The 56,751-nt window shown below is 66.5% G+C and carries 50 protein-coding genes and 1 pseudogene (1 of these 51 only partly in view); 17 read left to right on the plus strand and 34 right to left on the minus strand.

All coding sequences use genetic code 11. The annotated features are described in order from the left end of the window. Positions 1-82: 82 nt before the first annotated feature. The 8 genes from SCI24_RS02795 to SCI24_RS02830 form a co-directional block, all read right to left on the minus strand. A complete protein-coding gene (locus SCI24_RS02795; protein ID WP_318723886.1) occupies positions 83-388 on the minus strand; it encodes an SDR family NAD(P)-dependent oxidoreductase in 306 nt (101 codons plus the stop codon). A gap of 88 nt (positions 389-476) precedes the next feature. Continuing rightward, positions 477-1,217, minus strand: a complete 741-nt coding sequence (gene fabG, locus SCI24_RS02800) for a 3-oxoacyl-ACP reductase FabG (protein WP_318723887.1) — start codon at positions 1,215-1,217, stop codon at positions 477-479. A gap of 224 nt (positions 1,218-1,441) precedes the next feature. Beyond that, on the minus strand, positions 1,442-2,515 hold the full coding sequence (locus tag SCI24_RS02805; protein WP_318723888.1) for a hypothetical protein: 1,074 nt from the start codon (positions 2,513-2,515) through the stop codon (positions 1,442-1,444). 146 nt (positions 2,516-2,661) lie between these two features. Beyond that, positions 2,662-3,852: a thiolase family protein gene (locus SCI24_RS02810; RefSeq protein WP_318723889.1), complete on the minus strand. Its 1,191-nt coding sequence runs from the start codon at positions 3,850-3,852 to the stop codon at positions 2,662-2,664. A gap of 66 nt (positions 3,853-3,918) precedes the next feature. Beyond that, positions 3,919-5,478 (minus strand): acyl CoA:acetate/3-ketoacid CoA transferase, encoded by a 1,560-nt coding sequence (locus SCI24_RS02815; protein ID WP_318723890.1) that lies wholly within the window; start codon positions 5,476-5,478, stop codon positions 3,919-3,921. A gap of 217 nt (positions 5,479-5,695) precedes the next feature. Then, positions 5,696-6,994 carry a TRAP transporter large permease gene (locus SCI24_RS02820; RefSeq protein ID WP_318723891.1) on the minus strand — a complete coding sequence of 433 codons (1,299 nt, stop codon included), beginning with the start codon at positions 6,992-6,994 and terminating at the stop codon, positions 5,696-5,698. Positions 6,995-6,998: 4 nt separating this feature from the next. Further along, entirely contained in the window at positions 6,999-7,514 is a 516-nt protein-coding gene (locus SCI24_RS02825) for a TRAP transporter small permease (RefSeq protein WP_278032593.1), read from the minus strand. Positions 7,515-7,579: 65 nt separating this feature from the next. Continuing rightward, the gene (locus tag SCI24_RS02830) at positions 7,580-8,710 is read right to left on the minus strand and encodes a C4-dicarboxylate TRAP transporter substrate-binding protein (protein WP_318723892.1); all 1,131 of its coding nucleotides are present in this window, start codon (positions 8,708-8,710) and stop codon (positions 7,580-7,582) included. 680 nt (positions 8,711-9,390) lie between these two features. On the opposite strand from SCI24_RS02830, the gene SCI24_RS02835 reads away from it, so the two are divergent. Next, positions 9,391-10,317: a helix-turn-helix transcriptional regulator gene (locus SCI24_RS02835; protein ID WP_318723893.1), complete on the plus strand. Its 927-nt coding sequence runs from the start codon at positions 9,391-9,393 to the stop codon at positions 10,315-10,317. 267 nt (positions 10,318-10,584) lie between these two features. Here the strand turns inward: SCI24_RS02835 and SCI24_RS02840 are convergent, their stop codons facing one another. Next, positions 10,585-12,480, minus strand: coding sequence for an FAD-dependent monooxygenase (locus SCI24_RS02840; protein ID WP_318723894.1), 1,896 nt, complete (start codon positions 12,478-12,480; stop codon positions 10,585-10,587). Positions 12,481-12,764: 284 nt separating this feature from the next. Here SCI24_RS02840 and SCI24_RS02845 point away from each other — a divergent pair, with 284 nt between their 5' ends. The 4 genes from SCI24_RS02845 to SCI24_RS02860 all read left to right on the plus strand — a co-directional run bounded on the left by SCI24_RS02845 (position 12,765) and on the right by SCI24_RS02860 (position 16,189). Then, positions 12,765-13,772, plus strand: a complete 1,008-nt coding sequence (locus SCI24_RS02845) for a TRAP transporter substrate-binding protein (RefSeq protein WP_318723895.1) — start codon at positions 12,765-12,767, stop codon at positions 13,770-13,772. 44 nt (positions 13,773-13,816) lie between these two features. Next, on the plus strand, positions 13,817-14,335 hold the full coding sequence (locus SCI24_RS02850) for a TRAP transporter small permease (RefSeq protein ID WP_318723896.1): 519 nt from the start codon (positions 13,817-13,819) through the stop codon (positions 14,333-14,335). A gap of 4 nt (positions 14,336-14,339) precedes the next feature. Further along, positions 14,340-15,599 (plus strand): TRAP transporter large permease, encoded by a 1,260-nt coding sequence (locus SCI24_RS02855; RefSeq protein ID WP_318723897.1) that lies wholly within the window; start codon positions 14,340-14,342, stop codon positions 15,597-15,599. A 119-nt stretch (positions 15,600-15,718) separates the two neighbouring features. Next, a complete protein-coding gene (locus SCI24_RS02860; RefSeq protein WP_318723898.1) occupies positions 15,719-16,189 on the plus strand; it encodes a MarR family transcriptional regulator in 471 nt (156 codons plus the stop codon). A gap of 19 nt (positions 16,190-16,208) precedes the next feature. Here SCI24_RS02860 and salA read toward each other — a convergent pair whose 3' ends face one another. Further along, positions 16,209-17,528: a salicylate 1-monooxygenase gene (gene salA, locus SCI24_RS02865; protein WP_318723899.1), complete on the minus strand. Its 1,320-nt coding sequence runs from the start codon at positions 17,526-17,528 to the stop codon at positions 16,209-16,211. Between the two features lie 211 nt (positions 17,529-17,739). Between salA and SCI24_RS02870 the strand changes: the two genes are divergently transcribed. Continuing rightward, positions 17,740-18,645: a LysR family transcriptional regulator gene (locus tag SCI24_RS02870; RefSeq protein WP_318723900.1), complete on the plus strand. Its 906-nt coding sequence runs from the start codon at positions 17,740-17,742 to the stop codon at positions 18,643-18,645. 55 nt (positions 18,646-18,700) lie between these two features. Here SCI24_RS02870 and SCI24_RS02875 read toward each other — a convergent pair whose 3' ends face one another. Together SCI24_RS02875 and SCI24_RS02880 are read right to left on the minus strand one after the other, a co-directional pair. Then, positions 18,701-19,516 (minus strand): M48 family metallopeptidase, encoded by an 816-nt coding sequence (locus SCI24_RS02875; protein WP_318723901.1) that lies wholly within the window; start codon positions 19,514-19,516, stop codon positions 18,701-18,703. A 39-nt stretch (positions 19,517-19,555) separates the two neighbouring features. Further along, on the minus strand, positions 19,556-20,479 hold the full coding sequence (locus SCI24_RS02880; RefSeq protein ID WP_318723902.1) for a LysR family transcriptional regulator: 924 nt from the start codon (positions 20,477-20,479) through the stop codon (positions 19,556-19,558). A gap of 158 nt (positions 20,480-20,637) precedes the next feature. Here SCI24_RS02880 and SCI24_RS02885 point away from each other — a divergent pair, with 158 nt between their 5' ends. The 3 genes from SCI24_RS02885 to SCI24_RS02895 are packed head-to-tail and all read left to right on the plus strand — an operon-like array spanning position 20,638 to position 23,619. Continuing rightward, positions 20,638-20,850 (plus strand): hypothetical protein, encoded by a 213-nt coding sequence (locus tag SCI24_RS02885; RefSeq protein WP_318723903.1) that lies wholly within the window; start codon positions 20,638-20,640, stop codon positions 20,848-20,850. Beyond that, positions 20,843-22,303: a sodium:solute symporter family protein gene (locus SCI24_RS02890; RefSeq protein ID WP_318723904.1), complete on the plus strand. Its 1,461-nt coding sequence runs from the start codon at positions 20,843-20,845 to the stop codon at positions 22,301-22,303. Before SCI24_RS02885 ends, SCI24_RS02890 begins: the two co-directional genes overlap by 8 nt. A 17-nt stretch (positions 22,304-22,320) precedes the next feature. Continuing rightward, positions 22,321-23,619 carry an amidohydrolase gene (locus SCI24_RS02895; protein ID WP_318723905.1) on the plus strand — a complete coding sequence of 433 codons (1,299 nt, stop codon included), beginning with the start codon at positions 22,321-22,323 and terminating at the stop codon, positions 23,617-23,619. A gap of 133 nt (positions 23,620-23,752) precedes the next feature. Here SCI24_RS02895 and SCI24_RS02900 read toward each other — a convergent pair whose 3' ends face one another. From SCI24_RS02900 to SCI24_RS02925, 6 genes are all read right to left on the minus strand, one after another. Beyond that, entirely contained in the window at positions 23,753-24,841 is a 1,089-nt protein-coding gene (locus tag SCI24_RS02900; RefSeq protein ID WP_318723906.1) for an NAD(P)-dependent alcohol dehydrogenase, read from the minus strand. A 104-nt stretch (positions 24,842-24,945) separates the two neighbouring features. Beyond that, a complete protein-coding gene (locus tag SCI24_RS02905; RefSeq protein WP_318723907.1) occupies positions 24,946-25,854 on the minus strand; it encodes a transporter in 909 nt (302 codons plus the stop codon). Positions 25,855-25,923: 69 nt separating this feature from the next. Next, positions 25,924-27,390: an aldehyde dehydrogenase family protein gene (locus tag SCI24_RS02910; protein WP_318723908.1), complete on the minus strand. Its 1,467-nt coding sequence runs from the start codon at positions 27,388-27,390 to the stop codon at positions 25,924-25,926. A gap of 35 nt (positions 27,391-27,425) precedes the next feature. Continuing rightward, positions 27,426-28,976 carry an FAD-binding oxidoreductase gene (locus SCI24_RS02915; protein WP_318723909.1) on the minus strand — a complete coding sequence of 517 codons (1,551 nt, stop codon included), beginning with the start codon at positions 28,974-28,976 and terminating at the stop codon, positions 27,426-27,428. Positions 28,977-29,007: 31 nt separating this feature from the next. Next, the gene (locus SCI24_RS02920; RefSeq protein ID WP_318723910.1) at positions 29,008-29,553 is read right to left on the minus strand and encodes a hypothetical protein; all 546 of its coding nucleotides are present in this window, start codon (positions 29,551-29,553) and stop codon (positions 29,008-29,010) included. A 4-nt stretch (positions 29,554-29,557) separates the two neighbouring features. Then, positions 29,558-29,947: a cytochrome c gene (locus SCI24_RS02925; protein ID WP_318723911.1), complete on the minus strand. Its 390-nt coding sequence runs from the start codon at positions 29,945-29,947 to the stop codon at positions 29,558-29,560. Positions 29,948-30,294: 347 nt separating this feature from the next. Here SCI24_RS02925 and SCI24_RS02930 point away from each other — a divergent pair, with 347 nt between their 5' ends. After that, positions 30,295-32,004, plus strand: coding sequence for a sigma 54-interacting transcriptional regulator (locus tag SCI24_RS02930; RefSeq protein ID WP_318723912.1), 1,710 nt, complete (start codon positions 30,295-30,297; stop codon positions 32,002-32,004). A gap of 114 nt (positions 32,005-32,118) precedes the next feature. Here the strand turns inward: SCI24_RS02930 and SCI24_RS02935 are convergent, their stop codons facing one another. From SCI24_RS02935 to SCI24_RS02980, 10 genes are all read right to left on the minus strand, one after another. After that, on the minus strand, positions 32,119-32,811 hold the full coding sequence (locus tag SCI24_RS02935; RefSeq protein ID WP_318723913.1) for a protocatechuate 3,4-dioxygenase subunit alpha: 693 nt from the start codon (positions 32,809-32,811) through the stop codon (positions 32,119-32,121). A gap of 58 nt (positions 32,812-32,869) precedes the next feature. Next, positions 32,870-33,604: a protocatechuate 3,4-dioxygenase subunit beta gene (pcaH, locus tag SCI24_RS02940; protein ID WP_412928903.1), complete on the minus strand. Its 735-nt coding sequence runs from the start codon at positions 33,602-33,604 to the stop codon at positions 32,870-32,872. Between the two features lie 103 nt (positions 33,605-33,707). Then, on the minus strand, positions 33,708-34,634 hold the full coding sequence (gene pcaQ / locus SCI24_RS02945) for a pca operon transcription factor PcaQ (RefSeq protein WP_318723914.1): 927 nt from the start codon (positions 34,632-34,634) through the stop codon (positions 33,708-33,710). Continuing rightward, a complete protein-coding gene (locus SCI24_RS02950) occupies positions 34,635-35,840 on the minus strand; it encodes a CynX/NimT family MFS transporter (RefSeq protein WP_318723915.1) in 1,206 nt (401 codons plus the stop codon). Between the two features lie 139 nt (positions 35,841-35,979). Continuing rightward, the gene (locus SCI24_RS02955) at positions 35,980-37,173 is read right to left on the minus strand and encodes an alpha/beta fold hydrolase (RefSeq protein ID WP_318723916.1); all 1,194 of its coding nucleotides are present in this window, start codon (positions 37,171-37,173) and stop codon (positions 35,980-35,982) included. Between the two features lie 103 nt (positions 37,174-37,276). After that, on the minus strand, positions 37,277-38,107 hold the full coding sequence (locus SCI24_RS02960; protein ID WP_318723917.1) for a 3-keto-5-aminohexanoate cleavage protein: 831 nt from the start codon (positions 38,105-38,107) through the stop codon (positions 37,277-37,279). Between the two features lie 72 nt (positions 38,108-38,179). Next, positions 38,180-39,382 (minus strand): 3-oxoadipyl-CoA thiolase, encoded by a 1,203-nt coding sequence (gene pcaF / locus SCI24_RS02965; protein ID WP_318723918.1) that lies wholly within the window; start codon positions 39,380-39,382, stop codon positions 38,180-38,182. A gap of 18 nt (positions 39,383-39,400) precedes the next feature. Next, on the minus strand, positions 39,401-40,168 hold the full coding sequence (locus SCI24_RS02970; RefSeq protein WP_318723952.1) for a CoA-transferase subunit beta: 768 nt from the start codon (positions 40,166-40,168) through the stop codon (positions 39,401-39,403). 5 nt (positions 40,169-40,173) lie between these two features. After that, positions 40,174-41,004, minus strand: a complete 831-nt coding sequence (locus tag SCI24_RS02975) for a CoA transferase subunit A (protein WP_318723919.1) — start codon at positions 41,002-41,004, stop codon at positions 40,174-40,176. A gap of 175 nt (positions 41,005-41,179) precedes the next feature. Continuing rightward, the gene (locus SCI24_RS02980; RefSeq protein ID WP_318723920.1) at positions 41,180-42,508 is read right to left on the minus strand and encodes an adenylosuccinate lyase family protein; all 1,329 of its coding nucleotides are present in this window, start codon (positions 42,506-42,508) and stop codon (positions 41,180-41,182) included. Between the two features lie 133 nt (positions 42,509-42,641). On the opposite strand from SCI24_RS02980, the gene SCI24_RS02985 reads away from it, so the two are divergent. The 6 genes from SCI24_RS02985 to SCI24_RS03010 all read left to right on the plus strand — a co-directional run bounded on the left by SCI24_RS02985 (position 42,642) and on the right by SCI24_RS03010 (position 48,906). Then, positions 42,642-43,433, plus strand: coding sequence for an IclR family transcriptional regulator C-terminal domain-containing protein (locus SCI24_RS02985; RefSeq protein ID WP_318723921.1), 792 nt, complete (start codon positions 42,642-42,644; stop codon positions 43,431-43,433). A gap of 62 nt (positions 43,434-43,495) precedes the next feature. Beyond that, positions 43,496-44,275, plus strand: a complete 780-nt coding sequence (locus SCI24_RS02990; RefSeq protein ID WP_318723922.1) for an IclR family transcriptional regulator — start codon at positions 43,496-43,498, stop codon at positions 44,273-44,275. Between the two features lie 46 nt (positions 44,276-44,321). Then, positions 44,322-45,275 carry an AEC family transporter gene (locus SCI24_RS02995; protein WP_318723923.1) on the plus strand — a complete coding sequence of 318 codons (954 nt, stop codon included), beginning with the start codon at positions 44,322-44,324 and terminating at the stop codon, positions 45,273-45,275. Positions 45,276-45,393: 118 nt separating this feature from the next. Further along, positions 45,394-47,136, plus strand: coding sequence for an FAD-dependent oxidoreductase (locus SCI24_RS03000; protein WP_318723924.1), 1,743 nt, complete (start codon positions 45,394-45,396; stop codon positions 47,134-47,136). Further along, positions 47,129-47,962, plus strand: a complete 834-nt coding sequence (locus SCI24_RS03005; protein ID WP_318723925.1) for a sugar phosphate isomerase/epimerase — start codon at positions 47,129-47,131, stop codon at positions 47,960-47,962. The genes SCI24_RS03000 and SCI24_RS03005 overlap by 8 nt, the downstream gene beginning before the upstream one ends. Positions 47,963-48,015: 53 nt before the next feature. Further along, entirely contained in the window at positions 48,016-48,906 is an 891-nt protein-coding gene (locus tag SCI24_RS03010; RefSeq protein WP_318723926.1) for a DMT family transporter, read from the plus strand. A gap of 55 nt (positions 48,907-48,961) precedes the next feature. On the opposite strand, the gene SCI24_RS03015 is transcribed toward SCI24_RS03010, so the two are convergent. The 6 genes and pseudogenes from SCI24_RS03015 to SCI24_RS03040 all read right to left on the minus strand — a co-directional run bounded on the left by SCI24_RS03015 (position 48,962) and on the right by SCI24_RS03040 (position 55,391). After that, positions 48,962-50,233: a TRAP transporter large permease gene (locus tag SCI24_RS03015; protein ID WP_318723927.1), complete on the minus strand. Its 1,272-nt coding sequence runs from the start codon at positions 50,231-50,233 to the stop codon at positions 48,962-48,964. Continuing rightward, positions 50,234-50,788 (minus strand): TRAP transporter small permease, encoded by a 555-nt coding sequence (locus tag SCI24_RS03020; protein WP_318723928.1) that lies wholly within the window; start codon positions 50,786-50,788, stop codon positions 50,234-50,236. Positions 50,789-50,848: 60 nt separating this feature from the next. Beyond that, positions 50,849-51,862 carry a DctP family TRAP transporter solute-binding subunit gene (locus SCI24_RS03025; RefSeq protein ID WP_318723929.1) on the minus strand — a complete coding sequence of 338 codons (1,014 nt, stop codon included), beginning with the start codon at positions 51,860-51,862 and terminating at the stop codon, positions 50,849-50,851. 308 nt (positions 51,863-52,170) lie between these two features. Then, a complete protein-coding gene (gene aroQ / locus SCI24_RS03030; protein ID WP_318723930.1) occupies positions 52,171-52,620 on the minus strand; it encodes a type II 3-dehydroquinate dehydratase in 450 nt (149 codons plus the stop codon). Continuing rightward, positions 52,617-53,486 (minus strand): annotated as a pseudogene (locus SCI24_RS03035) (shikimate dehydrogenase family protein); the annotation flags it as partial. The gene aroQ and the pseudogene SCI24_RS03035, both read right to left, overlap by 4 nt. A 60-nt stretch (positions 53,487-53,546) precedes the next feature. Then, complete coding sequence (locus SCI24_RS03040; protein ID WP_318723931.1) at positions 53,547-55,391, minus strand: bifunctional sugar phosphate isomerase/epimerase/4-hydroxyphenylpyruvate dioxygenase family protein; 1,845 nt, start codon at positions 55,389-55,391, stop codon at positions 53,547-53,549. A gap of 485 nt (positions 55,392-55,876) precedes the next feature. Between SCI24_RS03040 and SCI24_RS03045 the strand changes: the two genes are divergently transcribed. Continuing rightward, positions 55,877-56,751, plus strand: partial view of a tripartite tricarboxylate transporter substrate binding protein gene (locus SCI24_RS03045; RefSeq protein WP_318723932.1) — the 5' portion only. 133 nt of this gene lie beyond the right edge of the window; 875 of the gene's 1,008 nt are visible here — the first part of the coding sequence; it begins with the start codon at positions 55,877-55,879; its stop codon lies beyond the right edge, outside the window.

The raw sequence follows: 56,751 nt of genomic DNA on the forward strand, positions 1-56,751 counted from the left end.
CGTGGTACATTTCGTCATGGCGGCTGTTGCGGTTAATTCTTGGTTAGGCTCTTGAATTATAACCGATTTTCAGCCGCCTTTTTCATGTCTGGTGCAATTTCCGGGCTAGCTGAATCCCGGCATTCGATACCAGGATATCGACCGGACCCAGCTCACCGACCACCCTCTCGAAGCCATGGTCCACGCTCTCCTGGTCTGCGACATCCATCTTCAAGTGGATCGCATGGCCGCCGTTGGCCTGGATACCATTCACGATCTCCCGGGCCGCCTCCATGTTGCGGCCAGCCACGGCCACGGCAGCGCCCTGCTCCGCAAACCGTTGGGCGATCCGGGTGCCGATCCCGCTGGTCGCGCCCGTGACGACCGCTACCTTATCTACCAGATCCATCGCCAAATCCTTCTGTCACATCGAGAAAGTCGCCAGGTCACGCACCGCCGGGTGCCAGGCCTGCGTTGCCAGGGCCTGGCGCCGGGTCCTACACATACATCCCGCCATTGACGTTCAGGGTCTGACCGTTCACGTAGGCGGCATCGTCGGAGGCCAGGAAGGCCACCACGCCTGCCACTTCCTCCGGCTGACCGCCACGCCCCTGGGGGACCCGCGCGATCAGCATGTCACGGACCTTTTCCGGGATCTGCGCGGACATCTCGGACTCGATGAACCCGGGCGACACGGCATTGATCAACACGCCCTTTCGCGCAAGTTCCTTGCTCAGGCTCTTGACGAAGCCGATCACCCCCGCCTTGGCGGCCGAGTAGTTGGCCTGACCGAAGTTGCCCTCGTTACCGGAGAGCGAGCTGATGCAGATGACGCGCCCCGACTGCTGCTCGACCATGTAGCGTGCGGCTTCCTGGGTGCAGATGAACATCGAGGTCAGGTTGACATCGAGCACCGTACGCCACTGGTCATCGGTCATCTTGAAGAACGAAGCATCCCGCGTGATACCGGCATTGTTGACCAGGATATCCAGTCGCCCGAATCGTTCCTTTATGCGTTGCATCATCGCAGCAACCTGTGAGCGATCCGTCACGTCACAGGCCTCGGCGAGGCTCTCATGTCCGCCACGCGCCAGCTCTGCCGCCGTCCTCTCGGCATCCTCGCCGTTGATATCCACGATCACCACCCGGGCCCCATCCTCGGCCAGTCGATGGGCCATGGCGGCGCCCAGGCCACGCCCGGCGCCGGTTACCACGGCCACGCGTTCATGTAACTTCATAGACTTACCTCCTGAATTACAGCAATAAACGCAGGACCTGCGGCATCCAGGGTTCCACGGCGATTCTTGGGCACTACGAATCCCTCACCCTTCCACCCCGCCTTGGGGTCGCCGGTCACTCTCCTGCATATGAAAAAAAGGCGAATCACCGAACCTCTTGCCGATCGGTGACTCGCCGTTAAACGATCAAAACATGGGCAAGGAGCTACCCAGACGCCACCGCATCAGAACTTATACATGGCCATCAGCTCGACTTGCTGGCCGCCCGGACGAAGCGGCATCGTGAGCGCATTACGATCCCGCCACTCGACACCGAAGTCCAGGCCAGGCAGATAGGTGTAGATCAGGTTAACGTTCGTGAACTGAAGCGTATCGTCCTCGACCGTCGCAGAGACCTCATCGGCCTTCACCTGTCCATAGCGAATATTGCCACGCAGACTCTCAGTGAATCGGTGGTTGAGACCAGCGATCAAGCCTGTGGTGCTGACCAGCTCACCGGACGCGTCGACCTCACCTCTTCTCTCAAAGTTAGAGTCGGGTGCCGGAGCTGCCGCGCCGTTATACCCCCACCCGGAATACACATTGTTGCCCTCCCCCGTATAGCCACTCAGGGAAAGCGCGGTGTCACCAAAGTTCAGCTTACCGGCCAGGGAGACGGCAGCCCCAAACTCTGAATCATCGACGCCTGTCTGCACCTCGCGACCGGTGACCGCAACATTAAACGCATGTCCGGCCTCGGTTCGGTGGGTGTAGGATGCCACCAGGTCCGGCATGTCGGCATCACTGTAGATCGGGTCCTGGAAACTGAGCCGCAGCCCCCCCGTCGTGTAGTGCAGGACGAGATCCGGCCGGACGACGGCCCCACTGCCGGCAACGCTGCCGATCCCCGTACCATAGAAATCCAGAATTTCGACATCAAAGGGCGCATTGGCGAAGAACTGGCCATTCCATGTCTGTCCAAGCGTCAGGTTATCGACCTTGATGAAGGCATGACGCAAGCGCATGGCGTAACTGCTGTCGGCTGTATTGGTGGCATTATCCCAGAAGTCCCCCTCCACGAAGCCCGTCACATCGTGGCCCTGAACCTCACTGTCGACCTCGAAATTGAGCCGCGACTGGCGAGCGCTTCCATCAAAAGAGCGATCTTCGCCGTCTGGGTCATTGAAAATGCCCTCCGCCTTGACGTAACCACCGACGCTGAAGGTGGTGCCGTCGACTTCCGCGACCTCAAAAGCATGAAGCTGGGAGGACATGGAGGCCACGGCTACGGCAAGTGCGATCTTGTTCTTGAGTTGCATCTTTTCTTTTCTCCGGACTATTGTGTGTTGAAAGGCTCGATCCCAGGAGCCATGTCAAGGGCTATTCCCTTGTAGAACTTGCGTTCCCTTGCCTTGCCAAGGGCAGGCCCCCCGGCCTGCCCACTGTTCACATGATGCCTGCGGCATCATCCCACCTTGACGACCAATGCAGCCGCGGAGTCACCCGCCGCACAGCCGGTGACCAGGGCATAGCCACCTCCCTTCAGGGCGGTCTCCTCGATCGCTTCGATCAGCAGGCGTCCCAGGGTCGGCCCCTGGGGATGGCCGAACACCAGCGATGTGCCGTAGTTGTTGAACCGGGCAGCATCGAGGCCCATGGCCTTGGCCAGGTGCAGGTCATTGACGATGAACGGGCTGTGGTTCTTGATCGTGGTGATCTGGTCGATGCTCAGGCCCGCCTGGTCGAGGGCACGCTGAGCCGCCGAGGCCGGCGCCATCGGCATGTGGGCCGGCTTGGTACGCGCGTGGCCGTAGGACAGCACCTGCACCACCAGGCCAGCATCGGTGCTCAGCTCGGCCGCCCGCTCGCGAGTGGTGACGATGATCCCGGCATTGCCATCCGCCGGATGGGTCTGGGAGCCGAAGGTATGGATACCCTCGGGCTGAACGGTACGCAGCTTGGCCAGCCCTTCGGCCGTGGTCTGCGTCACGCCCTCGTCGGCCTCGACCCGCCTGGTTTCCTTGCGTGAAACCGGGACCTCGACCGGGAACATGTAGCGTTTCTGGAAGGCCCGATCGTCGGCCAGGGCTTCGGCGTACTGCTCGTAGCGCCGCAGGGTCAGCTCATCGGCCTGCTCACGGGTGAAGCCGTGCTCGCGCGCGACATTCTCGGCCGTGGTCAACATGTCCTTGCCGGTGGCCGGGTCGGCGGCGATGTTGTCCATGTTCCAGTTCTCGGCAATCACCTCACCCCCCGGCCCCATCGGGTTGGGCCAGATGGTATGGGGGGCATTGGATGTGCGGTCGGAAAGCAGGCAGTAGGTGGTCTCGAAGCTGCCTGTCTCGACGGCTGTCGCCGCATTGAACACCGCGGTGGTCGAGGTGGCGCAGGCCTGGGTCACGTTCTGTCCGGGAATTCCCTCCGCCCCTATGAGTGACGCCGCCCAGGGCGCCCCATAGAAGATGGCCTTCTGGCCCACCGAAACGCCGAGGTAGAGGTAGTCAAACAGGGCGGGATCGATATCCCGACTGGCCAGCCAGCGCTTGCTGGTCGCCGCCCCCAGCTCGATCGAATTGGTGTTGGCGAAACTTCCCTGCCACTTGCAGAAGGGACTGCTGTAATAGCCGCCATAGGGGATAAAGGCATTCTTGAACATTGTTGACTCCTGTTGTGTCGGCCGGGTGTCGCTCGCCACGGGTTGAGGCAAGCGACGAGTCAGGGGTTACCTGTCCAGCAGGGTGTCACGCAGCCCACCCCACTGCTCCTTGAACAGTTCCGTGGGCATTTCCTTGAGATCCGGCGAGACCTTCGGAGTGAACTCCATCGCACTGAAGATATCGCGCTGGATATCGATACCGGGGGCGACCTCGGTAAGGGTGATCTCGCCATCGATCAGCTCGAACACGCAGCGTTCGGTAACATACAGCACCGGTTTTCCGACCTGCTGGGCATAACGCCCACTGAAGGTGATCTGGTCGACGCGCTCGACAAACTTCTGGCGGCTGCCTTCCTCGCGGATATTGATCCTGTTATCGACGATGTCGATCTTGCTGCCGTTGGTGAAGGTGCCGCAGAAAACCACCTTGCGCGCATTCTGGCTGATATTGATGAAGCCGCCGGGACCCACCACCTTCTTGCCGAACTTGCTGACGTTGAGATTGCCTTCATGGTCGGTCTGAGCCAGCCCCAGGAAGCAGACGTCCAGGCCGCCGCCGTCGTAGAAGTCGAACTGGTAGCCGTGGTCGATGATCGCTTCGGCGTTGTAGGCCGTGGCGAAGTCACCACCACTGGCCGGTACACCACCGTAGGTGCCCAGCTCGGTGGTCAGGGTCATCAGGTCACTGACCCCCTCCTCCGCCGCCACGCTGGCGACACCCTCGGGCATGCCGATGCCCAGGTTGACCACTCCACCCGGCACCAGCTCCATGGCCGCCCGGCGGGCGATCACCTTGCGGGGATCCAGCGGCATTGGCTTGATGCCGCCGAGCGGCATCTTGAGGTCGCCCGAGAGGGCCGGGTTGAAGTAGGTCGCCATGGTCTGGGTATGGTTCTCGGGTTTGGCCACCACCACGTAGTCGACCAGATCGGCCGGGATCTTGACCTTCTGCGGGTGCAGGGTGCCGGCACAGGCCAGGTACTCCACCTGGGCGATGACGATGCCACCGCTGTTCCTGGCCGCCTGGGCCATCGACAGCTGCTCGAGGAAGATCGCTTCCCGCTCGAGGGTCAGGTTGCCCCTCTCATCCGCGGTGGTCGCGCGAATCACCGCCACATTCACCGGGAAGGTGCGATACATCAGCCACTCTTCATCTTCCAGCTCGATGAGCTTGACCAGGTCCTCAGTGGTGACGGTGTTGGCCTTGGCCCCCTCCAGGCGGGGGTCGACGAAGGTGCCCAGGCCGACCTTGCTGATCACCCCCGGGGTCTTGCCGGCGATGTGCCGCCAGAGGTGCGCCATCACGCCCTGCGGCAACAGGTAGGCCTCGATCTTGTCTTCGAGGACCAACTCTCCCATCCGCGGGGCCTGGCCGGTGTGGCCACTGACCAGGCGCTTGACCAGGCCTTCATGGCCCAGATGGCTCATGCCCTTGTCCTTGCCATCGCCACATCCGCAGCTATGTGCCACGGTCAGGTTGCGAGGCGCGCCCGTCTCCAGGAACCGGGCTTCGAGGGCCGCCGCCACCTCCTCTGCGAACCCGGCCAGGCCCGCTGTGGACCAGACCACCGTATCATCATGCTTGATGTGCCCTACCGCGGTATGGACATCTACTACCTTGCTCACAATGCTTACCCCATCATTATCTGTCGACGTTCTGGATACGCCGTTCAGGGCCGGCAGGTCCCGCAACCCTCGCGACAGCAGGAACCGTTCAAGTCATCAGTACTGTGACTTTAGCGGGGGTACCTACACGATCAGCCCATCTCGCAGCGATATCTTCTCGATCGGAAAACCCAGTTGGCACTACGCCTGCTGGTGATGCCCAAAGGCATTACCAGCATCAACTTCCAGTAAGAAACAGCACGATCTGCGGAAAGAAGATCACCAGTGCGACCACGACGATATCCGCCACCAGGAAGGTCGTAACCCCCTTGAAGATATCCATCAAGGAGGCGTACTGACCCGCCACGCCCTTGATGACAAAGATATTCATGCCTACCGGCGGTGTGATCATGCCGATCTCGAGTAGTTTGACCAGCAATACCCCGAACCAGATGAGGCTCACATCGTAGAGCTCGAACACCGGCAGCAGCACCGGCAGAGTCACCAGCATGGCGCCGAAGGGTTCCATGAACAGCCCGAGGAAGAGATAGATCACCACCACGACCAGCATCAGCTGGAGGTAGCTCGGGTCCCAGCCGGTCACCGCACTGGTGATATAGCCCGCCAGGCCGCTCAGACTGAGAAACAGGGTGAACATGCTCGCCCCCACCCCGATGATCAGCAGTGCCGAGGTGGTCGAGAGCGTCTCGAGCAGCGCGGCCTTCATCACCTTGCCATTCAGCCGGCGCAGGACCAGCCCGATAAGTATCGCGCCGGCCGCCCCCACGGCCCCGGCTTCGGTGGCCGTGAAGAAGCCTGAAAACAGCCCACCAAAGACCAGGAAGCCCAGCACCAGAACGGGCCAGATCTCTACCAGTGCCTCTTTGGCGCCGATATCGCGTGTATCAACCGCCTGGCGAGGCACGATGTCCGGGCGACGCCAGCTGACCAGCAGAATCACGATGCTATAGCTGATCGCGGTCAACAGGCCGATGGTGATCCCCCCGAGGAAGACTTGAGTGATCGACACCTGGGCAAAGACCCCGTACACGATCATGAGGATGCTCGGCGGAATCAGCGCCCCGATGGTGCCTCCCGCGGCGATGGTGCCGCAGGCAAAGCTGGGCTTGTAACCACCACTGACCATCTCGGGAATGGCAATGCGTCCCATGGCAGCAGCACAGGCCACGCTCGAGCCACTGACTGCGGCGAACCCCGAACTGGCAAAGATGCTCGAGATCGCCACACCACCCGGCAACCAACGAAAGACCACCTTGGCCGCATTGAACAGGCCACTGGTGAGCCCTGTATGGAAGCAGACGAAACCCATCAGCAGAAACATCGGCACGGCGCTGAGGGTCCACTTGGCGATGAATTCGTAGGGCGTCGACGACAGCATGCCGATGGCAGTGTTCCAGCCGAACATCACGCTGATGCCAACCATCGAGACGGTGATCAGCGACAACGCCACGGGGACGCGTAATGCCAGCAACGCCAGGAGTGCCGCGAGCCCGTAGAAACCGATTTCAACAGACATGGAGTTAACCTTCTTGCGAGTCGGCGGGATAGGCCGTGCCGCTGGCCAGCAGTGGAAGGCGAATGAGACAGACGATAGCGGCCAAGCCGAACGCCAGTGGCAACACGAAGTAGGTGGGCCAGACTGGCATGGGGAAGTTCAGCGACATGACATAGGAGCCGATCTGGAACTGCTCCATGGCCTTCCCCCAGGTCGCGACCATCAAGACGCCGTAGACCCCTGCCGAAAGCAGTGAGACCAGCACATCGGAGGCCCGAATCAGCATGGGACTCATCAGGCTTTCCAGGGCCTCGACGGCAATCATCTCCTTGCGCCACTCCACCCAGGCCAGGGGAAGCAGGGCCAGGGTGATCAGGTAGTAGCGGGTGACCATCTCCAGCGTGGCCGGGACCGATGTAGACAGCGTGGAGCGTAGGATGACATCCAGCGTCACGTGCACCACCATCAGCAGGATGGAGATGGTGCCGAGCAACCCCAGCCCCATGGATACATGGTTTACCAGGCGATATAACCAGGCCATGAAATAACCTCCTGACTCGAGGAAAAAGCCCGGGACCACCGCGGTGGCCCCGGGAAGCAGCAAGTTCAGGTGCCGTAGCTGGTGAAGTCCACCTGGTCCCAGACTTCGCGGTTGATGGCGTCGGCAACGGCCTGGGGATCTTCACCGATTTCCTCGATGAGGCCGTTCCACTTCTCGACCAGCTCCTGGAAGCGCTCGAGCTTGGCGGTCGCATCCGTGACGCCGTAGCGGCTTTCGGCCTGCTCGGCGGCATAGACCAGATCCTCTTTGGCGAAACGAGCCGTCGCTTCATGCAGCGACTCATCGGCCTCGAGGATCTCGATACCGCTATCCTTCGCGACCTGCTCTGCTTCAGCCGGCATCTCGTAGGCCCAGCGCTGGGTCGCTAGCGCGCTGGCCCGGGTCGAGGCACGAGCGATGGCCTCGCGATCCTCCGGCGACAGCGAACTCCAGACCTGTTGTCCGGTGGCGTGTGAAATCGTGCTGTGGAAGGTGCCCAGCCCGATATAGGTCAGGTAGTCGATGGCATCCTCGAGGCGGAACGAGATGATATCGGCCGAGGAGGCGATCGAGCCCTCGATCACACCCTGGGACAGCGCCTCGAAGGTCTCGCCGACCGGGGTACTAGCCGGCGTGCCGCCCATGGCTTCCAGCCAGCGGGAGTACTGTGGGCCGCCCACGCGCAGGCGCATGCCCTGCAGGTCCTCGACGCTGGTCACCGGCTTGTTCGTCAGCAGGTGATAGACATCGGTCGTGTGGGTGCTGGTATAGACGATGCCCAGCTGATTGAGCTCGGCCTGGCAGTCGTCACAGGTGGCGATGTACTCGGTCACGGCGCCGTTCATGGCGAAGGAGTTCGTCCCCAGCAGCGCCATATCGCCGATCAGGTTGAAGTTGGGCAGGTCCGCGGGAAAGTAGGCCGGCAGCAGCAGGCCGGCTTCCACCAGGCCACTGCGCAACGCCGTACGCATGTTGCCCAGCGAGGCAATCTCGGTCCCCATGATCTTTCCACTGAGGCGGCCCTCGGACTCTTCTTCCAGGGCGGTCACGAACTCGGTATAGAGGGGGGTATGCGCCGGGTGAGCCGGGGGAACCCCGGGGGCCAGGCGCAGGTCACGGGCATGCGCGGTCTGGGCCATCACGCCCCCGGCCATGGCCACCACGGCCAGGCCCTTCACTACTGATTTGATCTTCATCATGGCACTCGCTTCATTGATCTTGTTGGTGATGCACTCCCGACAGCAATGCGGGTATTCCTGGGGGGAGCCCCATTCTGCTTCGATGGCGCTGCCATACCAGTCATGCCCCTTTGCTCTCGGCGTCCGTTCACGACCACATCGCAGCCGATGCCCGCGGGCATACTGAGAGGCACTTTCGGCCCACTCGCTTTGCCGTCACTATATTGAGCACCCCTCGCTGTATCGCCTCACCCCTGGGGCTGACGCCGCTCCCGGAGTGGGCAGGCTCTTATGGCTAATACCAGTGCTGAAAAGAGCTGGCTGCTAGAGGCATGGGGAACTCCAGTGCAGCGCCATGCATTATAGTTCCTTTCCGCCACCCGCCCGAAACCCGACTTTAGTCTCAATGGGAGGAGCAGGAGGTGTTCTGGTGGGGGCAAGCCGAGCTTGCTTGGTCGGAAAGCCGCCAAATGGCGACATCTCCGTCTATCAGCCTGGTAAGAGGAGGCCTGACGTCCTCAGCCCTGGCCTGGAAGGTCGATGGGAGGCCGACAGGACGCGAAGAGTTAGAGGGATATTGCTCACCGGCCAACGTGCATTATAATGCTTACATCATACCGATTCAGGGTGAGGGATGACGAGAGAGCCCCCCCGCGCCGTGAACAGGCACCTGTTGCCAGACGCCATCGAGGGCTTTCATGGAACCAGAAGAAAAGGGCGCCAGCGACGCCGAAGAGGCCCAGCCCAGCTTCGCCTTATCCATCGGCGCGCGTGTGCGTGCCTATCGCGCTCGTCGCGGTATTGCACGCAAACACCTCTCGGCTCAATCGGGTATCTCGGAGCGCTACCTGGCCCAGATCGAGACCGGCAAGGCCAATATCTCGATCGAGCTACTGCAGCGGCTGGCCCAGGCCATGGTCGTGCCGCTCCACGGTCTGCTGCCTGCCTCCGACCAGCAGACGCTTCCTTCCTCGCTCAACGACCTGCTGCAACGCCTTTCCCCTGCCCAGCTCGAGGAGGCCTACCAGCTACTTGCAGAGCACTTCGCCCCCCCTCGCACCCGGCAGTCCGGTATCACCTTGATCGGCATCCGGTTTGTCGGCAAGACGACCCTCGGCGAGTTGCTGGCCTCTGAACTCGACCTGCCCTTCATCCGCCTCAGCCAGGTCATCGAGGCGCAGGGCGGCATGAAGGTAGGCGAAGTACTGGAACTGGGGGGGCAGCGTACCTATCGCCGCCTGGAGCGCCAGGCCCTGGAGCATGTGGTCGAAACCTACCCGCAGTCGATATTAGAGGTAGGTGGTGGGTTGGTCACCGAACCCGAGACCTTCCAGAGATTGCTCAGCCGCTTCTACACGGTCTGGTTGAAGGCCTCTCCCGACGAGTTGATGCACCGACTGATGGCAGCAGGTGACATGCGGCCCCTGGAGGGCAACAACTTTAAGATGGCCAAGGAAGACCTCACCCGGATCCTGACGGAGCGCGACGCCGAGTATCGCCAGGCCGACCACATCCTCGAGACTACAGGGCGGACCGTCGAGGAGTGCTTCCAGGAGTTGGCCAGCCTCAGTCGCTCCGTGATGGCGCCACGCGTTGCCGTGGCGGCACCCAAGTACAGCGGTTGACGCCCTGTTTCCGACAGGGTGAACCCCCTCTTCCCAGGCACCGACCCATCGAGCCCGGTCCTGGGGCCTGACCGTCGCTGGCGTCAATCCGGCACGGGCAGGCGGGCCAAGCCGCCGAGGCGTTCACCTGGTCGAGCGGGTGTCGATCAGCAATGGATCAACAAGCGAAGACGCCGCCTTGGCGTGCGGTGTGCCACAAAAAGGGGTGGACCAGCACCCGACGATGCTGGCCCACCCCTCCTTTATCGCGGGTGAAGCGCGATTACCTCAGCCTCGGCCCGGCGCCACCATGAAGCGGGAGAAGAAGGCGTCGAGCTCGTCGAACCCATCGAGCGGCAGCACCAGCGAGACGTACTGGTCCGGGCGCACCACCACCAGGGCGCCGGCGCCGCGATCGATGCCCCGCAGGTCGAAGATGTCCTGGTCGGTCCCCAGCACCGGCGCGTGGGCCTTCTGGTAGTCCTGGAGGCCGAGGGCCCCCTTGTGGGGCTTGAGGACCTCATGCATGTCGGCCCAGTCCACCTCGAGGTGTGACTGCTGGATGATGCCGTGGACATCGAAGACCGCGTCCGGGTCGGCCCCTTGCGGGGTGAAGCGGCGAACCGGCGAGGCGTCGCTGGCCAGGTAGTCCATCAGCACGTTGAAGCGCGAGCCTGGGCTTCTCGGGTCGACCATGTCGGCGAAGGCGTAGAGCCGCCAGCGGCCGTCGGCGCGATGCACGTGGCCCAGGTGGACCTGCTTGGCATCGCCGAGCCGGATCACCTCGGCCGAGTGGAAGCGGCGCCCGGGCGGGAAGCCGGTGGCCAGCCCCAGGTGGCTGTCGTCACCGGTGAGCAGGGCCGGCGTGTAGTGGGTGGCGAAGCCCGCGGTGAACTCGCTGTTGGTGACGAACTGGCGCTGCACCTCGGCCAGGCCCTTCATCGCGGCCTCGGGATCGTCGGAATCCTGGGCGACGCCGATCGCCCGCGACCAGCGGGTATCCATCTCGATCAGGTTCTCGGCGATGACGTGGCGCTCGGCGTTGTAGGTGTGCAGCAGGCTGGCCGGGCTGAGGCCCTCGAGCACCGAGATGAGCTTCCAGCCGAGGTTGAAGGTGTCCTGCATCGAGACGTTCATGCCCTGGCCGGCCTTGGCGGTGTGGGTATGGCAGGCATCGCCAGCGATGAAGACCCGCGGGGTGCGGCTCTCCAGCTGGTCGTCGTCGACATCATCGAACTTGTCGGTGACCCGGTGACCGACGCGGTAGACGGAGAACCAGGCGGTCTCCTTCACCTCGAAGGTGTAGGGCGCCAGGACCGCCTGTGCCTTCTCCAGCACCTGCTCCTTGGTCAGCCAGGCGTCGGGGGCGATGTTGCCCATGTCGACGTAGAGCCGGACCATGTAGCCACCCTCGCGGGGGATCAGCAGGATGTTGCCCGCGTCGGCGGACTGGATGGTGCACTTGAAGCGGATGTCGGGGAAGTCGGTCACCGCCAGCACGTCCATCACGCCCCACGCCTTGTCCTCGCCGTGGCCCTGGGGCACGCGGCCGATGGAGTCACGCACCACGCTGTGGGCACCGTCACAGCCGACCACGTAGCGGGCGCGGACCGTCTTCTCGCCCTCCGCAGTCCTGAGCCGTACCGTGACGCGCTCGTCGGCATTCTCGGGGACCTTCACCTCGAGGGTCTCGTGGCCATAGTCGACCTGTAGGCGGCTGGGGGAGTTGTGCATGTACTCCAGCAGGAAGTCGAGCAGGCGGGCCTGGTTGACGATCACGTGGGGGAACTCGGAGAGGCCGTCACGCACGTCCTGCACGCGGCCGAGCCGGGCGATCCGCGACTTGTCCTCGGGGGCCGGTCCCCAGAAGTGGGTCTCGTTGATCCAGTAGGCCTCGGTGGTCATCCGCTCGGCCAGGCCGAAGGCCTCGAACATCTCGACCGTGCGGCAGGCGATGCCATCGGCACGTCCCACTTCGAGGGGCCCGTCGGCCTTCTCCACCACCCGGGTGACGATCTCCGGGAAGGTCGAGAGCTGCGCGGCCAGCAGCAGCCCCGCCGGGCCGGTGCCGACGATGAGCACGTCCACCTCCTCCGGCAGCGGCCCCTGTGGATCGCTGCGTCCTTCGGCCAGGGGCTGGATCCGCGGGTCGCCACTGCGGTAACCGTCGAGGAAGTACTGCATCTGTTCTGCTCCATCCCGTGTGCTACGGGTCGTTGTTGATAAACCATCAGGGGGAGGGTCCGCTGCGGCAATCCGCCACGGCGATAATAATCAGTATTGTGATCAATGTCGCGACGAACAATACGACTTTCCGCCAATACCCGGCGTCCTGTTCCCCGGCATCGCTGTTCCGGAAGGGTGTCGCGGTATCGACCTTCGGATAATTGCTCATTATTGTGATGATCACAATACTGACGCAGATCAAAGAGTGACCACTTCCCTGACAACCGACTCGTGAGACGACAATGACAACCACTACGCCCCGTGCCCTTCGTTATCCCTTTGCCCTGACGCTGCTCTCGGTCTCCATGCTGGCCGCCAGCAGCCCGGTCCTGGCCAAGGAGCTTCGCCTGGGGATCATCACCCCGCCCCAGCACAACTGGACCCAGACCGCCGAACGCTTCGCCGAGACAGTGGCCGAACAGAGCGACGGCGAGCTGACCGTCGCCATCTTCCCCGCCGGCCAGCTGGGCGATGAGTCGGCGATGTTCTCGCAGATGGAGACCGGGCTGCTCGACATGGGCCTCATGACGGCGGCCCTGACCAGCCAGCGCGAACCCTCCATCGTCGGCTGGTTCACCCCCTTCCTGTTCGACAGCGTCGCCGAGGCGGCCCAGGCCACCGAGACCGAGGCGGCCCAGCAGATGCTGACGAACCTCGAGAGCAAGGGCCTCCACGCCTTCGGCTACACCTTCGCCGGCATGCGCCACATCCTGATGCGCGATGGTCGCGTGGAGCGCCCGGAGGATGTCGATGGCAAGAAGATCCGCATCATTCCCTTCGCCGCCATGAACACCTGGTGGCGCGCCACCGGCGCCAGCCCCACCCCGGTGAGCCTGCCCGACGTCTACCAGGGCCTGCAGAACAAGATGCTCGACGGCGTGGACATCGACCTGGACGCCCTGGTGGGCTCCGGCTTCTACGAGGTCGCCGAGCACCTCACCCTCACCAACCACATGGCCTTTCCCGCCGTCTCGGTGATGAGCCAGGTCTCCCGTGACGCCCTCTCCGAGGAGGAGCGCCGGATCATCGACGAGGCCATGGACGAGGCCCTGGCCTGGGGTATCGAGGCCCAGATCGAGGCCGAGGAGCGCAACCTCGCCACCCTCGAGGAGAGCATCGACGTGTTCACCCTCACGGATGCCGAGAGCGTGTTCAGCGAGGCCAACCAGGCCTTCGCCGAGCGCTTCGGCGAGCACCCGGTGATCCAGGCCTTCCAGCAGCAGACCGCCCAACTCCTTGACGCCGAATAACCGGACCGGGGCGTCCAGGCGCCCCGGACAGAGAGGAGTCACACATGAATGCTCGACATGACACCTGGCTCAGCCGGGCGAGCCGCCGGTTGGCCGCGCTGGAGCAGCTGGCCTGCAGCGTGCTGATCGCTGCCTTCGGTGTGCTGCTGATCGCCAATGTCTTCGCCCGCTACGTGCTCAACAGCCCGATCTTCTTTGCCAGCGAACTGGCCGTCTACATCCTGATCTGGATGGCCTTCCTGGCCATCTCGATCTCGATCCACCACGACCAGCACGTGCGCCTGACCATGCTGGTGGGGCTGCTGCCCACGCCGGCCCAACGGGCCTGCTACTGGCTGACCGAGCTGGTCTGCCTGGCGATGCTGGTGGTGATCCTCTGGTACGCCATCGGCTGGCTGCGCTCGCCCTCGGTCGGCTACGACATCGCCATCACCCTCGACTGGCCCAAGTGGCACTTCTACCTGATCGTGCCGATCTTCTGCGCCACCTCGATCTTCCATCTCATCGCCAGGCTGTCGGACCGCTCACGCACGGTCTTCACCCTGGTGAGCGACGAGGACTGACCGCATGACGCTCGCTGCCTTCCTGCTGTTCATGCTGCTCGGCATGCCCATCGCCTTCGTGCTGCTCGCCTCGACCTTCACCTTCGTCGTCGCCTCCGGCAACTACCGGCTGCTGGAGAACCTGCCCCAGGTGATCTTCGGCTCGCTGGAGGTCTTCGACCTGCTGGCGATCCCGCTCTTCATCCTGCTCGGGGAGATCATGAACGAGGGGGGGATCACCCGGAGGATCATCACCGCGGCCCGCGCCTGGTTCTCCTGGGTGCCACACAGCATCGCCTATGTCTCCCTGACCTCGAACCTGATGCTGGCCTCGATCATGGGCTCGGCGACCGCACAGATCGCCATCATGAGTCGGGTGATGACCCCGGAGATGGAACGCGACGGCTACGACAAGGGCTTCGCCGCCGCCCTGACGGCGGGTGCCGGCCTGCTGGGCCCGATCATCCCGCCCTCCATGGTCTTCATCATCTACGGGGTCATCGCCCAGGTCTCCATCGGCGCGATGTTCATGGGGGGCATCCTCCCGGGGCTGGTGCTGTTCGTGCTGATCAGCGGCCTGATCGCGCTGCTCGCCGGCCGGGCGCGCAAGAAGGGCATGGAGGAGCGGGCCAGCATCCCGCTGTGGAAGGCCACTCGCGGTGCCCTGCTCACCCTCTGCATCCCCGTGGTCATCGTCGGCGGCATCGCCTTCGGCATCGTCACGCCCACGGAATCCGCCGCCGTGGCGACCCTGATGGCGCTGATCCTCGGCGGCCTGTTCTTCCGTGAGCTCAGGTGGGGACAGTTCCCCGGCGTGCTCAGGCGGACGGCACGCAACACCTCCATCGTGCTGTTCCTGATCGCCGCCGCCAAGGCCTTCGGCTGGGTGCTGATCTACAACCAGATCCCCCAGCAGGTGGCCGGGCTGATGCAAGGCACCACCGAGAGCCCGCTGGTGTTCATGCTGCTGGTGTTCGTGATGCTGATCGTGGTGGGCATGGTGCTCGACGGCATCGCCGCACTGATCATATTGGTGCCGATCCTGCTGCCGGTGGCCCAGCAGAGCTACGGCATCGACCCCATCCACTTCGGCATCGTCACCTGCATGACCCTGAGCCTCGGGCTGCTGACGCCGCCGGTGGGCGCGGGCCTCTATGTCGCCTCGGCCATCAGCAACGTCAGCCTGTCACGCATCACCAAGTGGATCTTTCCCTTCGTGCTGGCGGCCTGCCTGGTGATCCTGGCGATCATCTTCAATCCCTGGCTGGTCAGCGTCTTCCGCTAGCTCCGCCCGGGCCCGGGATCGCCAGCGGATGCCCGGGCCCGCGCACTCTGTTACGTTAGTCCACCATGCCGGGCCGACCGCCTGCCCGGCCAGCCACCCGCCCTCGAGATGACGAGACGATGACCGGAATTCCGCTTACCCAGGCCAGTGTGCTGCCCGGCAACCTGCTGCGGCGCTGCCACCAGATCAGCGTCGCGATCTTCCTGCGCAAGTGCGAGGCCTACCACCTGACCCAACTGCAGTACATCCTCCTCTGCGCGCTCGAGGAGAAGGGGCCAATCGACCAGATCACCCTGGGCGGCCATACGGCGCTGGATCGCAATACCGTGGCCGTGGTGGTGCGCAAGCTGGAGGAGCGTGGCCTGGTGACCCGACGCCGCAACCCCGAGGATCGCCGCTCCATGCTGGTCACCCTGACCGCGGAGGGCGAGCGCCTTCGCCACGACGCCGAGCCGCAGGTTGCCGAGGTGCAGGAGGAGATCCTCGCCCCCCTGAGCGAGGACGAGCGGGAGACCCTGTGCCGGCTGCTGACACGCATCGCCGACGAGAACAACCACCTCAGCCGCGTGCCAGTGCGCCAGGCGGGGTAAGCCCGCCACGGGATGCCGCTCAGGCCCGCCTTGCTTCCGGCACTCGCGAGCCGAGATGCTCCTCCCAGCCCAGCCGACGGCGCGCCTCGGCCACGTCATCCTGCGGGTCGTGCTGCCACAGCCAGTCGTAGCGGGTCTCCAGGTTCTGGATCAGCCGGGCTTCGTCATCGCCGATGCCGGCAGCGGCGTACTCGTAGACGTCGCCCGCCTCATGGGAGGTGCGCTGCACCTTGCAGGCACGCGCGTGACGGACCGCCTCGAAGGCCGCCAGCGCCTGCTCGGCGCTCTGCCGGTCGCAGGCCGCATCGGTCAGCAGGCTGGCCAGCACGTAGGCATCCTCCAGCGCCTGGCCGGCGCCCGCGCCCTGGTGGGGCACCATGGCATGGGCGGCATCGCCCACGACCAGCACCCGGCCGCGACGGTAGCGCGGCAGTTCGGGAAGCTCGTGCAGGGCCCAGCGCGTGGGCTCGGGGATGCAGTCGAGGATGGCCTGTGACCCAGCCCCCCAGCCGTCGAACACCTCCAGCAGCTCGTCCTGGGACACCGCCTTGACCCACTCCTCGCCCGCGGGGAGCCGGGGCGTCGGCGTGGAGCGGTCGGTGATGAAGGCCACCACGTTGATCAGTTCGGCCTGCTTCACCGGGAAGGTGAGGATGTGGCGGTCCGGCCCCAGGTACATCTGCGGCACCCGTGCCAGGCGACTGTCAGCGCCCTTGGCCGCCATGGCGGCCTCCAGCTGCTGGGTGGGAACCATGCCGCGATAGGCATAGGTCCCGCTCCAGAAGGGACCGAGGTCGCCATGCTGCGCCGGGGGCAGCACATGCTCGCGCACCGCCGACTTGATGCCGTCGAAGCCGATCAGGATGTCGGCGCTGAAGGTGGTGCCATCGGAAAAGTGAGCCGTGGCGCCCTCGGCGTTCTGGGTCACCTCGACGCAGCGCTTGCCGAAGCGGGCGATGCCGTCGGGCAGGTTCTCGACGATGGCCTCCAGGAAGTCGGCCCGGTGGACCGAGGACTGGCCACAGCCCGGGGCCAGGGTGGCGGTCAGGTAGGCGTCGTCATGCCAGCGCCGCCACTCGAACCAGACATCCTCGAAGGGCGCGGGTGAGGAATCGGCGATGCGGCGGTAGGAGGCCTCCAGGCCGAGCAGCGTGATGGCCTTGACGGCGTTGGGCCCGAAGGAGACCCCGGCACCGATCTCCGAGAAGCGCTCGGCGGCCTCGAACAGCCGCACCTCGAGGCCCGGATCCCGCGAGAGGGCGACGGCCAGTGCAACGCCGCCGATGCCGCCGCCGATGATGCCGATGGAAAGGCGCGTATCGTGGTTGTCGGATACCATGTGAGTCTCCAGCCAGGGGGTGTCGTGGGGGTTGCCTCACGCTATGCCCCGGGCCGGACGGCGGCCACACAGCCACCTTCATTCACCGCATAAGCGACGCGAATAAGCAGATGGATCAATCACTTGCCAGCCTTTCCTGGGAGCGGCATAGACCTTTGTCCCATGCCCGGCGACGCGCCCTGCCGGCTCGCTCGGGCCGCGGGAAGCACCCATGATCCGGCTCTCGGAGATCGACACCAACCTGCTGGTGGTCTTCGACCTGCTCTACCAGGAGCAGAACACCCAGCGCGTGGCCCTGCGCCTCGGGCTTACCCAGCCGGCGGTGAGCCATGCCCTGAAACGGCTGCGCAAGCTGCTGGGCGACGAGCTCTTCGAGCGCACCTCCCGGGGCCTGATGCCGACCCCGCTGGCCAGCCGGCTGCACCCACCGGTGGCCCAGGCCCTGGCCCATCTGCAGGAAGCCCTCAACCGGCCGGACGACTTCGACCCCGCCGTCAGCGAGCGCACCTTCAACATCGCCATGACCGACATCGGCGAGATCGTTTTCCTGCCCCGCCTGCTGCAGCGCCTGGCCGAGCAGGCGCCCGGCATCCGGCTGAGCACCGTACGCAGCCAGAACGACGACCTGAAGCGGGAGATGGAGGATGGCCGGATCGACCTGGCGATCGGCCTGATCCCCCAGCTCGGCGCCGGCTTCTACCAGCAGGGGCTCTTCGTGCAGCGCTATGTCTGCCTGATGCGCCGCGACCACCCCCTGGCGGGCGGCGACTTCGGCCTGGACGACTTCGTCGTGGCCCGCCATGCCGTGGTGGTGGCCCGTGGCACCGGGCACGGCATCGTCGAGGAGTCCCTGGCCAGGGGCGGGGTCACCCGGCCGGTCCGCCTCGAGCTTCCCCACTTCGCCGCCGTGCCCTATATCATCAGCCACACCGACCTGGTGGTGACGGTCACCGACAAGCTGGCCGAGGTGACGCACGAGCGCTTCGCGCTGACGATGCGCGAGCATCCCCTGCCCTTCCCCGAGATCCCCATCAAGGTCTTCTGGCACCGCCGCTTCCATCAGGATGCCGGCAACCGCTGGCTGCGCGGCCTGCTGTTCGAGATGTTCGCCGAGTGACGCGACCGGTGATGCCTGTGCCACACGGCCGTCGTCCCGGACAGGCCCGCCCCGCCTAGCCGGTGCAATCGGCCGGGGTGGTGGCGCGATAGGCTGCTTCGGCCGCTTCCATGGCGTCTTGAAGTGCCTCGATGCGCGAGCCGTGGGCCGGGTGGGTGGAGAGGAACTCGGGCGGCTGGCCACCGCCGACTTTCGCCATATTGCGCCACAGAGCCACGCTCTCTTGTGGGTCGAACCCCGCCCGCGCCATGATCGCCAGGCCCATCAGGTCGGCCTCCTCCTCGTGGGCGCGGCTGAACGGCAGGCTGATGCCGAGCCGGGCGCCGAGACCCAGGGCCTGCATCAGCTGCTGCTGGCCCAGCTCCCCCTCCCCGAAAAAACCCACCAGCAGCAGCACGGCCTTGATGCCGAGCTGCTGGGTGAGACGCTCGTTTCCGTGGTCGGCCAGCACATGGCCCACCTCGTGCCCGATCACCGCCGCCAGCTGGGCCGGGGTCTCGGCCACCCGCAAGAGGCCGGTATGCACGCCGATGCGTCCCCCCGGCAGGGCGAAGGCGTTGGGGGAGGGATCCTCGAAGACCACCACCTCCCAGGCCCCGGGCCGGTCGGCGGCCGGGTAGCGCGCCTCGGCAGCGGCCACCACCGCCCGGGCCACGCACTGAACCCGGCGGTTGACGGCCGCATCGCGGGACACCGGCTGGCGGCGACGCAGCTGGTCGAAGGCATCCCCGCCCATCTGCACCATCAGGGTGTCAGGCACCAGGGCCAGCTGGGAGCGCCCGGTCGGCGTCTCCTCGCAGCCTGCCAGCAGGACCAGGGGCAGCACGAACGGAATCATCAATGACAGGCGCAATCGGCAGCGCAGGCGCATCGCGTCATCCTTCTCGTCTGTCATACCAGGCAGGCCAGCCTAGCCCGCCTGGCCCGGGGAGGAAACGCCCCCCTCCCCGAACACCTTGTCGACCAGGCCGACCAGGTTGTGGAGGGCCGGCGAGTCGTTGCTCGACCGCCAGGCCAGCCATAGCGGCATATCGCAGGCGGTGAGTTCCTCCAGATGCAGGAAGCGCACGCCCGGCATGGGGTGGGCGCTGCTGGCCGAGGGCACGATGGCGATCCCCAGGCCGGCGGCCACCATGCTCAGGATGGTGATGTTGTCGGCGCCGTACTGCACCACCCTCGGCTCAAACTCGAGGCGGGCGAAGTGGGCCATCACCCGATCGTAGTAGACCGGTGAGACGCTGCGAAAGCCCCATACGAAGTCGGCATCCGCCAGTTCTGCCAGCCGGCACGGCGGCGAGGCCGACCAGCGCGAGGCCTCGGGTACGGCGAGCATCAGGTGGTCGTGCTGCAGCAGGCGGGTCTCGAGGCCGGGCTGTTCGGCACTGTCCAGGTAGAGGATGCCGGCATCCAGGCTACCCTCCCGCAGCCGCTCCAGCTGGGGGCCCGACAGCAGCGGGAAGACCTCGAAGGCGACCTTGGCATAGCGATCGCGATAGCGCCTCAGCAGCGCTGCCACTTCCGGCACCCACAGGTGAGTCACCGTGACCCCCAGGCTGACCTTGCCGATCAGCCCCTGGCCCAGCGCCGAGAGTCGCGTCCGGATCCGGGTGCGCCTGTCGAGCAGCTGGACGGCCTCCTCAAAGAGCGCCTGGCCGGCCACCGTCAGGCTGACCCCACGAGCATGACGCTCCAGCAGTCGGGTGCCCAGGTCCTCCTCCAATAGTCTAACCTGCCGGGTCAGCGCCGGCTGGGCGACGTGCACCTGGCGGCTGGCCGCGGAGATGGAGCCGGTCTCCGCAACGGCAATGAAATAGCTGAGTTGGCGGAATTCCATGGTTGCCTCGCCGACAGATAAAGGGTGCCTCCGACTCTATCCATATCAATACGGCATGTCAACAATGCCAAAGCTATATTTTTTCTATCGCACAAGGCGTTTCATAGTCTCGGGACAACCCATAACACGTCTCGCCGTGTGCGAGCTGGACTCCCTCCATGAACAAGACCTATCACCTCCTCACGGGGCTGCACTTCGCGGTGTGCACCCTGGCCATGATCTGGCCCGGCGCCCTGATCGCCAACCGCATCGAGCCCATCGTGCTGGGCCTGCCCTTCCTGTTCTTCTGGTACATCCTGTGGATGCTGGTGCTCTTCGCCGGCATGTGGGTCGCCTTCGTCGTCCGTCACGGGGGTGGCCGTCATGAGTGATTCAGTGATCGTGGTCGGCATCACGCTGGTCTATCTCGCCGCGGTGCTGTGGGTCGGCCTGCGGGCGCGCAACCAGGAAAGCTCCAGCCTGGAGGGCTATGTCGCCGGCGGCCGGCACGTGGGCGTGGTGATCCTCTTCTTCATCCTCGGGGCCGAGATCTTCTCCGCCTTCGCCTTCCTCGGTGCGCCGGGCTGGGCCTACCAGCATGGCTCGCCGGGCTTCTATATCCTCGCCTACCTGTCGCTGGTACCGATCACCATCTGGGCCCTGGGTCCGCGGGTGGCGAAGCTGGGACGCGAGCGCGGCTATCTCACCCAGGGCGACATGATCGCCGACCACTACCGCAGCAAGCCGCTCGGTATCCTGGCCGGGGTCATCGGCGTGCTGGCATTGGTGCCCTACCTGACCATCCAGATCGCCGGGGCCGGCCTGCTGTTCCAGGCGGCCACCGATGGCCTGGTACCCTTCTGGCTGGGGGCCCTGCTGGCCTTCCTGGTGGTGGCCGCCTATGTGTTCGCCAGCGGCCTGAGCGGCATCGGCTGGACCAACCTGATGCAGGGCATCATGATGATCGCCATCGCCTGGTTCCTCGGCCTTACCATTCCCGAACGCCTCTATGGCGGCGTCGGCGAGATGTTTGCCCAGCTCCAGCAGGCCGCCCCCGAATACCTGACCATGCCGGGCGCCACCGACATGAGCTGGGGCTACTTCAGTACCGCCGTGCTGGTCAGCGCCTTCGGCGGCGCCATGTGGCCGCACCTGTTCATGAAGTTCTACTCGGCGGACAGCGGCAAGTCCCTGCGCAAGGTCAGTGTCTTCTATCCGCTCTACGCCTACCTGCTGGTACCGCTGCTGTTCATCGGCTTCGCCGGCATCCTGGTGTTCGCCGATGAGCCCCTGGCGCGTGCCGATACCGTGCTGCTGCGCATGGTGATGGATGTGGCCAACTTCTCGCCCTGGGTCATCGGCCTGATGCTCTCCGGCGCGCTGGCGGCCGCCATGTCCACCGGGGCCAACCTGGCCCATACCGCGGCCGTGGTGCTGGTGCGCGATGTCTTCGGCCCCACGGTGATGAAGGGGGCCAGCGAGAAGGCCTCGGTATCTGCCACCCGCTGGAGCGTGCTCGGGCTGTCGCTGACCGCCTATCTCTTTGCGCTGATCAACCCCGCCTCGCTGGTCATGCTGCTGCTCGGGGCCTATGGCCTGCTCGTCCAGCTGTTCCCGATGGTGATCGGCGCACTGTTCTTCCCGCGCCTGCGCCGCGCCAGCGTGATGCTTGGTGCCCTGGTCGGCAGCCTGGCCTATCTGCTGATGGAGTTCATCTGGAGCTCCCCGCTGGGCTGGCATGCCGGGGTCTGGGCGATCCTGCTCAACCTCCTCGTCGTTGCCGTCAGCCAGCACTTCAGCCAGCCGGCCTCCCAGGACCCGTCCGCGGCCCGCCAACCTTCTTGATGGATACGGAGACTCTCATGACCATGCACGCCCAAGATCCCGACCTGAAAGAGGCGATCGGCGCCCAGACCGACGCGGCCTTCGAGACGGTCCAGGCGCTCTATCGCCAGCTCCATCAGTATCCCGAGCTGCCTTTCCAGGAGCACGCCACCAGTGCCCGCCTGGCCGAGGCACTGGAACAGCTCGGCCTTGAGGTGACCCGTGGCGTGGGCGGCACCGGCGTGGTGGCGCTGCTGCGCAACGGCGAGGGCCCCACGGTGATGCTGCGCGGCGACATGGACGCCCTGCCGATCAAGGAGGAGACCGGCCTGGACTACGCCAGCACGCGCACGGCGGAGACCGAGAACGGCACGGTCCCGCTGATGCATGCCTGCGGCCACGACCTGCACAGCAGCTGCGTGGTGGGCACCGCCGCGGTGATGGCGGGGCTGAAGGAACACTGGTCCGGCACCCTGATGCTGATCTGCCAGCCGGCCGAGGAGATCTTCGGCGGGGCCAGGGCCATGCTCGATGATGGCCTCTACGAACGCTTCGCCCGGCCCGACGTGATCCTCGGCCAGCACAACATGCCGGCCCTCGCCGGCACCGTCGGCCATCGTGCCGGCGGCACCATGGCCGCCTGCACGAACCTGTCGGTGATGATCCACGGCGCCGGCGGCCACGGCTCCATGCCGGCCCAGACGGTGGACCCGGTGGTGATTGCCGCCCATGTGGTCACGCGCCTGCAGACCATCGTCTCCCGCGAGGTGCCGCCGGAGGAGACCGTAGTGGTCACCGTCGGCAAGCTGCATGCCGGCACCCAGGCCAACATCATCCCGCACTCCGCCGAGCTCGAGATCAACATCCGTAGCTTCGACGACGCCCTCCACCGCCAGGTGGTGGCGTCCATCGAGCGCATCATCCAGGCCGAGTGCGAAGCCGGCCGCTCGCCGAAGCCGCCGGAATTCCGCGTGCTCAACGAGACCATCGCGCTGCACAACGATGCCACGGCGGTGGAGCATGTGCGCAGCGCCCACGGCGCGCACTTCGGCGAGGCCAACCTCTACGCCATGCCGCGCCTCAACGGCAGCGAGGACTTCCCGTTCTTCGGCAGCGCCGAGGCCGGCGGCTTCGGCGGCGAGGATATCCCCTACGTCTACTGGTTCATCGGGGCGACCCCCGAGGAGCGCTGGCAGGCCACGCCGGGCAACGGCGTGGCGGAGAAGATGCGCCACCTGGAGATGCCCCACTCGCCCTACTACTTCCCGGGCAACGAGGTCACGCTGCGCACCGGCATCGAGGCCATGGCCGCCGGGGCGCTGGCCTACCTGGGGTAGCCTCGCTCGGACGGCGACGCCCGGCAGAACGGAAAGGGGGCGGCATCCCTGGATGCCGCCCCCTTCGTTGCGGGTGGGCTGTCGGGCACCGGCCGTGGCGGTCGCGCGGCGCCTGCCACCAGGTCTCGGCGGGTCAGTCGATCTTCAGCACCGGCTTGACGGTGGTGCCGTTCTTCGAGTCCTCGAAGGCCTGATTGATCTGCTCCGGCGCATAGAACTTCACCAGCCGGTCGAAGGGGAAGCGCCCCGCCTTGTAGTAGGCCACCAGCTGCGGGATGAAGACCCGCGGCACGGAGTCGCCCTCGATCACCCCGATCATCGACTTGCCCTCGGCCATCAGGTCCTGGTGCACGTCGAGGGTCACCTCGGGCGTCACGCCGACGATCGCCGAGACGCCCAGCGGACGCAGCGCCTGCAGCGACTGGCGCACCACCGCCGGCACCCCGGTGGTCTCCACCGCGAACTCGCTGCCGCCGCCGGTGATCTCCCGGATACGTTCGACCACGGCTTCGTGCTTGCCGTTGAGGGCATGGGTGGCACCCAGTTCCCGGGCCAACTCGAGGCGGCTGTCATGGACATCCACCGCGATGATGTGCCGGCAACCGGCGATGCTTGCCGCCATGATGGCGGAGAGCCCCACCGCGCCGCAGCCGTAGACCACGAGGCTCGTGCCGAAGTCGGGCTTGAGCCGGTTGAGCACGGTGCCGGCCCCGGTCTGGATGCCACAGCCCAGCGGGCCGAGCAGCGCCAGGTCCACCTCGGGGTCCACCTTCACCGCGTTGCGGGCGCTGACCACGGCATGAGTGGCGAACGACGACTGGCCGAAGAAGGTCGCCAGCGCCTCACCGTCACGGGCCAGGCGGTGGCCGCCGTCGTCCATGGCGCCGCCGAAGTTGAGCTCGTTGAAGGTGTCGCAGACGGTGGGATGGCCGGTCAGGCAGTGGCCACAGCTGCCGCAGTGGGCAAACGACAGCACCACGTGATCGCCCACCGCGAGCCCCGTCACGCCCTCGCCGAGGGCCTCGACCACCCCGGCGCCCTCGTGGCCCAGCACGATGGGAAAGGGCGCGATGCCGAGGTCCCTGGCCACGGCATCGGTATGGCAGACACCCGTCGCCACGATACGCACCCGCACCTCGCCCAGGGCGGGCTCGGCGAGCTCCACCGCCTGCCACGCGAAGTCACTCCCCTGCGCCGGGGTCACGGCCGCTTGAATCTGCATGGATCATCTCCTTCCTAGAAGGCCCCGCCCGGCCGGTGGCCGAGCGGGGATGGTAACGCTCCGGTGATGCCCCCCCCGCCGACGGCGTGACGGCCGGGGACGGCTCACAGGAACTTGGTCAGTTGCAGGCGCAGGGCGTCACCCTCGCTCTCCAGGCCCTTCAGGCCACCGGCACTGGCGTCGTACTCGTGGTAGGCGGCGGCCTTGAGCATCACCCCGGCCGTGGGCCAGAGGTAGCCCGCCTCGGCACCGATGGCATGACGCTCGGCCTTGGCGCTGGTCGGCGCGCCGTCATCGGCCTCCAGCTGCCAGGCGTCATAGCCCACCAGGCCGAGCTCCAGGCCGTTCTCCAGGCGATGGCCGATGCCCCACTCCACCAGCCAGCTGTCTCCCGGCGTGATGCCGGTGTCATCCTGCTCGGTCTTGATCTCGTAGCGCGACAGTGCCGAGACGTTCCAGCGCCGCTCGGCATCGAGGTGCCAGACGCCACCCAGGGTCAGCATGGTGCTACCGTAGCCCTTGCCCACCGAGGCCGGGTTGTCGGCCTCGAAATCGGCGGTGTCGAACCAGTGGCCGGCGGCGAAGGTAGCGTCCCACTGATCGCCGTGCCAGCCGAGGATCAGCGGGCCGACGAAGACGTCGCCGAGGCCGTCGTCCTCGAAGCGCTGGCCGCCGGCGACATCGAGGTCGAGCTCGATGTCGAGCATCGGCACGATCGCCTCGACCCCGTAGTCGGCCCCCAGGAACGTCTTGTCGGTGATCCAGATCAGGCGATGGGCCAGTGCCGTCACAGTGCCACTATTGTCACCCGGCACTGCAGTGCCCGAGCTGTCGTTGAAGTTGTCGACGTCGTAGTGGAGCAGGTAGCCCCGGTAGTAGAGGCCTTCCGGCGGCACAGCCGCCGCGCTCAGCCCCTCGATGCCGGGAGGGTAGTGGCCATTGACGGCAAGAGCGGGCGTGGCAAGGAGGCTGGCGCCCAGGGCGGCCAGCCAGACGGTTGTCGGATACTTCATCGGGTGTTGTCTCTCTTGTTGGCTCGCCCTGCCACCCCTGGGGAGGGGTGGCAGGGCCGTCGGTCGTGCTTAGAAGGGGTAGGCGCGCGGCGAATGCTGGACGCTGATCCACTGGTCGGTGGTGAACTCCTCGATGGCCCAGTCGCCGTTGAAGCGGCCCAGGCCAGAGTTCTTCTCGCCGCCGAAGGGCACGTGGGCCTCGTCGTTGACCGGCATGTCGTTGACGTGTGTCATGCCCGCCTTGATGCCCTGGGCGAAGCGTGTGCCTCGCGCCAGGTCGGCGGTGAACACCGCGCTCGAGAGCCCATACTCGCTGGCATTGGCAAGCGTCAGGGCATGGGCCTCGTCGCGGGCCTTCTGGATGCCCACCAGCGGACCGAAGATCTCCTCGCGACTGATCTCCATCTCCGGGGTGACGTCGCCGAACACGTGGGGCGGTACCAGCTGGCCGTCGATCTCGCCGTCAAGCAGGACGGTCGCGCCCTCCTGCCGGGCCGTGGCGATCTTGGCCTCCAGGCCCTCGCGCTGCCTGGCGTTGATGATTGGCCCGATCACCGTTTCCATGTCATTCGGGTCGCCGACCCGGAGCCCCTTGACCTTCTCCACGAAGCGCGCGACGAAGTCGTCATAGCGGCGCTCGTCGACGATGATGCGGTTGATCGCCATGCAGATCTGGCCCTGGTGCAGGAACTTGCCCATGGCCGCGGCGTTCACCGCCTGGTCGAGGTCGGCATCGTCAAGCACCACGAAGGGGCTGTTGCCGCCCAGCTCCAGGGCCACCTTCTTGATGTGCTCGCCACCGCTGCAGATCCCGCCGATGCGCCGCCCCACCGGGGTCGAGCCGGTGAAGGAGACCATCCGCGGCACGCGGTGCTCCACGAAGGCGTCGCCGATCTCGCTGCCGGCACCCACCACCACGCTGAGCAGCCCCTCGGGCAACCCGGCCTCCTCGAAGATCCTGGCCAGCAGCAGGCCGCCGGTGACCGGGGTGTCGCTGGCCGGCTTGACCACCACGGCGTTGCCCAGCGCCAGCGCCGGGGCGATGGAGCGCTGGGAGAGGTGCAGCGGGAAGTTCCAGGGGCTGATCACCCCCACCACGCCCAGCGGCTTGCGATAGACGCGGTTCTCCTTGCCCGGCACGTTGGAGGCGAGCGTCATGCCATGCACACGGCCCGGCATGCTGGCGGCCTCCTGGGTGATGCCGCGGGCCGCGCCCCACTCGACGTTGGCCTTGAGGCGGGTGCTGCCCGACTCGCGGATCAGCCAGTCGATGATCTCCTCCTTGCGGGCGTCGAAGATCTCCACCACCCGCTGCAGCAGGGCGCTGCGCTCGGCGGGCGGGGTCGCCGCCCACTCGACCTGGGCCTTCTCGGCCGCCAGGAAGGCGGCATCCAGGTCACTGCGATCCGCCAGGCGGATATCGAGCAGCGCGCTGCCGTCATAGGGGTTGGTCACCTCGGCACGGCGTTCGCTGCCGCCCTCGCGCCACTCGCCGGCGATGGGCTGGAGATGGAAATCGCGGTATGCGGTACTCATGGGTCACTCTCCTGTGGGATATCGCGGGCCGAGGGTCACTGGCGAATGCCGGACTTGCCGGGCGACAGGATGCCGTTGGGGTCCAGGGCATTCTTGAGGGTCCTGTGCACCTCGCGCAGCGGCTCGCCGAAGGTGCCGGCGACCTGCTCCATGAACTCGGTATTGGTGCGGTAGAGCCCGTAGCCGCGCTTGGCGAACTCGTCGATCAGCTCGGCGAAGCAGTCATGGGCACGCCGGGTCTCCTCCGGGTCCTGGCGGTTGTAGAGCAGGTCGATGACGTGGTGCATGTCGCGCCAGCCGACGATGTACTCGGCGACATAGTCGAAGCCGTACTTGCCGAGGATCTGCTGGGCCAGCTCGGTCTGGTCCCTGGTCTCGCTGCCCTTGGCCTGGGAGACCGGGGCGAACCACATGGAGCCACCGCCCCCACGCCAGTTGTAGAGGCCGAACTCCTGCAGGTTCATGTCGCCCTTCATCAGCGCCGAGCGATACTCGAAACCGCCGCCGCGCTTCTCGGCCTCCTCGCCGTACATGATCTTCGCCTTGCCGCTCGCCCCGAAGGCCTGCTCGACGATCTTCCAGTTGACCTCGATCTGCTCCGGGGTGCCGTAGAGCGCCGCATAGACGTTCCACTCGCCGATGCCTTCATCGGCCTTGATGCGCTCGATGGCCTCCCGCGGGATGGAGTCGCTGCCGTCGTAGTACGCCTTGCGCACCACGTGGGTGCCCGCGTCCCAGAGGGTATGCACGATGACCACGGCGTTGGGGATGATCTGGGCGATGCGCAGCGGGCGCAGCACATCGACGATCTCCTCGATGTCCTCGGGATCCTGGTACTGGATCAGGAAGGGACGATAGGCGGGCGGCTCCGGCATCAGCCAGAGGCCCATCTTGGTGACGATGCCGAAGTTGGACTGGGTGAAGAGGCCATCGATGTAGGGGCCATAGCCCCACTTGAAGACCTGCCAGGAGCTGGAGTTCTCGATGCCCCCCATGCCGGTGCGCACCACTTCGCCGTTGGCCAGCACCACCTCCATGCCGCACTGGAACATGAAGTGCTCGCCATAGGGGGTATAGCCCACGCCGCGGTCCAGGGTATTGCCCACCGGTCCTGCGATCGCCGAGGGGGCCGGGGGGTCGAGCCACAGCTTGAGGTCGTGCTTCTTGATGTAGTCGTAGAGCTGCTGGTAGGTCACGCCGGGCTCGAGCAGCGCCGTGCAGACCTCGGCATCCACGTCGAGGATCCGGTTCATGCGGTGCATGTCGAGCATCACCTGGCCGGTCTCCCCCGGGGCGGCGGAGCCGTAGCCCAGGTTCTTGCCAGTGGAGATGGTCCAGATCGGCACCTTGTACTCGTTGCAGGTGCGCACGATCCCCTGCACCTGCTCGGTGGTGGTGGGCAGCAGGGCCGCCGAGGGGATGTAGTCCGCGTCGTCGCCGGCCATCATGATCTTGGTATAGGGCGCGAGCTGGTCGCTCTCGGTCAGGACGCTGTCGGCGCCGAGGATCTCGCGGAAACGGGCCAGGGCGGCATCGAAGTCCGCCTCACTCACGCCCTTGGGAAGAATGCGCTGTGTCGTGCTCATGGATGGGTCTCTCGATTGTTGTGATGGGGGCTCAGAGCCGAACCAGGAAGCTCAGCTCACGGGCATTCACGGCCTCGCTGGCGGCGCGCGTGAACTGCCGGGCATGGCGGGCGGTGCTGCCGGCCAGGGCCAGTCGGGCATACTCGCGTCCCAGGGCGGCCTGCCAGCTGCCGGCCTCTACCGCCAGCGGCGCCGCGACCGGGCCGCGATGGCTCAGCAGCTGGTGGCGTCCCGCCTCGTGGCGGCCAAGCGCCAGGATACGGCCTCGCCCGGCCAGCAGGCTGGTCAGCAGCACCAGGCCCGCCTCGTCGGTGAAGCCCGTCGCCAGGGCGCCGGCAGGCAGGGCGTTGAGTGCCAGCGGGTCGAGGCGCCCCTCGTAGCGCGGTGCCCACCCCTGCTGGCGCAGCCCAAGCCCCAGCTCGGTGGTCGAGCGGTCGGCGCCGTAGAGGCGGACCGGGCCATGCACCGGTGCATCAGCGAGCCCGCGCTCCGCGGCCCAGGCGGCGCCCAGGGAGAGCGGCACCGCGGAGCCCAGCAGCAGGCCGTTCTTCAGCAGCTGTCGACGTGTCAGGTTCATGGCGTCACTCCTCGCCGCCCTGGGCGGGCGCGTCGTCCAGGTCACCGCGCACCAGGGCCTGGATCAGGGCCTCCAGCTCGGGGTCGCTGATCTTGGCCGCACGGAAGGCCGGCATGGCGGCTCGGCCGTTGCGCACGGTCATCCGGATATAGTTGCCGCGGGCCTCCCAGGCCGCCTCGGGGAAGGCGATGGTGATCTCGGGGCCGACGGCCTTGTCCGGGGCGTGGCAGTGGGCACAGACCTGGCGGTAGACCTCGGCGGGGTCGCGAACGTCCGACTCGCTGTCGGGGGCTGCCGAGGCTGCCACCGGCAGCAGCAGGGCCGCGAGCAGGGCAAGGGGCATGTGTCTGAGCGAGGGGAGGTGCCGGCAGGGCACCGTTGTTGTGTTGTGCATGTCAGTGTCACCCGTCTGTTCGTCAAGGGCATGTCGCCTTCGGAGCACACCGACACCAGCGTCTTAGACTTTGGTATAAATCAAGAGGTTAGCATCGGGCTCCACGCCAATTAGCTGTCAAAAACCGTGCCGTTATCGGAAAAACCCTTGTCATCAGGGCACTAGGCGAGTCTCCAGGAACCGAAATGTCCGGATTGCGGACACCTGTTCGATTCTATGGCTCAACCATTTGATGAGCCCCTGAGCAAATGATGAAGGCCTCACTTCCTCAGAATAGCCCGTTCCCCCTCTCCTCGGGGCGGGGGGTGATATCCTCTTGCCTTGATCCGAGACAGCTGGAAGACGTCATGTCCGCCTCACCCCCCGACTACCCCAGTGCCCGCGACCTCATGGATGCCCTGCGTTTCCTGCCGGAGGAAGGCCAGATCTGGCTCGGCGAGCAACGCATGCTGCTGATGCCGCTGGCGGCCTCGTCCTTCTTCCGCAACGAGCTGGTGACCACCCTGGGCATGGAGCGCGCCCGCGGGCTCTTCATGCGGCTGGGCTACCACTCGGGACTGATGGATGCGGAGCTCGGCAGGTCACTCAGGGGAGACGACCAGGCACTGGAGGAGAGCTACCTGGCCGGCCCCCAGTTGCACGCCCTGCAGGGCCATGTCCAGGCGGTGCCGGTGCACCTGGAGATGGACCTGGAGAACGACCGGTTCTACAGCGAGTTCATCTGGAAGGGCTCCTTCGAGGTCGATGTCTGGCGCCCGCGAGGGCCCCAGGCCGAGCCCGTCTGCTGGACCCTGCTGGGGTACGCCTGCGCCTATGCCAGCCACCTGCTGGGCCGCGAGGTGCAGTTCCGCGAGGTCAGCTGCCGCGGCTGCGGGGATGCCGAGTGCCGCATCGTCGGCAAGCTGGCCGAGGAGTGGCCGGACCATGAGGCCTTCGCCGAGCACTTCCGCGAGGAGCCCCTGATCGATGAGCTCTACGAGCTGCAGGCGCGCATCGCCACCCTGGAGGGGGACCTGGCCCGCACCCGCGGCCAGGAGGACTGGGCGCCCATCGGCTCGACGCCGGCCTTCCAGAGGATGCTCGCCATGCTCGACAGCGCGGCGCCCTCCGAGGTGCCGGTGCTGCTGCTGGGCGAGACCGGCACCGGCAAGGAGATCCTGGCCCGGCGCCTGCACGACCAGAGCCATCGCGCCGAGGGCCCCTTCATCGCCGTCAACTGTGCGGCCATCCCGCCGGAGCTGATCGAGTCGGAACTGTTCGGCGTCGAGAAGGGGGCCTACACGGGCGCCGTGCAGTCGCGGATGGGACGCTTCGAGCGGGCCGACGGCGGCACCCTGTTCCTGGACGAGCTCGCGGAGCTCTCGCCGCGTGCCCAGGCCGCCCTGCTGCGGGTGCTGCAGGAGCAGCAGATCGAGCGGGTCGGCGCCCAGGCGGTACGGGACGTGGATGTGCGCATCGTGGCCGCCACCCATACCGACCTGCTGCGACGCGTCGAGGAGGGCAGCTTCCGCCAGGACCTCTTCTACCGCCTGAACGCCTTCACCCTCACCGTGCCGCCCCTTCGCGAGCGACGCGAGGACATCGCCGCCCTGGCGGAACACTTCCTGTCACGCTTCGAGCACCACTACCAGCGCCGCACCCTGGGCTTCTCCGACCAGGCCCGCTCGGCCTTGAGCCAGTACCGCTGGCCGGGCAACATCCGCGAGCTCAAGAACAGCGTCGAGCGGGGGGTGATCCTCACCGCCGACCACAAGCGCATCACCGAGAAGGCGCTGTTCGGTGACTATCGGGTCCCCACCCTGGCGCGCGAGAAGGGCCAGGGGCTCGATGCCTCGGGCATGCTCACCGCCTCGCCGGGTGGCGCGCCCGTCGAGGCGTCACCGCGGGAGCGGGTCCGTGCGCTGATCGAGGCCGGCATGACCCTGGAAGAGGTCGAGCGCACCATGCTCGAGACGGCCCAGGCCGACAGCGACGGCAACATCACCGCTGCCGCCCGCCGGCTGGGCATGACCCGCGCCGCCTATGCCTACCGGCTCAAGAAGCACGGCATGCGGTAGGGCCAGGCCGTAGGGCAGCGAGGGGATCACCCCGGCAACGCAGAAGGCCCCGCCAGCCCGAGGGGGATGGCGGGGCCTTGCGCTGGAGTGAGCGCCGGTCAGACCTCGAAGCGTCTAGAAATCGAAGAAGACCGTCTCGCCCTCGCCCTGCAGGCGAATGTCGAAACGATAGCGCACCTTGCCGTCGACCTCCTCGCGCCGGGCGATCAGGGTCTGGCGGCGGGCCGGCGACTCGATGCGCGAGAGCACCGGACATTCGGCATTCGCCTCGGCCTCATCCTCGAAGTAGAGGCGGGTCTGGAGGTGGATATTGATGCCGCGGGCGAAGAGACTCAGGTTGATATGCGGAGCCATCAGCAGGGCGCTGCGGGCACTCGCCAGGTCGTTCTCCTTGTCGTCGATGGCACCGTGCGCCTCGTCGATGCCATCCACCCGCACGCGACCCGGCTTGACGGTCCTGAGGGTCCACTCGCTGCCATGCTCGAAGGTGGTGGCGGTGCGCCCGAAGCTGTTGAACGGCTTCTCGAGGTCATACTCGCGCTGGTAGACACCCTTGCTGTCCGCCTGCCAGGCCTCGAGGAAGGCGTCACGTACCAGGTCGCCGTTGCCGTCGATCACGGTACCGACGATCTCGATGTGCTCGCCCTCGGCCTCGGGTCTGGCCATCTCGTTCCAGATCTCCTCGTCGCGGATCGGGTTGCCGGCCGCGGCCAGGGCCAGGCCGATGTGGACGTAGGGCCCGGCGGTCTGGGAGGCGGTCTCGCGCAGCATCAGCTCGCTGGCGGGCTGGGAATTGGGCTGTTTCATGGTCTGGTTACCCCGTCCTGTCACTGGTTATCGAACCGATCACTGGTTTTCAAACCGGTTACTGGTTTTCGAAATAGGTCTGCAGTTCACCGCGCACGACCAGGTCGAAGCGGTAGGCCAGGCAGTCCATGGGCCGGCTGCGGGCCATGTCCAGGCGACCGACCATGGTCTCGACGGCGTCGGGGTCCTTGAGGGTGTTGACGATGGGGCACAGCGGGATCAGCGGGTCGCCCTCGAAGTACATCTGGGTGATCAGGCGGGTGGAGATCGCCGGGCCCATCACCGAGACGTGGATGTGGGAGGGACGCCAGCTGTTCACGTCATTGGGCCAGGGATAGGGGCCCGGCTTGATGGTGCGGAAGCGGTACCAGCCTGCCTCGTCGGTCAGGCAGCGGCCCACGCCGCCGAAGTTCGGGTCCAGCGGGGCGAGGTAGTTGTCGTTGCGGTGACGATAGCGGCCGCCGGCGTTGGCCTGCCACATCTCCACCAGGGTATGCGGCACTGGCTTGCCGAACTGGTCCACCACGCGACCGAACATGATGATGCGCTCCCCCACCGGCAGCCCCTGGCCCTGGCTCGGATCCTGGCGAAAGTTGAGCAGCAGATCGTTGTCGTGGGGGCCCATGCGCAGGCCACGGAACGCCGGGCCGGTGAGCTCGGAGGCGGTGGCATGCTGCATGCTGACCAGCGCCTGGCGCGGGGAGCGGGCCACGGAGGTCTTGTAGCCGGGTGCATAGGCCGGCGGATGCCAGTTGCGATCGCGCTCCACGAAGCGCTTGCTCTCGTCCTGCATATCGATTCGTCTCCAGGGGTGATGGATCTCGGCCAGTGTGGCGCCCTGTCGCAGGCCTGCCAATTGACGTCTTCACCGCCTCGCATAACCCAGGGGTTATGCCTTACCTGCCGCCCACCAGGCCCGCCGCCACCTCCCTCAGCGTCTCGCAGAACCCCTCCAGGGCCAGTGACGGCTCCAGGCTGGCGTTGGTGCAGAGCCCCACCGAGCCGCCCTGCTGCTCCAGTGCCAGGGCCAGCTCGGCCAGCCGGCCGTCGTGCAGGGCGTCGCGCACCGCTTCTTCCGGCGCCACCCAGACGGCGTCGCTCTCCAGGGTGTAGCGGTGGCTCAACGGCAGCGACAGGGTCTCCAGCTGACGCCCCGGCAGGCGCAGCGAGTGGCGCACGCAGAAGCTGTCGACCTGCTGGCGCAGCGTGGTCCGGGGCGGTGGCAGCACCCAGGGATAGTCCCCCAGGCGGTGAGGCTCGAGGGGCTCGACCCCGGCCAGCGGGTGCCCTGCCCGCACCACCAGGACAAGGCGCTCGTAATAGAGGTGCTCGAAGGCCAGGTCGCGGATCTCGCGGGCCTCGGTCATGCGCCCCACCACCAGGTCCAGCTCCCCCCGGCGCAGCCGGGAGAGCAGGAAGGCGCTGGGCCCGGTCAACACGTTGACACCGGCCTCGCCGGCCTCGGCCTGCTGCCAGCGCCGGATCGCCTCGGGCAGCAGGCGGCTCTCCACCGTGGAGAGCGCCCCCACCCTGAGCCAGCGCACCGCGGCATGTGCCTCGCCCAGCGCGCTGACGCCCTCTTCCAGGGCGCGGATCGCCGGTCCGGCGTGGCGCAGCAGGGTCAGGCCGGCCTGGGTGAGCGCCACCCCCCGGGAGGTCCGCTCGAAGAGCGCGGTGCCGAGGATCTCCTCGAGTTCCTTGATGGTCTTGGACATGCCCGGCTGGGTGATCGCCAGGCGCTCGGCGGCACGCGCGAAGCTGCGCTGGCGCGCCACCTCCAGGAAGGCCTGGAGGTGGCGCAGCTTGATGCGGGCATTGAGCATTCAGGCCTCCGCTTGGCGGGAAGCGAGCAGCCGGCGGATGCTGGCCATGGCCGCCAGGCTGATCGCCAGGGTCGGCAGGAAGGCCAGCGCCACGACCCCCGAGAGGTCATAGAGCCCGCCTCCTACCACGGTGATGACGAAGACCAGAAGATAGCCGAAGAAGAGCATGCCGCCCATCAGCCGCGGCAGCGCCTCGACGCGCACCAGCCAGGCGGGTAGCGCCAGCACGAAGATGAACAGCGCGCTGGTGAAGAAGCCGAACAGCCCCGCGGCCCAGACCACGTGCTGCCCCGGCAGCCAGAGCATCAGCGGCAGCGCCAGCAGGGCCAGGGCCGTGATGGCGACCAGCGGACGGTGCCGCCCCATCAGCCGGTCGGCATAGAGGACCAGCAGCATCGAGGAGAGCATCTGGGCACCGTTGAGGGCCGTCAGGCTGGGCGAGAGCAGCGCCAGCCGCCCGCTCTCCTCGAGCAGCGGCGGCAGGAAGACATTGCCGGTGAAGTAGAGCGACGCGGCGGCGCCGAGCAGCGTCACCAGGCGCCACATGCGGGCATCACGGCGATCCGGGAGCACCAGCTCGGCGCTGGAGGAGCCCCGCCCGGTGGCCGGCAACCGGCGACTGCCGGCGGCCAGGGCCAGCATCAGCAGCGGGACCGGCGCCACCCAGAGGGCGAAGGCCCACTGCCACTGCTCGCCCAGCCAGATGGCCACCAGGGGAGCGGTGGCCCCGGCGGCCAGCAGTTCGCCCACCAGCAAGCCATTGGTGTAGATCGCCGAGGCGCGGCCCACACGCCCCGGCGCCCAGAGCTTGGCCAGCACCGGCATGGCCGCCTGCATGAAGGCGATACCCACCCCCATGATCACGGTGGCCGCCATCATCGCCAGGAAGCCCTCCGGCAGGCTGCGCAGCGCACTGCCCCCTGCCATCACCGCCAGCCCCAGCAGCATGCCGGGAAGCACCCCGACCCGCGCCAGCAGCCAGCCGGCGGCCAGCCCGCCCAAGGCCAGGGTGACCAGCGGCAGGCTGGTGGCGATGGCGACCTCGCCGCTGGTGAAGCCCAGCACCGCCTTGAGCTGCGGGATCAGCGGCGGCACCACCAGCACCGTCAGGCGCAGGTAGAGCCCCAGGCACCACAGCAGGCCATAGGCCAGCAGGGCCCGGCGCCACTGGCCCGACGCGTCCATCGTCGCCGTCTCACCGCTCATCCGGATCCTCCTTGACTGCCCTCGATGCTGATGGCCCCTCGGCCCGCCGTGAAAAGGACGAAGCCGGCACTCGGGCCGGCTTCGTATCGTGCCATATCGGACACCATATTAGCGCCCTAACAGATAGTCGCGTGGCCGATCAGTCCTTCTCCCCACCCCAGCCCAGCTCCTTGGCCAGCGAGAAGGCATGGTTGGCCGCCGGCACGCCGCCATAGATGGCCACATGCATCAGCACCTGGCGCAGCTCCGCCTCGGAGAGGCCGATGCGCCTGGCGGTCTTGAGGTGCAGGGTCAGCTCCTCGCGACCCAGGGCGGCGAGGATGCCGGTGGTGATCATGCTGCGCTCGCGACGGGTCAGGTCGTCGTTGCTCCACAGCTCGCCCCAGGCCAGGCGGGTGATCATCTGCTGGAAGGGTGCATCCAGGCGGGTGGCGTTCGCGGTGGAGCGCGCCACGTGCTCCTCGCCCAGCACCTGCTTGCGGGTCGCCAGGCCGGTGGCGTAGGCCACGCCCTGGTTGGCCACGTCGCCCAGGTCCGCCGCCATCACCGCCTGAAGCTTCTCGGCGAACAGGGCCGGCACCTCCACGGAGGGCACATGGCCGACGCCCTCGAGGATCTCGAGGGGCGCGCCGTCGCACTCGGCCGCCAGGGCCTCCAGGGTCGCCGGCGGGGTCGCCAGGTCCTCGCTGCCGCCGAAGAGCTGCACCTTGACGCCCGGGTTTTCAGAAAGAGGGCCGGAGAGCTTGCCCGTGAAGGTGTCGCGCCCCAGCATCTCGCAGAGCTTGGCGTAGGAGTCATCGTCGCCGCGGCCCATCTGGGTGCACCAGCCCGCCTTCAGGGCCGGCTCGGCCTCGAAGCAGGCCGGGGCGAACCAGCGCGGCACGATCTCCTCGGACATCGCCGCCAGGCCCTCCTGGCGCACGCGGCCGGCGCGGGTGTTCCACAGCTCAGGAGTACCGATCACCGCCCCGGTGTTGGTCAGGGTGGCGGAGAGCAGCCGCTCGGCATGCTCGCTGACCAGCTGCTGGCCCACCACGCCGCCGATGGAGGTGCCGGCGAAGTGGAAGCGGCCGCCGCCGGCGTGGTCGGCCAGGGCGAGGGCCTCGGCGGCCAGATCGGCCGGGGCGATCGCCCCCTCGCCCCAGGCCTGGCTGGCGCCGTGGCCGGGCAGGTCCCAGGTCAGCACGCGGTAGCGCGGCAGCAGCGCCGGCAGCACGTCGTCCCACACCGCCTGGCTCATGCCCAGCGGGTGGGCCAGCATCACCAGAGGGTTGGCCTCGGCGCCGAGCAGGCGATAGGCCACGCTGCGGCCGTTGATGTTCAGAAATGCCATGGAAGTCTCTCCTGACGCCTAACGTCAAAATTCAATGTTGTCCCCTCGACGGCGGTCCTGACCGCCGGTCAGTGGCCCCCGACATGGACCCGGTGGCGAGTCGTCAGACAGCCTCGAGCCCCAGGATCTCGCGAGCCTGTTGCCAGGTAGCCACCGGGCGCTCGTGCTTCTCGCAAAGCGCCGCCACCCGCTCGACCAGGGCGGCATTCGAGGGGGCCAGGCTATCCTTGTCCCAGCGGACGTTGTCCTCGAGGCCGGTGCGCGTGTGGCCGCCGGCGGCGATCGACCACTCGTTGAGCTTGAGCTGGTTGGCACCGACCCCGGCCCCGCACCACTGGGAACCCGGCGCCAGTCGCTCGAGGGTCTCGATGTAGAAGTCAAAGGTCGGCTTGTCGGCCGGCATGGCGTTCTTCACGCCCATCACGAACTGGACGTACAGCGGCGCCTTGATCTTGCCCTGCTTCATCAGGTTCACCGCCTGATGGATATGCGACAGGTCAAAGGCCTCGATCTCGGGCTTGATGTCATAAGTCAGCATCTCGGAGGCGAGCCAGTCCACCAGGTCGGGGGAATTCTCGTAGACGCGCGTGGGGAAGTTGTTGGATCCCACCGACAGGCTGGCCATGTCGGGCTTCAGGGGTAGCATGCCGCCGCGCTCACGGTCGGCACCGGAGCGGCCGCCGGTGGAGAGCTGGACGATCATGCCCGGGCAGTGCTTGCGCAGTCCTTCCAGAAGGCGAGCAAACTTCTCGGGGTCCGAGGTCGGGGTCTGATCCTCGTTGCGGACATGGCAGTGCGCAATGGTCGCCCCGGCCTCGAAGGCCGCCTGGGTGCTCTCGATCTGCTCCTCGATGGTGATCGGAACCGCCGGGTTGTTCTCTTTGCGTGGCAGGCTGCCGGTGATGGCAACACAGATAATACAGGGATTTGACATGGGAACCTCGCGTTATGCCCAGGGGCTGTTGTGGAGGATAGGAAGGAATCTCGAGGGGGGTGTCGCGGGCGCTTACGCCCGCTCGATCAGGGTGGCGATACCCTGCCCCACGCCCACGCACATGGTGCACAGGGCGTAGCGCTTGCCGCTCTTCTGCAGCTCGTGGGCGGCGGTCAGCAGCAGGCGCGCCCCGGACATGCCCAGCGGGTGGCCCAGGGCGATGGCGCCGCCATTGGGGTTGACCCGCGGGTCGTCGTCCTCGAGGCCGAGGTCGCGCATGCAGGCCAGGGCCTGGGCGGCGAAGGCCTCGTTGAGCTCGATGACGTCGATCTCGTCGAGCGACACGCCGGTACGCTCGAGCAGGCGGTTGACTGCGGGCACCGGGCCAACCCCCATGATGCGCGGCTCGACCCCGGCGGTGGCCATGCCGAGGATCTTCGCCATGGGCGTGAGACCGTGCTGCTCGACCGCGGCGGCGCTTGCCACCAGCATGGCGGCGGCGCCATCGTTGACCCCCGAGGCGTTGCCGGCGGTGACGCTGCCGCCCTCGCGGAAGGGCGTGGGCAGGCCGGCGAGCTTCTCGAGCGTGGTCTCGCGCAGGTGCTCGTCCTGGTCGAAGACCAGCGGCGCCTGCTTGCGACGCGGGATCTCGATGGCGGTGATCTCCTCGGCGAAGCGGCCGGCCTTCTGGGCGGCGGCGGCCTTCTGCTGCGAGCGCAGGGCGAAGGCGTCCTGGTCCTCGCGGGAAATCCTGAACTGCTCGGCCACGTTCTCGGCGGTCTCGGGCATGGATTCCACGCCGTAGGCCTTCTTCATCTGCGGGTTGATGAAGCGCCAGCCGATGGTGGTGTCCTCGATCTTCTGGCCGCGGGAGAAGGCGCTGTCGGCCTTGCCCATCACGTAGGGCGCACGGGACATGGACTCCACGCCGCCGGCGAGGGCCAGGTCCATCTCGCCGGCACGGATGGCGCGAAAGGCGGTGCCCACCGCGTCCATCCCGGAGCCGCACAGGCGGTTCATGGTGGTGCCGGGCACGGAGGTCGGCAGGCCCGCCAGCAGCGCCGACATGCGCGCCACGTTACGGTTGTCCTCGCCGGCCTGGTTGGCACAGCCCATGAAGACCTCTTCGATCGCCGCCGGGTCGAGCCCGGGGGCCTGGGCCAGCACCGACTTGAAGATGCTGGCCGCCAGGTCGTCGGGGCGCACGCTGGAAAGCGTACCGCCGAAGCGGCCCACGGCGCTGCGCCGCGGATGGCAGAGAAAGACGTCGGTCATGGTGTTCTCCTGTTCGGCTTACTGACCCGAGTGGGCTCGTTCGGTACGATCCTTCAGCTCGCGCAGGATCTCGAGTTCCTTCGCGCTGGGCTCGGGGGTGCTCTCGAGCTCACCGGCGAAGCGGATCTCCCAGCCGGTGGCCTCGATCACGTCCTCGCGGCTCACGCCCGGATGCAGGGAGACCACCGTGAGTTCCTTGCTCTCGGGGTCTGGCTTCATCACGCAGAGGTCGGTGATGACGCGCGTGGGCCCCTTGCCGATGTTCGGCACGCCGTCGCGGCCCTTGCCATCGCGGCCGAAGCCCAGGGTGGTGACGAAGTCGACGTCCTTCACGAAGGCGCGCCTGGAGTGCTTCAGGGTGATGAAGACCTCGCCCGCGTTGGTGGCGATCTCCGGTGCCCCGCCACCGCCCGGCAGGCGCACCTTGGGATCATGGTAGTCGCCGATCAGGGTGGTGTTGAGGTTGGCGTAGCGGTCTATCTGGGCGGTGCCCAGGAAGCCCACGCTGATCTTGCCGCCCTGCAGCCAGTAGCGGAACATCTCCGGCACCGCGACGGTGGTCAGGGCCGACTCGGCGAGCTCGCCGTCGCCGATGGAGAGCGGCAGCACGTCCGGCTTGGTCTGCAGGGTGCCGGACTCGTAGATCAGCACCACGTCGGGGGCATGGGTCAGGCGCGCCAGGTTGGCGGCCTCGGAGGGCAGGCCGATGCCGACGAAGCAGGTCATGCCGTTTTCGAGTGCCCGGGCGGCGGTGACGGTCATCATCTCCGAGGACGTATACTCGATGCTCATCAGGCGTTCCCCCCTGCGTTCATGACATTCTCTTCGATCCAGGCCGTGAAGGCGTCGCGGTCGCGGGCGATGGCATCCCACTCCTTGTAGAAGCGGTTGTTGCGCGGGTAGTAGCCATGGGCATAGGAGGGCAAGGCGCCCTTCTCGGCCACGGCGATGGCGTCGATGGCCCAGCCCGGGATGATGCAGGCGTTGGGGTGGTAGTCCGGCTCGGCGGTCAGGTCCTCGACGATCTCCTCGACGGTGACGATGCTCCTGGCAGCCGCCAGCACGGCCTCCTTCTGCACGCCGACGATGCCTTCCACCAGCACGTTGCCCTTACGGTCCGCCTTCTGGGCGTGGACGATGGAGACATCGGGCCGCACCGCCGGCACCGCGGCCAGGCGCTCGCCGGTGAAGGGGCACTCGATGAACTTGATCTGGTCGTTGACGTTGGGCAGCTCGCTGCCCACGTAGCCGCGCAGCACGGCCAGCGGCAGGCCGGCGGCCCCGGCCTCGACGGCGCAGGCCATGGCGGCATGGCTGTGCTCGAGGATCTCGATCCTGCGGGGCCAGCCCTTCTCCACGGCATCACGCAGGCGGTGCAGGGAGCCCACGCCGGGGTTGCCGCCCCAGGAGAAGATCACCTTCTTCGCACAGCCCGCGCCGATCAGCTGATCGTAGATCAGGTCGGGGGTCATGCGGATCAGGGTCAGGTCGCGCTTCTTCTGGCGGATCACCTCGTGACCCGCGGCGAAGGGAATCAGGTGGGTAAAGCCTTCCATGGCCACGGTGGCGCCGTCCTCGACGTAGCGCGCCACCGCGTCATGCAGGCTCAGGAACTCGGCCATGGGATCTCCTCCTGGCGGTGCCTCTCGATAAGTTCGAATAGCGAACTTTGATTTGTGATGCGAACAAATTACTCCCGTCACGATCGGCCGTCAAATCCCGCCGTGCGCGCACGAAAAAGGGGAGGCCTGGCCTCCCCTCGCGATCACCCCGCGTAAGTGTCGATCTTTCAGTCGATTACTTGCCTTTCAGCCAGGCGATGGCACGCTGCACCTGGGCTCGACTACTACCAAGGTATAAGGCCGGATCACTGGCCCGCTCGAGGTCGGCAGGCTCGACGCGCCCCGCTACCTCCTCGTGCCCCGCCAGGACCTCGGCATAGGGGCGCCCCATCAGGCGCGCCGTCTCGGCGGCCTCGGCGCTGATCCGCTTGGCGGCATCCTGGCCCACGACCGGGGCCAGCAGGCGCGAGACCGGCTCGGCCATGATGCCGCCGCCCGTCGCCGCCAGGTTGCGCCGCATCGCCTCGGGGTGCACCTCCAGGCCCTCGAGCAGCACCGCGGCCTGTTCCAGTGCACCCTCCAGCAGCAGGGCACTATCGAGCAGCGGCGCCCACTCGGCATGCCACTCCCCCAGGCCCCGCTCCAGGGGCTGGGCCGCGGCGTTGAGGATCACCGTGGCATGGCCATGCACCTGTCGGGCGGCGCCGCGGATCAGCGCGCAGCGCACCGGGTTGCGCTTGTGCGGCATCGAGGAGGACTCCCCCATGCCGGGGGCCGCCGGCTCGGCCACCTCGCCGAGCTCCGTCTGGGTCAGCAGCGACACGTCCAGGGCCAGCTTCTCGGCGGCGCCGGCGGCGGCATCCAGCCCCGTGGCCAGGGCATGGATCGGCTGGCGATCCGTGTGCCACGGCAGCACGGCGGTCGCGAGGCCCAGGCGCTGGGCCAGGGCGTCCATGAAGTCGAATCCCAGGTCACCCCAACCAGAGTGCACCCCCACGGCGCCGCCGAACTGCACCGGCAGTTCCAGCCCGGCCAGGCGACGACGGGCCTGCTCCAGGCCGATGGCCCAGTGGGCCACCTTGACGCCGAAGGTGATCGGCAGCGCCTGCTGCATCAGGGTGCGGCCCACCATCACGGTCTCGTCATGGCGCTGCATCAGGCTGAGGGCCGCGGTGCGGCAGCGCACCAGCAGGACATCGAGGGCGGCCAGTCGAGGCTTCAGCAGCAGCATCAGGGCCGTGTCGACCACGTCCTGGCTGGTGGCGCCCTGGTGCCAGTAGCGCTTGAGCGCCTCCGGCAAGACCGCGCGCCCCTGCTTGACGAAGGGGATGGCCGCATTGCCGCCGCTGGCGATGCCGGCGGCGATGGCTTCCAGGTCGAAGTCATGCGCCTCGAGGGTCCTGCGCATGGCCTGGCTGGCGCCCTCGGGTACCGCCCCCTGGGCCTCCTGGACCTCGGCCAGGGCCAGCTCGAAGGCCAGCATGGCGTCGACCATGGCCCGGGCATTGCACTCGGCCAGCGCCTGCTGGCTCATGAAGGGGTGCTGGATCAGGGCGGCAGGCATGAGGGTCTCTCCGGTGGTGGCGTGGGACGTCGACCATGGGGCTTCCCCTATGGTCGCACACATGTTCGCATTTCGAACAAATATGCTAGATTAGACCAAGGTTCTCCGGCAACACGACCAAGGAACACGACGGATGGAAACGTCTCTGCAGGACGAGGCCCTGAGCCCCGACGATCGCGACTTCGTCACCGCACTGGCCAGTGGCCTCGAGGTCATCCTGGCCTTCGACGAGGCCCACCCGCGCATGACCCTCAGCGAGGTGGCGTCGCGCACCGGCATGAACCGTGCCCGGGCGCGACGCTTCCTGCTGACCCTGCATGCGCTGGGCTATGTCCGCAAGCAGCAGCGCCACTTCGAGCTGGCCCCCAAGGTGCTGAACCTCGGCTATGCGTTCCTCTCCGCCAACAACTATCGCAGCGTGATCCAGCAGATCCTCGAGGACATCACCAACGAATGCGGCGAGTCCTCGTCGCTGGGCGTGCTGGACGGCGACGACGTCACCTATGTGGCCCGCTCCTCGTCGCGCCACCGCCTGATGGCCATCACCCTCTCGGTGGGCACGCGCCTGCCGGCGGCCCACACCTCCATGGGGCGGGTGCTGCTGGCCCAGCTGCCGGATGCCGAGCTCGACGCCTTCCTGGCACGGGTGGTCCTCGAGCCGCATACCGACAAGACCATCACCGACAAGGCCGAGCTCAGGCGCTGCATCCTCGAGGTGCGCCAGCAGGGCTACGCCATCGCCGACCAGGAGCTCGACTCCGGGTTGCGCTCGGTGGCCGTGCCGGCCTTCGATGCCAACGGCCGGCTGCTCGGCGCGATCAACATCAGCACCAATGCCGCCCGGGTCGACTTCGACACCCTGATGCGCCAGTACCTCCCGCTGCTGCAGGAGAAGGCTCGACAGATCCGCGCCAGCGTCAGCTGATGGGTGCAATTTCCAAAACACGATTCTAGAATCAAGGTTTTCGCGACGAATGGATAGCCATCATGGCGGGTAGCCTGATCGAACGCACCCTGGGGGTGCTGGAAATCCTCTCGGAGGACGCCGAGGGCATGCCCTTGCTGGTCATCGCCGACCGGCTGCGCATTCCCAAGAGCGCGGCCCACCGCATCTGCAACGAGCTGATCCGGCTCGGCCACGTCCGCCAGGACCCGAATAACCAGCGCTACCGGCTCACCACGCGGCTGATGGCCATGGGGCTGAGCTACCTGGCGAGCACCGGGGCCAGCGACGTCCTCCAGCCGATCCTCGACCGCCTGGCCGAGGAGAGCGGCGAGCTGGTGCGCCTCTCGGTCATCGAGGGAGAACACCTGACCTGGATCGCCAAGGCCCAGGGGGCACGCAGCGGGCTGCGCTACGATCCGGACATGGGCCGCGAAGCGCCGCTCTTCTGTACCGCCAGCGGCCATGCCTGGCTGGCCGACCTCAGCGACGAGGCGGCGACGGCCTTGATCGACGCCCATGGCCTGGAGACCGACCACCCGGTGGGCCCCGGGGCGCCCCGTACCCGCGAGGCCGTGTTCGAGCACCTGCGCCAGACCCGTGAGCGTGGCTACAGCTGGGTCAGCGACAGCATGGGCCCCGGCACCACGGCCATGGCGGCCGTGGTCCGGCATCCGCTCGATGGTCACCCCATCGGGGCACTGAGCATCGCCGGGCCAAGCGTGCGGCTCGATGCCGAGCGCGTCCAGGCCCTGGGACCCAAACTGGCGGCAGCAGCGTCGGAACTCTCCCAGGCCAGCGCCTCGTCACGACTCTTCAGCTGATGCCCGACGCCGGGCGTCCGATAGCCACTCCGGCAAGGAGGCCGTAGTGCTCGAGATCCTCGCCATCACCACCCCGATCTTCCTGCTGATCGGGGTCGGCTACTTGATCATGGCCGGCGGCATCATCACCCGCGAGCAGCTCCAGGGCGTGGGCACCTTCGTCATGTACTGCGCCCTGCCCTCCCTGGTGATCCGCGCCCTCAACCAGAACCCGCTGGGAGAAGTCTTCAATCCCCACTACCTGCTGGCCTATGGCCTGGGCTCACTGGCGGTATTCGGCTTCGCCCTGCTGCTGACCCTGAGGCTACAGCGCAAGTCGCTCGGTATCGGGGCCATGCATGCCCTGGGGATGGCCGCCTCCAACAGCGGCTTCATCGGCTACCCGGTGGCCGCCATGGTGCTGGGCTCGCCCGCCGCGGTGTTCCTGGCACTGAACATGCTGATCGAGAACCTGCTGATCATTCCCGCGGCACTGATCCTGGCCGAGATGGCGAACCAGGGCGGCGCCGGTCTCGGTGCCACCCTGCGCCAGACGGCCCTTCGCCTGGCTCGTAACCCTATCCTGATCGGCCTGGTGGTAGGCGTGCTGCTCGCCGTCTCGGGCCTGGCCCTGCCAGGCCCGCTGGCCAAGGCCATCGACATGCTGGCCGATGCCGCCGGCCCCGCCGCGCTGTTCGTGATCGGCGGTTCCCTGTATGGACTCCAGGTCCGCGGCATGGCCACCGACGTGGGCCAGATCGTCGTCGGCAAGCTGCTGCTGCACCCCCTGGCTGTGCTCGGCGTCTTCCTGCTGCTGCCGGAGGCGGATCCCATGCTGCTGACCGGTGCCCTGCTCTTCGCCTGCGCCCCGATGATCAGCGTCTTCCCGCTGTTCGGCCAGCGCTACGGCCTGGGTGGGGTCAGTGCCGCCGCCCTGATGGTCGGCACCCTGGGTTCCTTCATCACCATCAGCCTGCTGATCTGGCTGATGACCCGCGTCGGCCTGCTCCCCGTCGCCTGAATCACCGCTCCCTCCGTCACCTCGCTCCAGGCATGCCGGGGGTTGGCGATGGCTGCCCATTGAAAAAAATGGAACATTGTTCTAGATTATTCCGGAACAGCATTCCGGAGGATCGGCAATGGCCGACAGACAGCAAGACATCGATCTGGTGGTGGTGGGCTCCGGCGCGGCCGGCCTCTCCGCCGCCGTCACCGCCGCCTGGCATGGCCTCACGGTGGTGGTAGTAGAAAAGGCCGAGGGTCTGGGCGGTGCCACCGCCTGGTCCGGCGGCTGGATGTGGGCCCCGCTCAATCCCCTGGCCAAGGCTGCCGGGATCGAAGAGGATCCGGAAACGGTGCGCACCTACCTGCGCCATGAATTGGGTGAGCGCTACGACCCGGCGAAGATCGATGCCTTCCTCGATGCGGCACCGAAGATGGTCGAATTCTTCCACGACAACACCGCCCTGCAGTTCGCCGACGGCAACGCGATCGCCGACATCCATGGCGACACGCCTGGCGCCGGTACCGGCGGGCGCTCGGTGATCGCCGCGCCCTTCGACGGTCGCGAACTCGACAGGAAGACGCTGAAGAAGCTGCGCAAGACCATGCCCGAGACCGCCTTCCTGGGCATGCCGATCCAGGCCGGGCCGGACCTGATGGCCTTCCTTAGCGTCACCCGCTCCATCAAATCCTTCGCCCACGTCACCAGGCGCCTCAGCCGTCATCTCTATGACTTGGTCCGCCATGGCCGCGCCATGCAGCTGGTCAATGGCGTGGCGCTGACCGGGCGACTGGCCAGGTCCGCCGACGACCTGGGCGTCGAGACCTGGGTCTCCTCGCCGGCGAAACGCCTGATCAAGGAGGGCACGCACGTCACCGGGGTGGTGGTGGAGACCCCGGGTGGTGAGATCACCCTGAACGCCCGGCGCGGCGTGGTGCTGGCCGCCGGCGGCTTCCCCTGGGACGTCACGCGGCGCAAGGCGCTCTTTCCGCACACCCCGACCGGAGAGGAGCACTGGCCTTTGCCGCCACGTTCCGCCAGTGGCGACGGCCTGCGCCTCGGCGAGTCAGTGGGTGGTGAGGTCGACACCAGCCTCTACTCGCCGGTGGCCTGGGCACCGGTCTCGGTGGTCCCCTACCAGGACGGCCATGTCGGCCACTTCCCGCACATCATCGACCGCGGCAAGCCGGGCATCATCGGCGTGCTGAGCAATGGCAAGCGCTTCGTCAACGAGGCCAGCGGTTACTACGACTACGTGGACGCCATGGTCAAGGCGGTGCCGGAGAACGAGGCGCTCTGCTCCTGGCTGGTCTGCACCCACCGCTTCCAGCGTCGCTACGGGATCGGCATCACCCGACCGGCGCCGGTGCCGTTCCGGCACTGGATCCGCAAGGGCTATCTCAAGGCCGGCAAGACCGTCGAGGAGCTGGCCCGGAACTGCGGCATCGACCCGGACGGGCTCGCGGCCACGGTGGCCGACTACAACCGCCACGCCGCCCGCGGCGAGGACCCGGAATTCGGCCGCGGCTCCACCCCCTACAACCGCAAGAGTGGCGATCCCGCCCACGGCCCCAACCCCTGCGTGGCGCCCCTGGACCAGGGCCCCTTCTATGCAGTGAAGGTGGTGCCGGGCTGTTTCGGCACCTTCGCCGGCCTCAAGACCAACGAGCACGCCCAGGTCCTGGATGCCCGGGGCCTCCCGATCGACGGCCTCTACGCGGCAGGCAGCGACATGGCCAGCATCATGGGCGGCTACTATCCTGCCGGCGGCATCAACCTCGGGCCGGCCATGACCTTCGGCCATATCGCCGGCCTGCACGCCGCCGGCCAGCGAGAGGCCGGCTCACCCGAGACTCGCAGCGAGCACGCCGATGCCTGAGCGCCTCTTCTCCCTGGCGGCCCTGACCGTACTGGAGTTGTCTCCCCCCGAGATGGTCGAGGTGGCGGCCCGAGCAGGCTACGATGGCGTCGGCCTGCGCCTGATCCCCGCCACCTCAGTGGAGCACCATTTCCCGCTCGCCCACGATACGGCCTTGCGGCGCCAGACTCGGGAGCGACTACGCGATACCGGCCTGAGAGTCGTGGATATAGAGATCCTGCGCCTCAAGCCCGAGACCCGAGTCGGCGAGGACTTTGCCCGAATCCTGGAGATAGGGGCAGAGCTGGGCGCCAGCGAAGTGCTGGTGGCCGGCAACGATGAGGATACTGCGCGGACCATCGACAACTTCGCGACGCTATGTGAACTGGCCAGGCCGCTGGGGCTGAATCCGCACCTCGAGTTCATGCCCTGGACGGGTGTGAAGAACCTCATCGAGGCTCACCGTATCGCCGAGAACGTGCGCAAGGCCGGTCATGACAATGCCTGCCTGCTGGTGGATGCCTTCCACTTCAACCGGTCGGCCAGCCGCCTGGAGGAGCTGTCACGGGTTCCCCGTGAGTGGATGCGCTATTCGCAGCTATGCGACGTGGCCGGCCCGATCCCCGAGGACATGGCGGAGATCCTTCGCGAGGCACGCCAGGAGCGCTGCTTCCCGGGTGACGGTGATATCGACCTGCCGGCCCTGCTGGCGACGTTACCCCGCGATCTGCCATTGAGCCTGGAGATCCCGACCGAAAGGCTTCGACGTCAGGGCGTCAGCGCCCTGGCGCGCGCCAGACTGGCGCTGGAAACGTCACGACAGCTGGTCGAGACCCGGGTACCTTAGCAACACATCATTCGCCTGCTAGCATTAGCCTTCCTCCACCTCTCGGGATCTTCATGGCCAGTAACCCGCCTCTCGTCCCTGCCCTGCCCGCCGACCGCCCATTGCTGGGCATCGGCTTCATTCTCCTTGCGGGCCTGCTCTTCGTGTTGTTAGACACGGGCGTCAAGTGGCTTGGCCAGGACTACTCGCCGGTACAAGTGGTGTGGGCGCGCTATGCCGGCCATATGCTGGTCCTGGCGGCCTACCTCGGCTGGCTGGGACTTCCTCGCTGCCGTGAACTGATGCGGACCGAGTCGCTCTTCGGCCAGGTACTGCGTGGCCTGTTGCTGTTCGGCGCCAGTACCTTCGCCTACCTGGCCCTGCGCGAGCTGCCCATCCTGCAAGTCTATGTCATCAACTTCAGCTCCCCGCTGCTGGTTACCCTGCTGGCCATCCCGCTGCTCAAGGAGCGGGTGACCCCGGCACGGGGCTTGGCCGTCGCGGTTGGGTTTGTCGGTGTGGTGATCGCCGTGGGGCCGGTGGACTGGCAATCACAGCCGGCGGCGCTGTTGCCCTTCGGCATGGCCTTCTGTTTCGCGCTCTACCAGCTCACCACCCGACGCTTTGGCCGCCATGACCACCCACTGACCTCGCTGTTCTATGCCGGCCTGGCGGGCGCCCTGGTGAGCAGCGCCATCGTGCCCCTGTTCTGGACGCCCATCGCCCTGGGCGACCTACCCCTGTTCCTGGCCATCGGCATCCTGGGCGCGGCAAGCCAGCTGGGGTTGATCATGGCCATGCGATGCGCCCCGGCCTCGCTGGTCTCGCCCTTCCTCTACCTGCAGATCGTCTGGGCCTCGGCCGCAGGATACCTGGTCTTCGGGGACGTACCGCTGCTCGAGACCTACCTGGGCGCTATCCTGATCATCGGGGCGGGGCTCTTCCTCGCCACCCGGCGCAGCTAATGCCGGCTTCCGACGGCATGACCTCGAGGCATGGGGCTGACCACGTCACCGTTCATCAGTAACCGATCAGCCTGGGCAGGCCGGTCACGATACTCGGCACGAACGTGATGAGCAGCAATACCAGCAGCTCCACCAGGAACAGCGGCAGGATCCGCCGCGACAGCCGCGACAGCCCCACATTGGCCACGGAGTCGGCCACGAACAGACACAACCCCATGGGCGGGGTGATCAAGCCGATCATCAGGTTGAAGATGACGATGATGCCGAAGTGCACCGGATCCACCCCCATGCCCACCGCGATGGGGTGCAGGATCGGCACCAGCACCAGCATGGCGGCAATCCCTTCCAGGAAGAGCCCGGCGACCAGGAACAGCACGATCACCGCCAGCAGGAAGGTCCACTCCGATGTGATATAGGCGAGCGTCAGATCGGTAAGCATGTTGGGCACGCGGTTGAAGGTGAGCAGCCAGTTGGCCGCCGCCACCGCCGCGATGATGATCATGATAACCGCCGTGTCGACCATGGTGCGCGTGAAGATGCTCGGTAGATCGCGAAAATGGATCTTGCGGAAGACCACCATGCCCACGAACAGCGCGTAGGCCACGGCAAAGGCGGCCGCTTCGGTGGGGGTGACGACGCCCAGCAGGATCGAACCCACCACGAACACCGGCATGAACAACGGGATGACGCCTTCGAGCAGGATCTTGCGCTTTTCCCCGGAGGGCAGTGCCGTGGGCCGTTTCTGGTACTTCCCCGCGAAGATCATCACGTAACCTGAGAGGAAGAGGGCCAGCAGGAGGCCCGGCACGATACCCGCCAGGAACAGCGCCGGCACCGAGACGCCGGTGACGATCAGCGCGTAGATGATCACCGGGATGCTCGGCGGAATGATCGGGCCGATCACCGACGAGGCCGCGGTGAGCGCCGCCGCGAAATCACGGGGATAGCCCTCCTTCTCCATCTCGGGGATGAACACCCGTCCCAGTGCCGAGGTATCGGCCACCGCCGAACCGGAAAGCCCGGCGAAGATCACCGAGGCCCAGATGTTCACGTGGGCCAGTCCGCCCTTGAGCCTTCCGACCAGGATCTTGGAGAAGGCAATGATCCGCATCGTGATACCGCTCTCGTTCATCAGCTCCCCGGCCAGGATGAACAGTGGTATCGCCAGCAGGGCGAAGGAATTGATTCCGGAGAACATCTGGGTGGCGACAGCGGAGAGCTGATAGGGAAACTCGCCCACGGCCATGAAATAGAGCAGGGCCGCCATGATGGCGAAGGCGACCGGTATGCCGATGGCCAGGCCGACCAGCAGGATGAGATAGACCATTCACGAGACCTCGTCTGTCATCGCACGTAGTGTGCCGATCCGCTCGATGAACTTGAGCGTGGCGGCCACGGCCAGCATGCCACCGCCCAGCACGATGGCGAATTGATAGGGCGCCATCGTGCCGAACACGTTGAAGAGCTCAAGCCCCGTCGCCTCCCGCAGGCTGCGAATGGTGCTGTTGAGCCCCGAGATTCGCATGCCGCCGCGGCTGGACATGAACAGGTAGCCCGACCAGGCGAGTAGCGCCCCGGTCACCACCACGGCGAGGTCGACGATCAGGAACAGGGCCTCGCGGACACGTACCGACAGGAAGTCCACGATCACCCCCAGGCGCACGTGGCGATCCTGCAGGTAGGCCAGCGCCATGCCGAACATGACCCCGTAGATCCCCAGGAAGACCGGCACCTGGTCGCCCCAGGCCAGGGAACTCCCCAGGGTGTAGCGCCCCAGGGCATTGAGGAAGACGATCAGGAAGATCAGGGCCATGGAGAGCCCCGCGCCGGCGGCAAAGACCCCCGCCGCCAGGCGCTGAAATGATTGGAAGATAGCCGCCATGTGTCTCGAGCCTCTGGAGGAAACCACCCCGTGCCATCAGGAGCACGGGGGGCGGGGGGATCACTCGGTGGCGTCGGCCACCGCATCCTGCAGGCGCTGAATCCACTCGGCGTCAGAACCCAGGTCCTCCTCCAGCCAGGCGACGACCGGCGGCTGGGCCTGCTCGCGGAACTGCGCGAGCTCCTCGGATGTCGGGCTGTAGACCTGCATGCCCTCTTCCTGCACGGCCTTGAGGCCCTGGGCGGTGGTGAACTGCTGGATGGAGCGCCCCATCATGCCGGCCATCACCCCGGCCCGCTGGATCACCTCGCGGTCCGCCTCGGAGAGGCCGCTGAAGTAAGCATCGTTGATCACCAGGAAGTCGGCCGCGTAGATATGGCCGTCGAGCGTCAGGTAGTCCTGCAACTCATGCAGGTTGTTGTTGTAGATGGTCCCGACCGGATTCTCCTGACCATCCACCACGCCCGTCGACAGGGCGGTCGGCAACTCCGACCAGGCGATCGGCGTCGGCTGGGCGCCGAGCCCTTCCACCATCTCGACGTAGAGCGGAATGTCCTGGACCCGGAACTTGAGCCCATTCATGTCCTCGGGGGTACGAATCTCGAGCTTGCTGTTGGTGAAGTGGCGCACCCCGGTCTCGCCATAGCCCAGCGTGCGCAGTCCGGTCTGCTCGAGGCAGTGCTCGGCCAGGGCGTTGCCGAATTCGCCGTCGAGTACCTCCCAGGCGACCAGCGGCGTCTCGAACATGTAGGGAATGTCCAGCACCCCCGCGGCAGGGCAGATCTTCGACATGGCCCCCGAGACCATGACCACCTGGGTGGTGCCATCGATGGCCTGCTGGATCAGCTCGTCTTCGTCGCCCAGCGAGGCTGCGGGGTAGATATCCACGCTGTGCTCGGTCTCACTCTCGACGACGTTCTTGAACATGTGCGCGGCCGCCCCCTTCTTGGAACTCTGCCAGTCGTCGGGGTCGACATGAGCGAAGCGAATGGTATCGGCCTGGGCCAAAGTGCTCATGGCGAAGACCAGGGCACCGAGCGTCGCCGTTGTCGCGCTGGCTGATGACTTGAGCATGGGAAGTCCTCCATGGTAGTGATTGTTTGTATTGCGAACGATAGTGCTTTATGCGAACACTAGAACTGGCTTCCAGTTATGTCAACGCCTACCGCGCCTCTGCAACTAAAGGTGTAAAGCAGGCCCTGCTGGCGCTCCCATCACACTGGCGGCAAGGCTCACCAGCCGTCGCAGGCGGGCGCCGCCCTATCTCTAGGGTAGCCGCCGGCCTCGCAGAAGAGGGGCCGGACAACGTTGAATGCGCTAGCTCGACGCAAAAAACCCGCCATGAGGCGGGTCGGAGAGAAAGGCAGGGGAACCGAGGCGACTCAGGCCCTCTTGGCAGCCTTGATCACCGCATCCAGTGCCGCCTGATAGCCCTGGGTGCCGAGCCCGGCGATGACGCCATCGGCGCGCAGCGAGACATAGGAGTGGTGGCGGAAGCTCTCGCGCTTGTGCACGTTGGAGATATGCACCTCGTAGACGGTGCCCTCGAAGGCGTTGAGGGCATCGAGGATCGCCACCGAGGTATGGGTATAGGCCGCCGGGTTGATGATGATCGCCAGGGTGCCGTCGAGTCGCGCGGCATGGATGGCGTCGATCAGCGCCCCCTCGTGGTTGCTCTGGAAGCTGTTGAGCTCCCAGCCCTCGAGGACGGCCTTCTCGCGAAGGGCGTTGTTGACGTCGTCGAGCGTCTCGTGGCCGTAGATCTCCGGCTGGCGGGTGCCCAGCAGGTTGAGGTTGGGACCGTGCAGTACCAGTACCTTGCCCTGACTCATGCCTCGTCCTCCTTGAGCAGCGCCCGCTTGTAATGGGCGAACAGGGTCATCGCCTGCTCGTCGGCGGCGGCTCGCCTGTCGGCATCCTCGCAGAACAGCTTGAAGGCATCCACGCCCTGGAAGACGAACAGGCTGACCCCGCTCATCACACCGGCACCGGCCGCCTTGGCGGCGGCGACGAACTCGGTGACCGCCGGCACGTAGACGGCGTCGAAGATCCAGTGGTGGGCGGCGATCAGCTCCTTGGGCAGCGGGCAGCCGGGGCTTTTCTCGTGACCGATGGGGGTGCAGTTGACCAGGCCGTCACAGGACGGCACCGTCTCGTCGACCTGCTCTCGCGTGATGAAGGAGGCACGGAACCCCTGGTTCTGGAGCTCCTCGACCAGCTGGCGGGACTTGGCCTCGTCGAGGTCCATCAGGATCACCTCCTCGGCCCCCAGCTTGCCCAGGCCGAAGGCCACCGCCTTGCCCACGCCACCGGTACCGAGCAGCAGTACTCGGCCCGGCGGTCGGTCACCGAGAGTCGCCTGGTAGCCACTGATGAACCCGGTGAAGTCGGTATTCTCGGCGATGATCTCGCTCCCCTCGAACACCAGGGTATTGGCGGACCCGACCATGCGAGCCCCCTCGGAGGGGCGAGTGGCCAGGTTCACCGCCGCTTCCTTCCAGGGAAAGGTCACGTTGACGCCTCGGTAGCCATCGGCGATCACCTGAGTGACCTGGCTTTCCAGGGACGCGATGGGCTGTTCGTTGGCATCGAACAGGTCGTAGGTCACCGGGATGCCGGTCAGCTCGCCGAGCCTCACATGCAGGTCCGGCGAGCTGGAGTTCATGATTGCCTTGCCGATCAGGCCGAGTTTCATGGGGTTCCTCCGTTGCTGGGAGCGGCGCCTGGCAAGCTCCCTGTCATTAGGGTGCGATCCGCTTCAGCGCTGAGCGGCCTGAGCCGCCAGGCGGATGCCCGCGTTGGCTTCACCGAACTGGTTGTAGCCACCGCGCCGCTCGACGATCTCGAAGAAGAAACGCCCCGAGAAGGTCTCGGTGTACGCATGGAAGAAGTCGCCCTCGTCCTTGCGGTCATAGAGGATATTGCGCGAGCGCATGGCCTCCAGCAGGTCCTCATCGAGCCCGAAGCGGGCCTCGAGGTCGTCATAGTAGTTCTGCGGGATGCGTAGCAACGGCAGTCCCCGAGCCTGGAGCTCATCTACGGTGGCGAAGAGATCCTGGCTCTCGAAGGCGATCTGCTGCACCCCACCACGAAACTCGCTGAGGAAGCGGCCCGGCTGGGTCTCCTGAGCCTGGGAAACGGTCAGCGGCAGGCGGATGCTGCGGTCGGGGCTGTTGACTGCCTGGCTGATCATCATGCCGCGGGGATCGACGATCTCGTGCTCCGGTTCGGCCTCGAAGCCGAACACGGTGCGATGGAACAGCTGCCAGCCCAGCAGCTGGGTGGCAGGCAGCACATAGGAGAGGTGGTCGACCCGAGTCAGGCCCGCCTCGTCGCGGCTCTCCTGGTCGAAGAGCTCGAAGTCGGTACGCCACTGCAGGTCGCCGGCGGCCGCGTCGTCCACCAGGTAGACCAGGCTGCCCTCGATGCCGCGCAGGGCGGGGATCTCCATCTCCCCCTCGCCCACCTGGCCGCGATAGGTCTGGGCCTTGAAGGCTCTCGCCCGGGCCAGGGCCTTCTCCACGTCGTCGACCCGGAAGCCCACCGCACAGACCGAGGTGCCATGCAGCAGGCGGAAGGTATGCGCGAAGCTGTCGGTCTCGAAGTTGAGCACCAGGTGGATCTCGCCCTGCTTCCAGAGCTCGACGTTCTTGGAGCGGTGGCGACCGACATGGCGAAACCCCAGGGCACCGATGAACTCTCCCAGCGGTGCCGCGCTCTCCTCGTCGAGGGTGAACTCGATGAAGTGGATACCGTTGTAGCGGGGTGCCGGCGGGATGGGGCTCGCCCAGGGCCCTTCCGGCAGCAGGTTCTCCAGCCAGATCAGCGAGCGCAGGCCATCCAGGGCGGTGGCCTCCGTGGGGGCGGCCCGGAAGGCATCGCTGAAGATCTCCAGCGACAGGGGGCCCGAGTAGCCGGCCTTCGCCAGGGCGGCCATGAAGGCCTCGAGCGGCAACCGCCCCTGGCCGGGGAAGCAGCGGAAATGGCGGCTCCACTGCAGGATGTCCATGTCCAGCAGCGGCGCATCGGCGACCTGGACGAAGAAGATCTTGTCCCGGGGGATCTTGCCGATGGTCGAGAGGTCGTGGCCGCGGGAAAGGATATGGAAGCTGTCGAGCACCACGCCGAGCGCGGGGTGGTCAGCGCGGCGCACCACCTCCCAGGCATCGCGATAGTCCGAGATATGCCGCCCCCAGGCGAGCGCCTCGAAGCCCACGCGAATGCCCCGCCGATGCGCCCGCTCCGCCAGTTCACGAAGGTCCTCCACGACCCGGTCCATGTCGTCGATGGCCTGGGGGGAGACGTTGCTGCAGACCAGCAGGAAATCGGTTCCCAGCTGTTCCATCAGGTCGAACTTGCGCTCGGCTCGCTGAAGGTTGCGGCCACGCTGGGGCTCGGGCATGGCCTCGAAGTCCCGGAAGGGCTGGAAGGCGACGATCGCCAGCCCCAGCCGTTCGCACAGCTCACGCACCTCGCCCGGCGTGCCGTCGAAGGAGAGCAGGTCGTTCTCGAAGATCTCGACGCCATCGAAGCCAGCACGGGCGCTGGCCTCGAGCTTGGTTCTCAGGTCGCCGCTCAGGCAGACGGTGGCAATGGCGCGCATCTTGTCCTCCAAGGGGAGCGATATCGAGGGAGTAAGCGTGGCGGCCTCACGCCACGCTATTCGTCGAATCATGGCGAGGGGTCATCATACGCCCCACTCAGCAAGTCTAGAACACAGTTCCAATGTTCGCATGGCGTTCTTTGGTTCGCAATATGCACGAAGAATGGGATGGCTCGGCATTCCCCTCCGGTATGCCCTCCCCAGCGTGGCCGAAGATACCTTCTACAACTATAGGGGCGTAAAGGGGATGGGGCCCGAGATACCAATACCCTTCTTTCGAACACATCCCACCGGCGACGGGCACCGCTCCCATAAGACCATAGTCGCAGGCAGCCACATTCTGCATTGACAGTATTGGAAGGGAGTTCTAGTGTTCGCATAAAGAACAGATCGTTCGACAGTCGAACGCCTCTTCGCCCAGGTCCCGACACAAGAGGACCACTGCCCTCGGGCAGGCCAACAACACGAGTCCCGGAGGATTCCCCATGTTCAAACCGCTTCTCACCAGTCTCGCCGTCGCCGTCGGCTCGCTGACCATGGCCGGCAGTGCCCTGGCCGAGTATCCCGAGCGCAATATCCAGGGCACCATCCAGTGGGGGGCCGGCGGTGCCACCGATAACGTGGCCCGCAGCCTGACGCCCCATGTCGAGGACATCCTCGATACCACGGTGGTACTGACCAACCGCCCGGGCGGTACCGGCGTGATCGGCATGAACCATGTCATGCGTCAGCGTGCCGATGGCTACAACCTGCTGTATGGCGCCGAAAACCCCCAGCTCTATCCGCTGATGGGCCTGGCCGACTTCAGCTACGACGACATGCATACCGTCAATATCATCGGTCAAGGCCTGGTGGTAATCGCCGCACCGGCCGACAGCCCCTTCGACAGCCTGACCGAGTTGCTCAAGCATGCCCAGGAAAACCCGGGTGAGCTGCGCATGGGCGGCACCGGCGCCGGCGGCCTGCCGAGCACCGTGCTGGCCATGGTCAACGCCGTGGACGAGCTCGATGTGCGCAATGTCACCTTCGGTGGCGATGGCCCCGGCATTACCGCCATGCTGGGCGGTCACATCGACTTCATGCCGTTGAGCCTGGCCGCCGTCGGTGAGCAGATCCGCAGCGGCAAGATGAAGGGACTGGCCGTGCTGACCAAGGAAGAGATCGACGCGCTGCCAGGCGTGCCTCCGATCACAGAGGCGCTGCCGGACATCGAGTCCTTCCTCCCCTGGGGCCCGTTCTGGGGCGTCTTCGTCCATCAGGATACCCCGGACGACATCAAGGCGACCCTGGAAGAGACCTATGAGCAGGCGGTGGCCAATGAGGAGTTCGGCGACTTCATGCAGAACTTCGGCGCCGAGGT

Source organism: Halomonas sp., assembly GCF_033549285.1.
Classification (GTDB): Bacteria; Pseudomonadota; Gammaproteobacteria; order Pseudomonadales; family Halomonadaceae; genus Halomonas.

Coding starts and splice junctions, on each gene's coding strand:
- SCI24_RS02795 (WP_318723886.1), bottom strand. CDS start 388: ATGGATCTGGTAGATAAGGTAGCGGTCGTCACGGGCGCGACCAGCGGG.
- fabG (WP_318723887.1), bottom strand. CDS start 1,217: ATGAAGTTACATGAACGCGTGGCCGTGGTAACCGGCGCCGGGCGTGGC.
- SCI24_RS02805 (WP_318723888.1), bottom strand. CDS start 2,515: ATGCAACTCAAGAACAAGATCGCACTTGCCGTAGCCGTGGCCTCCATG.
- SCI24_RS02810 (WP_318723889.1), bottom strand. CDS start 3,852: ATGTTCAAGAATGCCTTTATCCCCTATGGCGGCTATTACAGCAGTCCC.
- SCI24_RS02820 (WP_318723891.1), bottom strand. CDS start 6,994: ATGTCTGTTGAAATCGGTTTCTACGGGCTCGCGGCACTCCTGGCGTTG.
- SCI24_RS02825 (WP_278032593.1), bottom strand. CDS start 7,514: ATGGCCTGGTTATATCGCCTGGTAAACCATGTATCCATGGGGCTGGGG.
- SCI24_RS02830 (WP_318723892.1), bottom strand. CDS start 8,710: ATGAAGATCAAATCAGTAGTGAAGGGCCTGGCCGTGGTGGCCATGGCC.
- SCI24_RS02835 (WP_318723893.1), top strand. CDS start 9,391: ATGGAACCAGAAGAAAAGGGCGCCAGCGACGCCGAAGAGGCCCAGCCC.
- SCI24_RS02840 (WP_318723894.1), bottom strand. CDS start 12,480: ATGCAGTACTTCCTCGACGGTTACCGCAGTGGCGACCCGCGGATCCAG.
- SCI24_RS02845 (WP_318723895.1), top strand. CDS start 12,765: ATGACAACCACTACGCCCCGTGCCCTTCGTTATCCCTTTGCCCTGACG.
- SCI24_RS02850 (WP_318723896.1), top strand. CDS start 13,817: ATGAATGCTCGACATGACACCTGGCTCAGCCGGGCGAGCCGCCGGTTG.
- SCI24_RS02855 (WP_318723897.1), top strand. CDS start 14,340: ATGACGCTCGCTGCCTTCCTGCTGTTCATGCTGCTCGGCATGCCCATC.
- SCI24_RS02860 (WP_318723898.1), top strand. CDS start 15,719: ATGACCGGAATTCCGCTTACCCAGGCCAGTGTGCTGCCCGGCAACCTG.
- salA (WP_318723899.1), bottom strand. CDS start 17,528: ATGGTATCCGACAACCACGATACGCGCCTTTCCATCGGCATCATCGGC.
- SCI24_RS02870 (WP_318723900.1), top strand. CDS start 17,740: ATGATCCGGCTCTCGGAGATCGACACCAACCTGCTGGTGGTCTTCGAC.
- SCI24_RS02875 (WP_318723901.1), bottom strand. CDS start 19,516: ATGCGCCTGCGCTGCCGATTGCGCCTGTCATTGATGATTCCGTTCGTG.
- SCI24_RS02880 (WP_318723902.1), bottom strand. CDS start 20,479: ATGGAATTCCGCCAACTCAGCTATTTCATTGCCGTTGCGGAGACCGGC.
- SCI24_RS02885 (WP_318723903.1), top strand. CDS start 20,638: ATGAACAAGACCTATCACCTCCTCACGGGGCTGCACTTCGCGGTGTGC.
- SCI24_RS02890 (WP_318723904.1), top strand. CDS start 20,843: ATGAGTGATTCAGTGATCGTGGTCGGCATCACGCTGGTCTATCTCGCC.
- SCI24_RS02895 (WP_318723905.1), top strand. CDS start 22,321: ATGACCATGCACGCCCAAGATCCCGACCTGAAAGAGGCGATCGGCGCC.
- SCI24_RS02900 (WP_318723906.1), bottom strand. CDS start 24,841: ATGCAGATTCAAGCGGCCGTGACCCCGGCGCAGGGGAGTGACTTCGCG.
- SCI24_RS02905 (WP_318723907.1), bottom strand. CDS start 25,854: ATGAAGTATCCGACAACCGTCTGGCTGGCCGCCCTGGGCGCCAGCCTC.
- SCI24_RS02910 (WP_318723908.1), bottom strand. CDS start 27,390: ATGAGTACCGCATACCGCGATTTCCATCTCCAGCCCATCGCCGGCGAG.
- SCI24_RS02915 (WP_318723909.1), bottom strand. CDS start 28,976: ATGAGCACGACACAGCGCATTCTTCCCAAGGGCGTGAGTGAGGCGGAC.
- SCI24_RS02920 (WP_318723910.1), bottom strand. CDS start 29,553: ATGAACCTGACACGTCGACAGCTGCTGAAGAACGGCCTGCTGCTGGGC.
- SCI24_RS02925 (WP_318723911.1), bottom strand. CDS start 29,947: ATGCACAACACAACAACGGTGCCCTGCCGGCACCTCCCCTCGCTCAGA.
- SCI24_RS02930 (WP_318723912.1), top strand. CDS start 30,295: ATGTCCGCCTCACCCCCCGACTACCCCAGTGCCCGCGACCTCATGGAT.
- SCI24_RS02935 (WP_318723913.1), bottom strand. CDS start 32,811: ATGAAACAGCCCAATTCCCAGCCCGCCAGCGAGCTGATGCTGCGCGAG.
- pcaH (WP_412928903.1), bottom strand. CDS start 33,604: ATGCAGGACGAGAGCAAGCGCTTCGTGGAGCGCGATCGCAACTGGCAT.
- pcaQ (WP_318723914.1), bottom strand. CDS start 34,634: ATGCTCAATGCCCGCATCAAGCTGCGCCACCTCCAGGCCTTCCTGGAG.
- SCI24_RS02950 (WP_318723915.1), bottom strand. CDS start 35,840: ATGAGCGGTGAGACGGCGACGATGGACGCGTCGGGCCAGTGGCGCCGG.
- SCI24_RS02955 (WP_318723916.1), bottom strand. CDS start 37,173: ATGGCATTTCTGAACATCAACGGCCGCAGCGTGGCCTATCGCCTGCTC.
- SCI24_RS02960 (WP_318723917.1), bottom strand. CDS start 38,107: ATGTCAAATCCCTGTATTATCTGTGTTGCCATCACCGGCAGCCTGCCA.
- pcaF (WP_318723918.1), bottom strand. CDS start 39,382: ATGACCGACGTCTTTCTCTGCCATCCGCGGCGCAGCGCCGTGGGCCGC.
- SCI24_RS02975 (WP_318723919.1), bottom strand. CDS start 41,004: ATGGCCGAGTTCCTGAGCCTGCATGACGCGGTGGCGCGCTACGTCGAG.
- SCI24_RS02980 (WP_318723920.1), bottom strand. CDS start 42,508: ATGCCTGCCGCCCTGATCCAGCACCCCTTCATGAGCCAGCAGGCGCTG.
- SCI24_RS02985 (WP_318723921.1), top strand. CDS start 42,642: ATGGAAACGTCTCTGCAGGACGAGGCCCTGAGCCCCGACGATCGCGAC.
- SCI24_RS02990 (WP_318723922.1), top strand. CDS start 43,496: ATGGCGGGTAGCCTGATCGAACGCACCCTGGGGGTGCTGGAAATCCTC.
- SCI24_RS03000 (WP_318723924.1), top strand. CDS start 45,394: ATGGCCGACAGACAGCAAGACATCGATCTGGTGGTGGTGGGCTCCGGC.
- SCI24_RS03005 (WP_318723925.1), top strand. CDS start 47,129: ATGCCTGAGCGCCTCTTCTCCCTGGCGGCCCTGACCGTACTGGAGTTG.
- SCI24_RS03010 (WP_318723926.1), top strand. CDS start 48,016: ATGGCCAGTAACCCGCCTCTCGTCCCTGCCCTGCCCGCCGACCGCCCA.
- SCI24_RS03015 (WP_318723927.1), bottom strand. CDS start 50,233: ATGGTCTATCTCATCCTGCTGGTCGGCCTGGCCATCGGCATACCGGTC.
- SCI24_RS03020 (WP_318723928.1), bottom strand. CDS start 50,788: ATGGCGGCTATCTTCCAATCATTTCAGCGCCTGGCGGCGGGGGTCTTT.
- SCI24_RS03025 (WP_318723929.1), bottom strand. CDS start 51,862: ATGCTCAAGTCATCAGCCAGCGCGACAACGGCGACGCTCGGTGCCCTG.
- aroQ (WP_318723930.1), bottom strand. CDS start 52,620: ATGAGTCAGGGCAAGGTACTGGTACTGCACGGTCCCAACCTCAACCTG.
- SCI24_RS03040 (WP_318723931.1), bottom strand. CDS start 55,391: ATGCGCGCCATTGCCACCGTCTGCCTGAGCGGCGACCTGAGAACCAAG.